Origin of the sequence: Fibrisoma montanum, assembly GCF_003583365.1 — a bacterium.
GTDB lineage: Bacteria > Bacteroidota > Bacteroidia > Cytophagales > Spirosomataceae > Fibrisoma > Fibrisoma montanum.
This window is the reverse complement of the sequence record NZ_QXED01000004.1, coordinates 634385-692055: the sequence shown is the minus strand read 5'-3', so window position 1 is coordinate 692055 and position 57671 is coordinate 634385. Positions and strand designations below refer to the sequence as shown.

The following is a 57671-nucleotide window of genomic DNA, read 5'->3' as shown; positions in this document are numbered from 1 at the left end:
TTTGCCGGCGGCTTCGACGAGAGCAACGTAGCGGAAATGCCCAGCCTGTTCCAGAGCGTCGCGGTTTTCAGTCTGGGTTTTGGTGTGTTACTGCTCGTCCTGATTAAGCCACTACGGAAATGGATGGGGGGGATTCAGTAAGCAGTTACTACGTTACCTGCTCAACCGCTGGCAGGAAGATGCTCAGCATAAACGTTGTTTAACGCCAGTCATTCCGGTGATTATCTACCATGGGCCACGGCGCTGGTTGTACCAACCACTCACAAGCAGTATGACAGCTATGGATGTGGCTTTACGACGATACGTTCCCGTATTCGACTACGTGCTAATCGATCTGTCGCTGTTAACCAGCAAACAATGAGATGCCTGTTCAGGAAGTTGAAGCGGTTATTCAGCAGATTCGTAGCGGAGAAGGCCAATGAGCCTCAGCCACCGGCTTTCTTCGCCTTGTAGCCTTTTCCGGTGAGCCACGCCAGCACTTTATCGCGGTGGTCGCCCTGAATCAGTATTTCATCGTCTTTTACCGAACCGCCTGTTCCGCAGGCGGTTTTTAGTTGTTTGCCCAAATCGCTCAGATCACTGGAGCTACCGATGAAACCACGCACGGCCGTCACGACTTTGTTGCCGCCGAGTTTGACCAGCCAGATTTTAAGCGTCTGCTGCGCTGAAGGCAGGGTTTCGGCTTCCGGTTCGTCGTTGGTCTGGTAGTCGAAGTCTGGATCAGTCGAATAAACGACGCCCCCGTTTCGGTTTTTCTTGCTCATAGTTTCTAAAATTAATGACGTAACAGGCCTGCTTCGCTGTTCGTTCGACGCAACTCAAAGCTCCTGACCACAGTGCGGACATCGCTTTCGGGACGGTGTTTTGTGCCCGCGGATTTCTTCCGTAAAACCCGACACCAGAATACTGGTCGGCAACGCGAACAGGGTGATGCCCATTATAGCCGCGAGGCCGCCGACAAACTTGCCGAGTGGGGTGATCGGATGGATGTCGCCGTAGCCAACGGTCGTCATGGCACTCACCCCCCACCACATCGTGGCCGGAATGCTCGAAAACGCCTGTGGCTGGGCCGGATGTTCGATGTAATACACAATGCTCGATATAATAATGAGCATGAACACAACAAACGCCAGGCTCAACAGCAGTTCCTCTTTTTTGTCGTTGACGACCCGCTGAATCACCCGCAGCGCATGCGCGTACCGCGAAATCCGGAACAGCCTGAAAATCCGGAACAGCCTCAGCAACCGGACGATGGCCAGATCGGTAGCGAACAACGTGAAATAGAACGGAAAAATAGCCAGCAGGTCAATGATGGCGCTTGTGGAGACCATATACCGAAGCCGCCCCCAGAACCAGTGGCGATAGCGGTCATTCTCTACGCTTACCCAGATACGGACAATGTATTCGATGGTAAAAAAGACAACGGAAAACAGTTCAAAATCATAGAAAAGCCGTGCGTATTGCCGATTATACTCCGGCACTGTGTTCAGCACAATAGCAATGGCGTTCAACGTAATGATGGTGATCAGAACAACGTTAAAGACCAGGCTTATGCCACGGCGGCTCCCGGAGGAAGTTTCGAGGACACGGTACACTTTACGACGAAATCTGAGCATGGTGTTCAACAGATCGGTGGTATTGCAAGCTACGACCGAAACGCGAATTACCCTTGACCGACGGCCCGATAATGCCTCAGGGTAAAGAAAGCAAGCGTAAAAGCCACTAAAGCCAGACCACCGGCTGCGATACCAATGACCGGCGCCGGGAAAAAATTAAGCGCTTCGCCCGATACGTACGTACCGGCAATGTCGCATAAATTTACGAACGCCATATACGTCGTAAACTGCGACCCCTCCACTCCTTTCCGACAGATAGCCATCAGCACGGGCATGGCAGCCACACTGATGCTTGGGTCCATGAAAAATAAAGCAACCAGCCCCGTTCTGGCTATGTCGCGCTGTTCCCATAAACGCGGAATCAGGTTAAAGCCAATCAGGTAACCCGCTACCAGAATCAACACAAAAATAAGCAGTCTACTCGGCCCGATCCGGTCGGCAACGTAGCCGCCCGCCAGAGCAACGCCCGTTGCTACGAACATGCCGTAGGTACCGGTTAGCACCGATAAATCGGTATCACGCCAGCCCAGCTGACGGATCAGGTGATAGTTATAGGCCCTGAGAAACAGGGAGACGCTGGTATAAGCCAGGATTACGGCAACGAAAATCAGTAAACTTTTCCGCGAAAATAATCCGCGAAAAAGCTCGGTAAACAACCAGCGAAAGTCGTGATCGGGTTGGTCAGGAGCCGTTACAGACGCAGCTTGGGACGTAGTTGTTGAGCGGGCAGAACCCGGCAGTAGTTGATCCCCCCGGCGTTCCCGGACGAAATACATCAGAACCGCCCCGGTCAGCAGGCAGGCCGTCTGCGTCAACGCGGCCGTATGGAAGTCATACACTCTCAGAATCTGCGCAAAAACGGCTGCGCCCCCACCGTATCCAATCAGGAAGCCACTCCGCATGAATGCATTGACACGGCCCCGTTCGTTTTCAGGAATGACCGAGATGGCCATGGCATCGACGCTGGCATCCTGAATGGCCGCGAAAATGCTACGGGTAAAAAACAGCCAGCTCATCAGGGAGATCTGAGCCACAGGCTCCGACACCGACAAGAGCGTTAAGGACGTCAACACAGACATCAGTTGTGATCCCACTACCCAGGGTTTACGCCTTCCCATCGGCGACTGCTGAAACCGGTCTATCAAGGGTCCCCAAACAAACTGAAAAGCCCATGGCAAACCAATTACCGCGACAAATGCCCCGACTACATCCGGCCGGACCCCCTCAGCGGCAAAGTAATTCGTCAATGCGGTTGTGTAGAAGCCGGCCGGGATTCCCTGCATGATGTAGAGATACAGAAAGACGCCGTATCGCAGCGGCCGACTCTCACTCAGGGTTAATGCGTGCGAGTGGGAAGGAAAGTGAGACGTCACCATACATCATAGTTACCCTATTTAATCGATAGCCGATTAACTAGTGGTTAAATTCTTAGCAAACGTCTTGTTGAATAGCCTTTGTTTTAACCGTTTGTGAACTATCCCCGTAAAATCCTGTTATCACTATTGCACGACCCGGATAATATATCTAACATTGTCCGCGTTTTGTACGCACAACCAATGGCAAAGCTCGTTTACATACCGGCCTTCCTGCACACTACGCCATTTCGGTTTAGGTCCGAAAGGACCATATAATTATGTTTTGCCTACGCGGTAAAACTTTTCCGACCTTTATCAATTTCACTAACAACATTTTCTAACAACCAACACGGATCACCTTGTCTCCGTATGCGATAGTATGATCGCACAAAAAACGACGATGGTCAACCACGAAGTAGTCAACGATCAATTCATTGTTCAGGTCGCCAACGAGAATCACCTGCGGCTGGCCGAAACCATATGCAAAGAGATGGAGCAGAGCGCCAAAGCCCGCGGAACGGGCATTGCCAAGCGTTCGCCCATCTACGTCATGGAAAAAATGCTCGAAGGCAAAGCCATCATCGCCACGACGCTCTCGGGCGAGTGGGTAGGTTTTTGCTACGTCGAGACCTGGGATCACGGTAAGTTTGTGGCCAATTCTGGCCTGATCGTACACCCCGAACACCGCAAAAGCGGTATCGCCACGCGCATCAAAGGAAAAGCCTTTGAACTGTCGCGCACGCGCTTCCCCGAGGCTAAAATCATCGGTCTGACAACGAGTCTGGCCGTGATGAAAATAAACTCCGACTTAGGCTACCAGCCCGTAACGTTAAGCGAGCTGCCCGCCGACGAAGCGTTCTGGAAAGGCTGCCAAACCTGCGTTAACTACGATATTCTGAGCCGGACCAACCGGAAGCACTGCCTCTGCACGGGGATGCTTTATGATCCGGAAGAGCATAAGAAAGCTGAGCGCAACGAGAAGTGGAACTTCTTGAAAGAATCTAAGTTGTATGAGCGCTGGATGCGGTTGAAAGAACGCATTCTGTTGCGGCTGCATCTGCATGATCGTCAGCGGAAACCGGAACGGGAACTGGAAGCGGTTCATTGATTTTACCCAACGTATAGTCCAACAGCAAGGCCATTCCCGATGGGAATGGCCTTGCTGTTGAAACGCAATTCAGTTACCAAAAGTCGGCCCCGGCAGACGGTTTCGAGCTAGATTTCCGTTTGAAATCCGCCCCCTGAATGCTAACTTGCGGTATGGAAAATTTTGTGGTCTCAGCCCGAAAATACCGGCCCGCGACCTTTGACACCGTCGTTGGGCAGGAACATATCACCACTACGCTCAAGAATGCCATCAAAACCAATCACCTGGCTCAGGCATTCCTGTTCTGTGGACCGCGCGGGGTCGGCAAAACAACCTGCGCCCGGATTCTGGCTAAAACCATTAACTGCCAGAACCTGACGCCTGAGGGTGAAGCCTGCAATGACTGTGAATCGTGTGTGAGCTTCAACCAGAGTGCTTCGTTCAACATTCACGAACTGGATGCGGCTTCGAACAACTCCGTCGAGGACATTCGTAATCTGATCGACCAGGTACGCTACCCGCCCCAGTCCGGCAAATACAAAATCTACATTATTGACGAGGTGCACATGCTCTCGTCGGCGGCTTTCAATGCGTTTCTGAAGACGCTGGAAGAACCGCCTTCATACGCTATTTTTATTCTGGCGACGACCGAAAAGCACAAAATCCTGCCGACGATTCTGTCGCGCTGCCAGATTTTTGATTTCAACCGAATTCAGCCGCAGCACATTGCCAATCACCTGGCCAGCATTGCGCAGAAGGAAGGCATCACGGCCGAGTCCGACGCGCTGGATCTGATTGCCCAGAAAGCCGATGGCGGTCTGCGCGACGCGCTGTCGATGTTCGACCTGAACGTTACGTTCTCGGCCGACCGGATCATTCGCTACAAGGAAGTGCTGGACAACCTGCATATCCTTGACTACGACTACTATTTCAGACTCACCGAGCAACTGCTGACGGGCGACCTGACCCAGAGCCTGCTTACGCTCGACGAAATCCTGCGGAAAGGCTTTGATGCGCACCAGTTTGTGGTGGGTTTATGCCGTCATTTCCGCGATTTGCTGGTCTGTAAAGATCAGGCTACGGTCCAGCTGTTGCAGGTAACCGAGAACGTTCGGCGGCAGTATCTGGAGCAGTCGGCTAAAGCGCCCATGTCGTTTTTACTGTCGGCGCTGAGCCTGGGTGGACAGTGCGACATCAACTTCAAACAGGCGAAAGATCAGCGTCTGCACGTGGAGCTGGCCCTGATGAAGCTGGCCAACCTGCGCAACGTTCTGGACTGGAATACGTTACATACCACGGTCCCTTCGGAGCCCCCCCTCAACGGGGTTGAAAAAAAAAACAGCCTACCATCGCCTAACGGGGGCGAATCCGTAGCCGCTACGTCGGGCATTCCACTCGAAACGCATCCGATCACCAGCGAACCAGTCAACGGTTATAAACCGACCAATGGCCAGGCTGCTCAGCCTGTTGCAACTCCGCATACGAATGGCACGGCCGTAGCCCATGCTGCCCAACCGGCAGTGGCTAGTACAACTAAAAATCCGCTGCCGCCCCGGCCGCTCCCCCCAACGAGCCGGCTGCGTACTACGGTCAGTCTGACGGCTACGCCAACAGCGGGTTCGGCCAATGCCGATCAGGCAGTGGCTGTCGTGGCTCCCACCCGACCGGATAAGCCGTTCATCTTTGAGCAGTTAAAAGCCTGCTGGGATTCCTTCGCGCAGCAACGGCAGCGGCAAACCGGCTCCATGAGCGAACAGTTGGTGCTGAATCGGGACTTGCGGCTGGAAGGCACAGCCATTTACCTGACCCTCGACAACCGGTTGCAGGTGGATATTCTTACCGAGTTGAAACCGGACCTGCTTGCATGTCTGCGCGATACGCTGCAAAACAGCCAGATTACGATTGAACATGAGGTAGCGGTTATCGAGACCAAAAAACTGATCTACAGCCCGCTGGACAAGTTCAACTACATGGCCGAAAAGAACCCGGCACTTCACGAACTACGAAAAGCGCTGGGATTGGAAGTCGATTATTAACCAGATTAGATAGGTAGCTGAAAAGCGTCGACGGGGTTCTCGACCAGAATTTGCCTGAAATCTCGTTTGGTAAAGCCTTTCTTTGTCAATTCCGGCATCAGGCGTCTGAACAATACCGTATAATCGCGGCCGATGTTGCCGCCGTCGGGTTTTTCCGGATCATACCAGCCGGCATCGTGAGAAAGCAGCGTCCGGTGCAAAAACTTGTTTTCTTTCATCAGCAACAGGGTCTCAGCATACTTGTCTACGTTGCTGTTATCGAGCCCGTCGAGACTCACCCAGGCACCATCCCGAACGGCCCGGGCGTAATGAACGATACTGTTGCCCTGCGCGTGTACCCACACGAACGCGTCGGGTCGAACGCCTTCCTGCTTCAGAACATCAATCTGTTCAAAGGCTGCTACGTAGGGGCCCGTATGCGAGCAAATGGTCAATCCGGTCTGCTTGTGGGTTCGGGCGGCAGCCGTAATCAGTTTGCGGTGCATGTCGGACAACGGGCCGGGGTTTACGCCAATTTTTATGAATCCTGGTTTTATACCCGTGTCGTCAATACCCTTTTCGAAGTCGGCTATCCACCGGCTGGCGAGCTGGTCGGCGGTTTCGGTAAAGGCGTGGGGTGGCAGAAACTTATTATCAACCGCCCCATAGTAGCCGGTATTGGTCAGGATATGCACGCCAGAGCCGGCCGACAACTGAACCAGCAGCCGCGGGTCCCGGCCCAGGTAAGCCGGTGTGCAATCAAAAACGGCCTGGCAGCCAAGCCGCTTCAACTCCCGCAGATAAGGCAGCATTTTTTCGGCCACCCGATTCCGATCCCAGCGATCATACCCGGTTTTGTCAGCTCCGATAAAATCGACCAGTATGTGTTCGTGAATGAGTGTGAGGCCTAATTGATCGGCCCGAACAGGTCCACGAACGGTCATCATCCGGCCCGACGAACGAAAAGCGAGGGAAGAAGCCCCGGCGAGAGCAGCCTGGAGAAAACGGCGACGGTTGTATGACATAGCAAACAGGGCAACACTCAACCGTGTCTGTTGAATGCACCACCAAGCTACGCAATTACGTAATATGTCAGCTTTTCGTGTAGTTTTTTGCTTCGCGGATCAGGCCCTTGTACTCACTGATTTTGAGCACTCGTTTATAGTATTCTTTGGCGCGGTTTGGGTCATTGGCCCGGGCAGCAATGCGGGCCAGTCCGGCATAGGCCATAGCATTGTACTCTACCGTATAAGCCCGGTTAAAAGGCAACTTCAGGGCTGCCTGATAGTTGGCGGCTGCTTCCCGGTCGTTCTTTGCCCCGTACTCCTGCAACATGCCATCGAATACTCTGACGGCCAGCGGAACCAGCTTATGCTGAATTTGCCGTAGCCGCTGCACGTAGGGCTGAGCCTCCGCGTACCGCCCGGACAACAGCAACGTTTCGGCGTTGATCATGGCGAACAGTGGATTATCCGGATATTTATCGGCCAGGTATTTTGTGTAACCAATAGCCTTCGCCGGCTGATTTTCGTGCTTGAGATAAACATGCGCCAGATAATAACACGCAACGGGCCGCATAAACAACGCTCTCCGCGTAGCAATGTCCATCTGTTTCAATCCGATTGGCATATTGCCATCCTGAAAGAAAACCATGAACGGCCGGACAACCGGATGATCCATCGGATACCGCTCTACGTAGTAGTTGTATAAACCGGTAGTGAAATAGAAGTCCGTACTTTTGTTCATCAGCGAAAAGCCGTCCTTCATGTACGTATACGCCTTTTTTGACTCAGAAACAGCTTTTAAAGCTTCTCCCTGATTGCTATACAGCGAGGCTAGGTAGCTATGAGCCGTCAGAGCGAAAAAGATAGCTTCGGGATCTTTCGCATTGCGTTCCAGCATTCGTTTGGCCTGTTCAAGCCCCTGCAGCGTAGCCTGCGTAAATTGCGCCGTTGCGGTCGTGTTTTCATGAACCGGCAGGTATTGAAGTTCAAGCTGGGTAGCCTGCAGAATTGGCCCGACGGGGTGTTGTGGATACCGGGTTCGAAGTTGCCGAATCAAAGGAGTAGCTTCGTCAAACTCCATGTTATAGATCTTATCGAGTACCTGCTGAATGGTCTGCTGGAGGCTGGGGTCAGACAGCACCTGACCGTTCGTCAAAGTAGGTAAAGACGTAAGAACGATGAAAAAAAAAGCGTTCAGGATGCGGAGCTTGGGCGCCATGTAACGACGTTTGATTCTATACGGCAGGGGCCGTACATTTGTTGTACTGCGAGTTTCTTAACGAGGCTTTCTCGCAAAAAGTTTAGTCATGATTCATTACGAGCATTTTGTTTTAGATAACGGATTACGGGTATACGTCCACGAAGACGAATCGACCCCGATTGCCGCGGTTAATATTCTGTACAACGTCGGCTCCCGCGACGAAGACCCGAACCGGACGGGTTTTGCGCATTTGTTTGAACACCTGATGTTTGGTGGCTCCAGGCACATTCCGAGCTACGACGAGCCCCTCCAGAAGGTAGGTGGCGAAAACAACGCCTTCACCAGCCCCGACATTACGAACTACTACATCACGCTGCCCTCGGCTAACCTCGAAACGGCGTTCTGGCTCGAATCAGACCGGATGCTGAGCCTGTCGTTTGATCCGCAGGTGCTGGATGTGCAGCAGAAAGTAGTGATCGAAGAGTTCAAGCAGCGGTACCTGAACCAGCCTTACGGCGATGTGTGGCTTAAGATGCGCCCGCTGGCCTACCAAGAGCACCCATACCGCTGGGCGACCATCGGCAAGGACATCAGCCATATTGAAAACGCGACGCTGGACGACGTCAAGTCGTTCTTCTTCAAATACTACCTGCCGAATAATGCGGTGTTGGTCGTAGCCGGCAACGTAACCGTCGAGCAGGTAAAACAACTCTGTCAGAAGTGGTTTGCGCCTATCCCGTCGGGCGAGCCGTACGTTCGTCAATTGCCGCAGGAGCCGGTTCAAACCGAAGCCCGCAAGCTCGAAACCAGTGCCAACGTACCGCTTAACGCCCTGTATAAAGCATACCACATGCCTGGCCGTTTCGACCCGGATTTTCAGGCGACGGATCTGCTGAGCGATATGCTGGGACGTAGTAAATCGTCGCGGCTGTATCAGCAGTTGTTGCGTCAGAATCCCCTGTTCAACAACATATCGGCTTATATCACCTCCTCGGCTGATCCGGGCCTGCTGGTTATTCAGGGAACACTGAACGAAGGCGTCACGCTGGAGGAGGCCGATGCTGCTGTCGAAGCCGTTGTACAGGACCTGATTGATAACCCGGTCGCCGACGATGAACTCGCCAAAGTAAAGAACCAGGCCGAAGCCACACTGGCCTTCTCGGAAGTTGAGCTGCTGAACCGCGCCATGAACCTGGCCTTTGCCGCCAACGCCGGTGATCCCGAACTGGTTAACCAAGAAGCCGACCGGATTCAGTCCGTCACGCCGGCCGATGTGCAGCGTATGGCGCAGCAGGTTCTTCGCAAAGACAACTGCTCCACACTGTACTATCGGGCCGCGTAGGTCGGGCCGCGTAGGTCGGGCCGCGTAGGTCGGGCCGCGTAGGTCGGGCCGCGTAGGCCGGGCCGCGTAGGCCGGGCCGCGTAGGCCGGATTGTCGGTCTGACCGCAGGTCTGCACGGGAAACCCGGCCTACGTGGCCCGGCCTACGCGGCCAATACGTTAGTAAAGCGGAATCAACCATAATCCGATAACAGATGGAAGCCACGTACAAACCAAAAGCCTTAACCCCCGAACAATTGCAGACGCTGTCGCAGGAGGTGAAGCAGGCGCTTACCGATCTCTACGGTGACCGGCTTGACCAGGTAATTTTGTACGGCTCATACGCCCGGGGCGACTATCATGCCGAATCGGATGTGGATTATCTGGTCGTTTTGAACGATGAGGAAGTTAAGGCGGGTAGTGAAATCTGGTACATGGGCGATAAAATAGGTGACCTTTCGCTCAAGTATGACGTTTTTGTCTCCACAAAACCAACGTCACTTACTAAATACCTTGACTCAGAGTTGTTTCTGTATCAGAACGTCCGTCAGGAAGGCAAACGGCTATGAATAAAAACGTAGCTAATTACATGTCAATGGCAGGGGACTGTTTGTCGGATGCTCGCATGCTTCTCGAGAAAGGAAGTTACAGAAATGCCGTCGGACGAGCTTATTATGCCTACTTTGATGCGGTGAGGGCACTTCTTGCTTCAAAATCAATGGCTATAAAATCACATTCGGCTGCTCGAAGTCTGTTTAGCCAACATTTTGTAAAAGATGGTCCGTTTGTAGCTGCTGATGCAAAAGAGTTGAACTCTCTATTCGTTTTACGACAGGACGCTGAGTATGACCCAGAGGAGCTATTCGATTTTGATGCAGTTAATAAGGCAATTGAAACAGCCGCTGAATTCCTCCTCCAGGTCGAAGCCTATCTCCGTGACAACGGCTTTTACAAGTCCATTAAGTAATTACTTGCAAAGAAACCAGCCGCACCGAACAGATGGAAGCCACGTACAAACCCAAAGCCTTAACCCCCGAACAATTGCAGACGCTGTCGCAGGAGGTGAAGCAGGCGCTTACCGACCTCTACGGTGACCGGCTTGACCAGGTAATTTTGTACGGCTCCTACGCCCGGGGTAAGAGCTATCTTATTTAAAATCATGAAAATCCGCGTAGGACAAGGATACGACGTTCACCAGCTTGCCGAAGGCCGACCGTTCTGGCTCGGCGGCATTCTCATCCCGCATACGCACGGCCCCGTTGGGCACTCCGATGCCGATATTGTCTGCCATGTGCTCTGCGACGCGCTGCTGGGTGCGGCCAACATGCGGAACATCGGCTACCATTTCTCCGACAAAGACCCGCGCTGGAAAGGCGTTGATAGTAAGCTGCTGCTGACCGAGGTACTGAAAATGGTACGTAGTGCCGGTTACGAGGTCTCCAATGTCGACGTAACGGTGGTGCTACAGGAGCCGAAGCTCAATCCCCACATCCCGGCCATGAAGGAATGTCTGGCAAAAGTCATGCAGATTCCGGAAGAAGATATTTCCATTAAAGCGACTACGTCCGAGCATATGGGATTTGTTGGGCGGCAGGAAGGCATTGCGGCTCACTGCGTAGCGCTTATCTTTAAGGATTAATTACAAGACTGTCTATGCGTAACAACCTGATTCTGCCTTTACTACTTATCGTAAGCCTGGCCTACGCCCAACCTAAGGTCTCCACCCCGGAAGGCCCCGTCGACTTCGAAGAATACGAACCCGTATCGACACTGACAGTAGCCGAGCACAAACTGACCCGGTCCAAGTATCCGTTCATCGACGTGCACAATCACCAGTTTGAGATGGACCGGGCCGACCTCAACAAGCTCATCGCCCAGATGGATGCGCTGAACATGGGCCTGATGGTCAACCTCAGCGGCCGTGGCTTCAGCAGCAATACCGGTGAGAGCACGAAGTTTTTCGATGGGGCGCTGGCTAACATTCAGAAAACGAACCCGAAACGAATCGCGCTGTTCACCAACATCAACTTTGCCGGTGTCGGCGAGAAAGGCTGGACCGAGCAGGCCGTCCGGACGCTCGAAGAAGACGTTAAAAAAGGTGCAAAAGGTCTGAAGATTTACAAAAGTCTCGGATTTAACGTAAAAGACACCGAGGGCAACCGCGTTCGGGTCGACGATCCGCGTCTGGACCCGATCTGGGCGAAATGTGGCGAACTGGGCATTCCTGTCCTGATTCATACCGCCGATCCAAAGCCGTTCTGGGACCCGATGGACCGCTTCAACGAGCGCTGGCTGGAACTGAAACTGCATCCGGGCCGCAAACGAAGCGATAATAATCCGGTTGCCTGGGAGCAACTGATCGCCGAGCAGCACAATGTGTTCCGCAAACACACTAAAACCACGTTCATCAACGCCCACATGGGCTGGTATCCCAACAACCTCAACAAACTCGACAGCCTGATGAAGGCTTTCCCGAATATGGTGGTCGAGATTGGGGCGGTCATTGCCGAACTGGGCCGTCAGCCGCGGGCTGCCCACAATTTCTTCGTGAAGAACCAGGACCGGATTCTGTTTGGCAAGGATAGCTGGGTGCCTTCCGAGTATTCGACGTATTTCCGGGTGCTGGAAACCGACGACGAGTATTTTCCCTATCACAAAAAATACCACGCGTTCTGGCGGATGTACGGCCTGGCCCTGCCCGACGACGTACTGAAGAAAGTTTATTACAAAAACGCCCTTCGCATCATTCCGGGTCTGGATAAGAGTCAGTTCCCCCAATAAGTTTTTAAACGCAGAGACCACAGAGACTTTCGCAGCGTGCGCTGAGTTATCTCTGTGGTCTCTGCGTAAACTCTGTTGTCTCTGCGTTTTACATGCACATCACTCAAGTCACTCTTTACCGCTACGATATTCCGCTGAGGGCCCCGATTGCTATCTCGCTCGGCACGATTGAGAGCGCCCGCAACCTCCTTGTTGAAGTAAAAACCGACGAAGGCATTACCGGCTGGGGCGAAGGTTCGCCGTTCTGGATGATCGTCGGCGAAACGCAGGCATCCGGGCTGGCAGCCGCGCAGGACATGGCCCGGCTCCTGCTTGGCCGCGATCCGCTCGACATCGAAGGTTGTCTCACGGCGCTGGTCCGCTACCTGCCCGGCCACCCGACCACCCGCAGCGCCTTCGATATGGCCTTGTACGACGTAGCCGCCAAAGCGGCCAATATGCCGCTCTACCGGTTCCTGGGCGGTCAGAAAAGGACGGTAGTGACGGATGAAACGATCTACCTCAACTCCCCCGAGCGGATGGTCGAAGATGCGCAGCGTATCAAAGCCAACGGGGGCGAGGCCGTGAAGGTGAAGTTGGGCACGAACCAGCGCGACGACATTCGGCGGGTAGAAGCGATTCGGCTGGCGCTTGGCGACGAAACGCCGATCCGCACCGACGCGAACCAGGGCTGGGACGTAGTGACGGCATCGGCCGTGCTGCGCACCATCGGTGGATGGAATGTGCAGTATTGCGAACAGCCCATCCGGCGCTGGGACGTAGCCGGACTGCGGCAGGTACGCCAGGCGTCGCCGGTGCCGATTATGGCCGACGAGTCGCTGTTCGATGCGCAGGACGCCATCCGGCTGGTACGGGAAGAAGCCGTTGACTACTTCAACATCAAGCTGTCGAAAAGTGGCGGTATTTTTGAAGCCCTCAAAATCAACGCCATCGCCGAAGCCGCCGGAGTCTTCTGCATGATTGGCTGCATGTCGGAGTCGCGGTTGGCGATCACGGCAAATGCGCATGTTGCGTCGGCCCGGCAAAACATTACGTTTTTTGACCTCGACGCGCCTTTTGAACACGCCCAGGACCCGGTCGTGGGGGGCGCCATCTACGCTGGATACGCGATCAGCCTGCCCGATACGCCCGGCATTGGCGCAGAAATTGACCCGGATTTTCTGTCTACACTTGACCGCATCGTCATTTCATAATCATGCACATTACCACTATTCAAAGTGAAGCCGACATTCAGGGTATTTTGGCGCTGCAACGTCAAAACCTGCGTAAGAATGTAACGCCGGAAGTTCAATTGACGCAAGGATTCGTCACCATTGAGCACAACCCGGACACCCTGCGCCGGATGAACGAAGCCGCCCCGAGCGTCATTGCGAAAGACGGCGATAAAGTAGTTGGTTACGCGCTGACAATGCTCCCATCGTTTGGTGCCGATGTTCCCGAACTGCTTCCTCTTTTCTGGCGGCTGAACACGACAAAGTATAAAGACAGCCCCCTGACCGCCTACGATTACTACGTTATGGGGCAGGTGTGCGTCGCTGATGGCTACCGCGGTCAGGGTATTTTCGACAAGCTTTATCAACACCACCGCGACGTGTACAGCGACCGATACCGGTTGTTGATCACCGACATCTCTGAGCGAAACACCCGGTCGTTGCGCGCTCATGAGCGGGTTGGGTTCAGGAAAGTCACCTCGTTCTTTGACGACCTCGCCGGAGAAACCTGGGTAATTGTTGTCTGGGACTGGCAACGTTCTGAGTAATGATCCATTTCCATACGCGGCACGTACTGCTCGGAATACCGCCCCGAAAGAAGACTTGATTACTGGTTTACCAACGTGCGTCCGTACGCGCAATACAGTGCTTTTTGTCCGCAAATTCAAAACGGTTGGTTCTCAGGCGCTGGAGTAAAGCAGTGTCAGAGTACAAACTATTGTAACTATGTTTATATAGCTTGCGTGAATGACAAAGCCTCCCATCCTTTTTTCGTACTTTTGTCGGGTATTCGTTCCGCCTTACGTGGCATGTGGAAAAAGATAGGCATAGGGGTATTGCTGGCTTTACTTGTCATAGGCGTATGGCAGCGCGAACTGGTTAGTTATGGCTTTATGCAGGGCCGCGGACAACTCCGCATTTTGCTCAATACCGAACCAGTGAACGACGTACTGGCAGACCCGGCTTTTCCAGACTCAGTAAAGAACAAAATTGAACTCATACAAGAAATCAAGCGTTTTGCGATAGACTCTATCGGGCTTGATCCCTCCGGTAGTTATGAATCGTTTTATGATCAGCACGGAAAGCCGATTTTGTGGGTGATAACGGCTGCTGAACCATACAAACTAGCTGCAAAACAGTGGCATTTTCCTATTATCGGAACATTCTCGTATAAGGGTTTTTTTGAAAAAGACCGGGCTGACGAGCAAGTAAACGAGCTTAAACAGGCGGGTTGGGATACGCGGGTCGGGGAAGTTTCGGCCTGGTCGACATTAGGATTTTTAAAAGATCCTATTTTATCCAGTATGCTTGAGCGCCCCCCCGGAAGTCTGGCTGAACTGATTATTCACGAACTAACCCACGGGACATTGTTCGTAAAAAATAGTTTGGAGTACAACGAAAACCTGGCCGATTTTGTCGGTGAATACGGTGCTTTACGCTTTCTGGCTTTTAAATACGGGAAAACATCCGCAGAATATCGGAATTACCTGGCTGCCAAAGCGTTTTATGATCGGTACGATGAGCATATTTTACGGGGCACTCAAACGCTTGACAGCCTGTATAGGTCTTTTAAACCAACGACACCCGGGGCCGTCAAAGATTCATTGAAGTGGCAGACGATCCGTCAGATTGTCGTCAGCTCGGATACAATTCGGGATGAACGGACTACGGCGACGCGTCGTTCGGTAAAAAAACGGTCACTGAGCAAACTAAACCTACCGAACAACGCGTATTTTATCGGGTATCTAACGTACCGAAAACAGCAGAATCGCTTTCGGGATGAATTTGTGACCCGGTTTCATAGTGACTTTAAGAAGTACCTGACATACTTAAAAAAAACATATCCATCTTTGTAATGAACCCCGTCCCGGGTACTGTTGATGTATGAAGAAGTTGTTGTGGGGCATCGGCATTCTAACCTTTATTGCGACAGGTTTTTCAACTATGGATACCTATCGGCGAGTGGTTAATAATAGCTTTGGCCCAGGCGAACATATCGAATATCGGGTTCATTACGGCTTCCTGAACGCAGCCGAAGCCATCGTGGATGTGAGCCCTACGTTGTATAAAGTGAATGAACGCCCCTGCTACCGGGTCAACGTCGACGGTCGTACCGTGGGTGCGTTTGCTTTGGTTACCAAGGTGCGCGATACGTGGCGTTCCTATATCGACACGAATGCCATTCTGCCGCAGAAGTTTTACACGAGTCTGCGCGAAAACAACTACCGGAAAGAGGAGAACATTACGTTTAACCACCTCAACAATACGGTGCGGGCCGAAGAACGTACCGAGCGCGATGTTTTTCACGTGCCGGACAACGTACATGATGTGGTGAGCAGTTATTATTTTGTCCGAACCATCGACTTCAGCAAGCTGAACGTCGGACAGGTGGTTGAAATCCCGGCTTTCTACGACGATACCATTTATAACATGAAGGTCAAGTACCGGGGTAAAGACGTAATCAAAACAAAGTTTGGCCGCATCAACGTACTGAAACTGACACCCATTATGCCGCCCAACAGTTTCTTCAAGGGCGACGATGCTATCAAGATTTGGGTATCCGACGACGCCAATAAGATTCCGCTGAAGGTAGAAGTTGAACTGGCTATCGGCTCGCTCGATATGGATATCCGACATCATGCAGGCCTGAAACACCCGCTACGCTTTTTCTGACCGCTGCCTAAGCACCCGCCTGACCAGTCGTTCTACCCGGTTGAGCCGATTCCAGCACAGGGAGTAATAGCGCTCGTCTACGGCACCAAAACTTCGGTAAAAAGCTGCAATCGACGCTTTGTCGGGGCTTTCGAAATCAAGAACAAACGACTGACCGGCCCGCCGGCGAATCAACTGGTCAAGCAGCAACGTCCGGGCCTGCCCCCGCCGACCGGCTGGTGAGGCCGCATTGAAAAGGTAAATAATCCGGTTGCCTTCCTGCACAAACAACGCCCCGGCTTCGATCTGCCCGTCGCGCACAGCGTACCGGAGCGTGGCCAGTTGGCGCTGAGTTAGCTCCTTAACCAGTCTGCGTAAGATTACGTAGGCCCAGTCAGCCACTCCCCCGTCAATGGTATCGGCATGGTACTGCTGAAATAAGTGGATGATCGGCTCCGGGTCCACAGCGTCTTTAACTTCCCACCCTGCCGCCTGCGCCCGGCGAAGGTTCAACCGGCGGTCGGCGGAGTAGCCCGCTGCCAACTGCTCATAACCCACTGACAGATCCAGCGTGTGCGTGGCTCGTTCGTCCATATCGGTCAAAACCGGCAAAATCATTGGCTTTTCCCGAATGCTGAACGTTGACCCGTAGCGAAATCGACGGACAACGAACTGATAAAACGGCTCGACCGATTGAACCGGATCCAAAGCAAAAACGTGTAGAAACTGACAGAACAGCGGTTGATGCACGACCCAGGCATAGTTTATTCCCGCAATTCGCTTTCGTCGCAACGGTACGGGCAGAACCGCCCGGTAGCCGTCATTCTGATCGGCCAGCACAACACCCACCCAACGCCAGTCGGGTTGGGGCAGGACCGCGTCGAGGTACCAGGTATAGCCGTATACAATCCGTTGGTTTGAGGCCGACACGCAGGCATTCCAGGACAACTCATTCACTTGAGACCGATCCATGAGCCGAAGCTCATCCGGCATAGAACTCGTTACCATGCGGCCACGGTCATAGAGGGTTCTGGGCTGCCGTTATTTAAACTGCGCTTTCAGCTTCTCGACGGCGTCGCGGGTTTCGGCTTTCTTGCTCACCAGGTCGCTGATCGTCTGGATGGCATGGATGACGGTACTGTGGTCACGTCCGCCGAAATGATAACCGATTGATTTGAGGGGCAGCCCCGTTTTTTCCTTGGCCAGGTACATAGCCACCTGCCGCGGATACACCAGTTCACGCTTGCGGGACTTTGATTTCAGTTCGGCGATGGTCACCCCAAAAAAATCGGCCACAACTTCCTGAACTGAATCAATTGTCACTTCCCGCTCGGAATCTTCGACAATGTTGCGCAGCGTATGTTTGGCGAGTTCGAGATCGATTTCACGCCGGTTAAGCGATGCCTGTGCCATCAGCGACACGATGACGCCTTCGAGTTCGCGGACGTTGGTGTTGATGCTGTGAGCCAGATACTCAATGACATTATCTTCAATATACACACCTTCGGCCATCAGCTTTTTCTGAATAATGGCAATGCGGGTTTCCAGATCGGGCGTTTGCAGATCGGTAGTAAGCCCCCACTTGAAGCGCGACAGCAGCCGGTCTTCCAGGCCGTCGAGGTTCTTGGGAGCCCGGTCCGACGTCATGATGATCTGCCGGCCCGACTGATGGAGGTGATTGAAAATATGGAAGAAAATTTCCTGAGTTTTCTCTTTCTTCTGCAGAAACTGCACATCGTCCAGCACCAGCACATCCACCTGCATATAAAAACTGCTGAAGTCGCGGAGCGTATCCGTCTTGATGGCGTTCAGAAACTGGTTGGTAAACTTCTCCGACGTAACGTACAGCACGAACTTACCCTGGTTGTTATTCTTGATGTAGTTGCCGATGGCCTGCACCAGGTGAGTCTTACCCAGACCAACGCCCCCGTAAATCATCAGGGGGTTGAAGGACGTAACACCCGGCCGCTGTGCTACGGCATAGCCTGCGTTGCGGGCCAGCCGGTTGCAATCACCTTCAACGTAATTATCAAAGGTATACGTCGGGTTCAGGTACGAATCCAGCGTCAACGAGTCGAGGTCTTTGAGCTGGAACGGACTTTTCAGAATATCGGGGTTGACGTTATCGGGTTTAGCCGTTTGGGTCGATTTGGTGGTCGGTACATTGACCGTCAGCGGGCGATTCGTTTCGTTGCCCTTATCCACAATAATTGAGTACTCCAGCTGACCATCGCGGCCGATGGCATGATCGAGGGCTTTGCGCAGGACATGCACGAAATTTTCCTCCAGCCATTCGTAAAAAAACTGGCTTGGAACCTGAATAGTCAGTACGTAGCCGCTGAGCCGAAGCGGCACAATCGGTTCAAACCAGGTTTTAAAACTTTGTTCAGGCACGCTCTCCCGGATCACGTGCAGACAGCGATTCCACACCGTCATTACTTCACGCTGCATGCCTGTCTGAGTAGTTACGTTCACGGGACATCTATAGGTTACGTTGGGTGTCGCTCAAAAAAGGGAGACAAAGGTAGCTAATTATCCGGCTCGGCGATAATGTCGTACATTCCTAAGCTAAAATAAAGGGAATCGGCGGATGTGTCAACGAACAATGTGAATCCCTTTGAATAATGCAACCCCGGTTCGACTTAAACGGCTTTTGAACGCTTTTGCCCTCGAAAAAAGAAACTGTTACTTTTACGTACCAGTGGCCGGGCTGATGCCTACCCCTGCTTACTCATATGTTTGCTGAACACTTCTCAACTGCCGATAAACAACAGTGGATTGAACAGGTTCGAAAAGACCTCAAAGATCCGGCTGCTTACGAAACGCTGCGCTGGTCAACGCCGGAGGGATTTACCCTCGAACCTTATTATACGGCCGATGACCTGGCTACGTTGCCCCTTACTGATCTACAGGCCGCCCAAAGGCAAGTGCCCGGCTGGCTGAATGCCCCGGAACGGACTGTTTCTGACGAAAAAACGGATAATCCAGCGCTACGGGACGCGCTAAGCCGCGGGGCAGATGCGCTGGTGCTGAGCTGGTCAACAACGAGAGAATCCGCCACAACCCGGTCTGACGCGACTCGGTCTGACGCGACTCGGTCTGACGGTACGTCAGACCGCTTTTCTGTACCTGATATCCGGTCTGACGTACCGTCAGACCTGGCGCGCCTGCTCAATGGCATCAAGCTCAGCGACACCCCCGTTTTTTTTCGACGTCATGATGAAGTCGCTGCGTTCACATCCGCTTTACGCCAGGTTGCTCCCTACCAGCTCAAAGGCGGTTTACTAACTGACCCACTGGCTCATTGGGCAACGACGGGTGAGCCGTATGCCGATACGTTGAACGACATTGTTGAGGCAACCCGCCAAACCACCGACTCTCCGCAATTTCGAACCATTACCGCCAGCAGCCACGCGTTCCATAACGCTGGGGCCACGGCTAGCCAGGAACTGGCTTTTCTGTTTGCATCACTGGCCGATCAGTACGATTTCTTAACCGACTCCGGACTGACTGTCGATGCGATTTTCCCTAAAACCCTGCTGTCGGTTTCGGTTGGCACGAGCTACTTCGTGGAGATCGCCAAATTGCGGGCAATACGGGTTCTTTGGCAGCGATTCAGTACTGCCTATGGTCAGCCCCCGGCTCCCTGCCCCCTGCTCCATGCGCAAACGTCTACTTTTTACGACGCCGTTGCTACGCCTTATACAAACCTGCTCCGGGCCACTACCGAAGCGATGGGGGCCGTGATTGGCGGCTGTGATGTATTGACGGTGCATCCTTATGATACGGTCTTAGAAGCGCCCAGTGAGTTTTCCGAGCGTATTGCCCGCAACGTATCCGTGCTGCTGAAAGAAGAATCGTATTTTGATAAAGTTGCTGATCCGTCGGCCGGGTCGTACTACGTCGAAATCCTGACGCACCAGTTAGTGGAAGCAGCCTGGGCCTTGTTTCTTCACGTCGAAACGATGGGCGGATTTGTCAAAGCGTTCGAGCAGGGGTTCATTCAGTCTGAAATTGACCGTTCGTATCTGGCTAAAGTTGAAGCCGTACGTGCCGGAAAGGTACTGGTTGGCGTCACCAAATTCCGGCATGACGAGCAGTCGGCTGTTCGGAACACCGCAGCGTCTGAAAGCAAGTCTGAATTACAAAATCGGCTACCTGACCGGCGACTGGCGCTGCCATTTGAATAGTCATAAACCACTTATACCCACAAAGGCGGCTCAGTAAGCCGCCTTTGGGGTATATACTGAATAAGCTAACGTTATTGAACTGACGAAACAGCGCGGTACGCATTTACGCGGCCATGTCCGTACAAGGGATCACGACCTGTTTTGCCGAGATCATCTGCCGATGCACGTAACGTCGCTTCGACACGAGAGGGATCCATCTGTCCACCGTTTTTTCCGATGATCAGGGCGGCTACACCTGCAGCGTGTGGACACGCCATGCTAGTACCGGCAGAGAAGTAATATTGTCCACCAGCACCAGGACTGTTACCTGTGCTTAATACCATATCGTATTGCCAGTTGGTATTCGGATACAGTGAATAATCGCCCCCGGGAGCCGCAAAAGTTACGTCGGGCGTTCCATAATTTGAATATGACGCAAACCGATCAAGATTCGTGTTCCGATTGGCAAACCAACCGGCCGGCCCCGTGGCTGAAATAGAAATGACGTTCGGCAGGTTAGCCGGAATACTTAAACCAGAGCCGTCTTTATTGCCGTTAATCGCGTCGTTTCCTGCCGCAGCCATCAGAGTAACTCCCTGTGAATTCGCATAATTCATAACGCGGGTTAAAGCGTTGATCAGCTCCTGCGTCCCTTTAGCGTCATGCCCAATGAAGTCGTCTGATGGATCGGCGGGTGTTCCATTGTCATCAAGGTACTTGCCATTACGAAGCAAGAACGCCCCTAAGCTCATATTGATAACATCGGCTTTTTGATTCACGGCATCCAGAACTCCCTGAATTAGCCAGGAGAACGAACCTGAACCGCTATCTCGCAGCACTTTAATTAGCAATAACTTAGCTTTGGGCGCAACCCCTACTACGCCAATGTTGTTGTCAAGCGCGGCTACCGTACCTGCAGTATGTGTGCCATGGCTCCCAACGTCGCCAAGAGCATATTGAGCCGATTCGCCCGGTACAAAACTCTTGCTGTACACAATGTTGCCGGCCAGATCGGGATGGTCCAGATCAAAGCCACCATCCAATACAGCCACCCGAGCGCCTTCGCCCTGGTAACCCGCCGACCAGGCTGCTGGAACACTAATGGCTTTGTGACCCCACTGAAACTGGAAAAAGGGGTTGGTTGCAGGATTAGTTGCGGACTGTTCTGTCACTTTATCCAAAATAGCCTGATCAGTGTACACTGCCGGTGGGTCGATCCACTGCGCTTCGGCATCGCGAATAACTGAGCTGACACCAGCAAGGCGGCCTGCCTTATCCGCAAATTTTGGGTCGTCTGACGTAGCAGTAGCTATGCCGATTTCACTCATAACACGGCCAACTTTACCGTTGATTTTACTAACTTCATTCTCGAAATCAGCTGGTAGTTGGTCGCCCGTGGCGATGATGATGTACTGACCACGACGAAGCGTAATGCTGGTTTCAGGATTACCAACACGAGCAGACCGCCCACCAAACTGATCGACTGGCTGCAAAGCATCTTCTTTTGAACAGGCAAGAAATAAGGCGGATAAAGCGCCGAAGGTCAATAATGTTTTGGGAAATAGGTTGGGCATTTGTTGAAGTAGTGACAAAGATGAATAATTTGACAACTTTGCATATAAGAAACCGCCTTAGACTTTCTACTCTATAAAGTAAAATACATTTAAAAAACCAGACGTTTCGATTTACCAGGCTTTCGTCCAGGGCCTCTGGGTAAACGACCCCGCCAAAACGAGCATTATACACCTGGAAAGTTGTACTTTCGCCGTACGATATTTTCGCATGAAACCCAACTTCACCAACATAACTGACTCTAACCCGGCGCACCTCCAGCCTCATCTGAATGGAGCATCAAAGCCCTTCACTACGGCCGAGGGTATCAAGCTGAAACCCCGCTTCACCGTCGCCGACGTACAAAACGCCGAACATCTGCACTACGCGGCCGGGATTCCACCGTATCTGCGCGGTCCCTACAGTTCGATGTACGTCCGCCAGCCGTGGACCGTCCGGCAATACGCGGGCTTTTCGACGGCGGAAGAATCCAACGCTTTTTACCGGCGTAACCTCGCGGCCGGCCAGAAAGGCTTATCTGTTGCGTTTGATTTAGCCACTCACAGAGGCTACGATTCTGACCACCCTCGTGTGGTAGGCGACGTCGGAAAGGCGGGCGTGGCCATCGACTCGGTTGAGGACATGAAGATTCTGTTCGACCAGATTCCGCTCGATCAGATGTCGGTCAGCATGACCATGAACGGGGCGGTTATTCCGGTTATGGCGTTTTACATCGTTGCGGCCGAAGAGCAGGGTGTGAAGCCGGCGAAGTTGTCGGGCACGATCCAGAACGATATTCTGAAGGAGTTTATGGTGCGGAACACGTACATCTACCCGCCCGAACCATCGATGCGCATCATCGGCGACATTTTTGCCTATACGGCGAAGCACATGCCGAAGTTCAACTCGATCAGCATCAGCGGCTACCACATGCACGAAGCGGGGGCACCGGCTCAACTGGAACTCGCCTATACGCTGGCCGACGGGCTTGAATACATCCGTACGGGTCTACGCGCCGGTATGAGTATTGACGATTTCGCTCCGCGTTTATCGTTCTTCTGGGGAATCGGCATGAACCACTTCATGGAGATTGCCAAGCTACGGGCCGGACGGCTCCTGTGGGCGAAGATTGTCAATCGCTTCGAACCAAAAAATCCGAAGTCGCTGGCGCTGCGGACCCACTGCCAAACGTCCGGCTATAGCCTGACCGAGCAGGACCCGTTCAATAACGTGGCCCGCACCACCATCGAAGCGTTGGCGGCCGTGCTGGGCCATACGCAGAGTCTGCACACCAACTCGCTGGACGAAGCCATCGCCCTGCCCACCGATTTTTCGGCCCGGATTGCCCGGAACACGCAGCTTTATCTGCAACACGAAACCGACGTTACCCGAGTTGTTGACCCCTGGGGCGGCTCGTACTACGTCGAATCGCTGACTAAAGAGTTAACTGAAAAAGCCTGGGCGCTGATTGAAGAAGTTGAACAGCTCGGCGGTATGACCAAAGCCATCGACACCGGCTTACCCAAGCTACGTATCGAAGAAGCAGCCGCCCGCAAACAGGCCCGCATCGACGCGGGGAAGGACGTGATTGTGGGCGTAAACCGCTACCGCCCCGAGTCGGAAAAAGAGATCGAATTGCTCGAAGTCGACAACCAGGCCGTCCGCGACAACCAGATTAAACGCCTGCAGGAAATCAAAGCCCGGCGGCTCGGGAGCGACGTACAGGCGGCTCTGGAGGCCCTGACCCGGAGCGCCCAAACCGGCGAAGGAAACTTACTGGCATTAGCCATCGACGCGGCTCGTCACCGCGCTACGCTGGGCGAAATCTCCGATGCCATGGAAAAAGCATTCGGCCGCCACAAGGCCACCATCCGGGCCATATCCGGCATTTACTCCGCCGAGGTTTCCGACGACGAGAACTTCCGGCTCGCCCGCGAACTGTCCGATCAGTTTGCCGAACTAGAAGGACGCCGGCCACGGATTCTGGTTGCCAAAATGGGGCAGGACGGTCATGACCGGGGCGCTAAAGTCATCGCGACCAGTTTTGCGGACCTCGGCTTCGACGTAGACATGGGGCCCTTGTTCCAGACCCCCGAGGAAGTAGCCCGCCAGGCTGCCGAAAACGACGTGCATATTGTCGGCGTATCGAGCCTGGCTGCCGGGCACAAGACGCTGGTGCCTCAGTTGATTGACGAGTTGAAGACGATTGGTCGCGAGGACATTATGGTCATTGCCGGCGGTGTAATCCCGGCGCAGGACTACCAATATCTCTACGATGCGGGCGTGAAAGGGGTTTTCGGGCCGGGGACGGTAATTTCCATTGCGGCCCAGAAGATCCTGAATGAGTTGATTGGTACGCCGTATCAGGGAAATTGACTTGTTCGTATCTTCACTGACGGGAATACATCAGCTATGACGTATTGATTGCGGGCCTTCCGATGCGCCAGTTGCGCATTTGATCATCAACCGCCGGGCGAACAGATTCACCGGTTCATGGGAAAGTACGCCAAAGCGCACTTTTTGCAAACGGGCTTTTGTTATCCTGCCGAACCATTCACCCGACTGACTCATGAAAATTGGAATCATTGGTGCCGGAAATATCGGCCATACGGCCGCCCGTTTATTTGTTCAGGCTGGCCACGACGTTACGCTTAGCAACTCCCGCGGGCCGGAATCATTACGCGGTGTAGTGACCGAGCTAGGTGAAAAGGCGCAGGCTGGCACTGTTGAGGAAGCAGCGGCCTTTGGCGACGTAGTGCTGCTGGCCGTACCGTGGAGCAAACCGGAGGCCTTACCAACTCCCGAAACAGTTACCGGCAAAATTGTTATTGACGCCATGAACCACTACCGCCCCGGCTTCGGGCTGTATGATCTCGGCGATTCGACGGCAAGTGAAGAAACCGCCAAACGGCTGCCCGGCGCCCGGCTTGTGAAAGCGTTCAATACGATCTGGTACAAGCACCTGGCCGAGCAAGGCGATGTTTCCAAACCTGAAGACCAGCGTCGGGCCATCTTCGTCGCCGGCGACGATGTTGATGCGAAAAAGATCGTTTCTGACCTGATCCGGGAAATTGGGTTTGCTCCGGTCGATACCGGTTCACTACGCGACGGAGGTCGGCGGCAACAACCGGATACCCCCATCTACAACAAGTCTGTTACGGGCGCAGAGGCCCGCAAAGCCCTTGCGTCTGTCTAAGAAGCACCAGGTTGTTTGGGGTAAGTCTGGTAACATAAACTTAACAGCCATTCCCTCAAAGTCCGCTTATTCAGGCGGACTTTTCTTGTATGTTTCCCGCCCAACGCAATCCCCGTTTTATGCCACTCAAGAATTACGGTGTTCTGAAAGGTAAAGTTGTCGGCGCGAAACCTGGCGGTGCCAGCAGCAACCATTTTCACGTACTGATCGACGCGGCCGGTGTGTCGTACCGAATCGCCATCAACGTGTATTCACAGTCGACCAATAACCGCGATCTTCAGTTCTTCTTAGCGGAAAATTTTCAGCATCCCATTACGTCGCAGGTTAAGTCACTGCCCGTTGGCTTCACCGAAGTAGCCCAGCAACCCGACGGGCAGGCGCTGGATTTCATTCGCGGAAACCTGTTCGACATTAATCAGATGGCGGTTATTCCGCGCTTTCAGGAGGGGCCAGACAACGACCTCAACGATAAGATTAATTTCTACATCGACCGGGCGCTACGTCGCGAAGCCACGTTGTATGCTTTTGGCGAAACCTGGGGACCGGAAAACGATCGGCCTGACCAGTATTTTAGCTTTCTGCCGGGTCGGGGTATTCACGATATTCACATGAACCAGGGCAATCCGAATCCCGGCCCCCATGCGTGGCAAAACGGCGTGTGGCAGGATGGCGGCTTCCTGATTCACTTTGAACCGGAAAATAACTGGGTAGGCTACTTTCTCAAGTTTCAGAGCCAGAGTGTTCACACCGACGACCTGACCGGCCACCCGATTCCGTTTGACCAGCCCAACTTACCCGAAGTACGTAAGGGCATCCGGATGCTGGCTGCGCTGATCAATCCAATCGGCAACGACCCTGGTCTTGAAAAGATTTTACTGTTCAATCCGCTGCCCGACACGATCAGCCTCAACGGCTGGGGAATACTGGACAGCGCCGAGAAAAAAGAAACGCTCTCCGGCACGCTGGCTTCCGGCGAAACGAAAACCATTACGCTCTCCGGACGCAATGCCCAGCTTTCGAACCGCGGTGGTCTGATTACGCTGATTGATGAAAACGGCCTGAAAATTCACGGGGTGAACTACACCGAACAGGATGCCCGGGCGTCGGGTCAATGGCTTATTTTTTAAGACACCTGCTCAGGAACGGTGCCCGGCTCAATTCCGATGTTTGAGCCGGGCACCGTTCCTGCTTTTAAGACCTTAGTTTAATACCTGAGCGAAGAACATTTCGGTGCCGATGATGAAATCGGTCATTGCATTGTTATGGTTCTTGCCCCGCAAGGTAATCAGGCCGACGGCCGGTGCCTGCCGGAGCTGCATGGCGTCATACGCGTTTTTAGAGTTGAAATAGAAGACAAGCTGATCGGCATCGCCATGGTAAAGCCGGGTGGGAACCCGCGGCTTCCAGTCATGTATATCATTATCCTCCACCGCGCTTAAAAACTCTGTATCCGTGCCATCATTAACCGCCCGACGGAACGAATCGGTGAGGGCCAGGTGCAGACTAACGCTGATTGTTGCGTCTTTGCCCTTCTGAGCAATCTGGGTTGCATACGGCTCTTTAAAGTAGTACGACATCGGCCGGTTTAGTCCATATACTTTATCGTACGTCAGTAGCGCCCAGATGTAATTACCGTTATAGTCGGCATTGCCGCTGGTCTTGTTGTTAATGATGTACTTCATGAATGCCGGCTTATCATAGCCACCGGCCCCTACACTCGACGCAACCAGGTTAAACTCGGCGGGTACGTCTTCTTCCAGTTTTTTCTGCAAAGCCATCGTCGCAAACCCACCCTCGGAATAGCCTTCCAGAAACAGGCGGCTATCCCAATTCACGTTCTTTTGAGCCAGAAACTGCCGGGCTGCCCTGAGCATATCCAGACTGGCCGATGCCAGACTACTCCGGTGTTCATAAATATGCGGTACGTTTCGGGAAGCGCCGTAGCCAATGTAGTCAGCAGCCGCTACGATAGCCCCCCTCGTCGCAAACCGATTGCCAACTGTATACCCCTCTGTTCCGGAAATGTAATAGGAAGGTGCCTGCCGATCGACTTCAATGGTATAATGCTGAAGACTTATTAATGGCGAGGGAGTGGTTTTATCCGGTACCAGCAGCAAACCCGAAGCCTGAATTGGCGAGCCGTCTACGTTAGTGGTTTTGTACACGAGTCGGTACGCCTTAACGTCATAAGCTCCTGTCGCCGAGGTGTTATACCCCCCGATCAATGTTGCTGATATGAGCGTGTTGGTAGCCTCAATACGAGCGCCTTTACCCACCGATGTGCTTATCTCAGCGGCCGGCTGTTCACAACCGGATAAAATGATTGACCCAACAAGCAGGCCAATACCTAACGAGGTAAACGTTGAGCAGAATTTCATACGTGCTGTTATTAAACGGTCTCATAGATTTGATTTTCCGCATGAAAACAGCTTGTTACCCCTCCTGTTACATCGATCAAACAGATGAGTATGAGCAGGCCATACACCTTATTAAAATTTTCATAATACACATAGGTATTGTATAATATATTTTATACCCACCACAATATTAACAGGCTCTACGTATTGATTATCAGCAATATAACCATACGATCATTTTCTATTTGTTTATGATAACTTTTGACAAAATCGTGCAATAGAAGAACTCTAAGTTAAACAAAGTCAATTTTTGACCATACAAAAAAGCCCCTGTTCAAACGTTTGAACAGGGGCTTGAAGGCGGGTAACAAATCAATACTTTCTCAGGATACTATCCGGTAATGCCCTTACATCCAGGCCAAAACTCCGATTCAGGTTTGCCCAGTTGTTGCGTCCATCCTGATAGGCCGGGTTTACGATCATCGACTGATTGTAGTAATACGATGCCAGTTCGAGCTTCCGGCGGTCGTTTTGCATCAGGCCCTCATTCTGGTAGATTACGCCCAGGTTATTGTAAGCCGGTGCATAGGCCGAAGCCGCCCGGATGGTTTGTTTGTAGTAGTACTTGGCCGAATCGACATTCGGAATGATCTTCTGAAAAACGTACGCCATCGAGAAGTAAGCCTCGCCGAAGTTTGGATAAATCTGCGTCGACTGCTGCAGGTGGTTCAGCGCCAGGCGGCCGTAACGGTTGGCCTCTTTGTCCTCGAACTGGATATTTACCTGAGCCGTAGCAACCGAATCGGCGGGAATACGTTTGGTTTGCAGCCGCCGTTGCAGCGTATCAATCTGCACCCGGCTCTTCAGCCCTTTTTCAATCCACTCATTGGCTACGTGCCGCTGCACCTGGCAGCTGTTGGGCGCATAGGGCAGGGCCGAATTGAACAGCACGAAGTTGCTTACCCAGTCCTTGTTGCGGTCAACGGTTTTGAACGAGTACAGGCCCGTTACGACGGCCATCAGGGCCAGCAGCGGGGCATACTGAACCAGCATACTGCGCTGGCTTCCCGTAGCTGCTGCGTCAGCGGTGGCTATGTCGGCTGTCTGTGGCCGGTCACGTACCAGCAGTTTCTGTAGTCCCCAGATCACCACAAACCCAAAGCCCATTACGGCCGCGTACAGAAACCGTTCGGCCAGAATACCACCACGGAACAGAATAAAGCCAAGCCCGGGTGCCATGGTTACGAAGAACCAGAACAGGCCAAACCCCCAGAGCGTCCGCCTGATGAAGCCTTTGATGGTCAACCAGGCCAGCGCTACCAGTGAGAAAAAGCCGGCCCACGACAGCATATCGCCTTTCCCACCGGAGGGTATTACGTTGTAAGAATAATCGTACACCAGCGGATGCGGCAGGAACAGCAGCCGGATATAGTACATGAAAAACTTGAACGTAGTCGATTTCTCGGTCTTCTCAATGGCGTAGGGGTAGTTGGCCCAGTCGACCGGCGGCTTACCACTCAGCGTACCGATCATCAGTTTTTTCTGGTAGAAGAACAAAGCCGCCACAATCAGGAACGGCCACAGGCTCGCCAGCGACTGCCATACACTCCGGCGGGCAAACCAGTACTGCATGGCCGGGATCAATCCCAGACTGACAATCGACGATTCTTTCGACAGGAACGCCATGTAGAGCGACACACAGGCCGCAAAAATCCAGCCCCAGTGCTTGGTTTCCAGGTAGCGCCAGTGCGCCAGCAGCATGAGCGAAATAAACAGGAAGCTCAGCAGTTCGTCGCGGCCCTTGATATTGGCTACAATTTCGGTGTGGATGGGGTGCGCGATGAACACCAGCCCAATCAGGAAAGCGGTAATGGTTTGCTTAGGCAACCACTTTTGCAGCAGCACGCCGATAACCAGCCCCGTCAGGGCATATAAAACCGCATTGATTATGTGACTGATGTTCGGGCTATCCTTGAAATACTCCTGCTCCAGCGCAAACGTGATCAGCGACAACGGCCGATAGTAACCCAGCGAAATATTGCTGAAGTGCCAGAACTCCGTGCGGAGCAGGTCAGGAATGCCCGCGATCCCTTTTTTTACGAACAGGTTCTGGCTGATGGCCGCAATGTCGTCAAGGACGTAGCCATGGCCGAACGTGTTGATATACAACGCAAAGCCAAGCAGCGCCAGTACAATCGACGGCCACCACGTAACGGCCCGCACGGCAATGGGCAGCTCGGGGGCAGCAGACGCTACCTGCGGTTTGGGAGAGGTAGGGCGGGGGGGCGTACGCACGGCCTCCGCCGAACGAACCGGCCGGGTCTGTGTAGCGGAGGGGGTCAAAGCGGGCTTTGGCGCGACCGGTCTGACTGGACCGGCAGGTTGCTTCTTTTTTGCCATAACAGCAGTTAACTCGTCAGGTTTCGCTCAATTTTGCGACTTATTCTCGAACAAATCAGGCGCAGTTTAGTAAGCCACTTAATTGGTAGTGTAAAGTTCAGGAAGGATGTCAACAAAATCAATTTTCTTGGTTTATCAAATCAAAACTATTGTCGGCGTTTTGATGGTGGCTTTGTTGATGAGCCAGTGTTCGCCCACCAACCTGCCCCGAACAAGCCCCAGCCGGGGGTCTACGATGCCCACCCGCGACGATCACCTCGCCCTGGGAAACCCAAGTGGTGCATCGACCGGCGATCCAAACAACTACCTGCTGGTCAAATCGGCCTATGTGCTGTCGTTTCATCGCCAGCGCGGTATTGCCAACTGGGTCAGCTGGCACCTGAGCCCCGCCTGGAAAGGCGCTAGCCCCCGTTCCAACGATTTCCGTCCCGATCAGACCCTGCCGTCAGGCTGGTACGTGGCCAGAACGTCTGATTACACGAATACCGGCTTTGATCGCGGTCACCTCTGCCCCTCCGACGACCGGGATAGTTCGCCGGACGACAATGCGGCCACGTTTCTACTCACTAATATCGTGCCACAAGCCCCTCGACACAACCGGGAAGTCTGGAAAAGCCTGGAAGATTACAGCCGCCAGCTTACCGCCAACGGCAATGAGGTGTACGTTATAGCAGGTACGTTAGGGGCGGGAGGCACCGGTCAGAACGGCTACGCAACCCAGATTGCCAACGGAAAGCTGACCGTTCCGGCCTCGCTCTGGAAGATTATTGTCGTGCTGCCAACCGGCTCCAATGATGCGGCCCGGGTCTCAACCGACACCCGGATAATTGCCGTCAACATCCCAAATACCCAGTCGGCGGCCGATAAACCCTGGCAGGCTTACCTGACCAGCGTGGACGAGCTTGAAAAGCAGACAGGCTACGATTTCCTGTCCAACGTACCGACCGATGTTCAGCGGGTTATTGAAAGCCGCCCCGACGGCAGTATGAACTGACCATCAGGCCACAGCTATCGCCGTGGGCACAGGCTCGGCAATAGGCAGCCGTTTGGTCCGGTGCCGCATAACGGCAATCACTTCAGCCTCGTCGCGGAAAGCGCCGTTTACGTTGACAACGTGAGCAGCCAGCTTATCGTACCGCTTGCGCATCAACAGCACAAACACCTGCAGGAAATCAAGCCCATCGAAAATAATCGCCTGGTTCTGAACGTACTTGTCGATGGTTTTCAGGAAGAACGTAGGGTGTTCGGTCCAGTGCATGGCCGGACGTACGTGATGGCTGATGTGATAGCCGTCGTTCCAGCACTTCCGGTTGTACTTTACGTTGATGCAGGTAATGCTGTTTTTATAGGCATTGCCTGGGTCGTCGGCGTCAACGAAGGCGTGCTGCGTCCAGTTACCCAGCATGGCCACCATCCGATACACCAGAAACGGCAGAATGAACACGATCACCGTAGCCGGCCAGTTAACAAAGCACAGGGCAATGCACCCAATAATAAAGAGGGCCTCACCCGCAATGGCCCGGTACGCCAGCTTCATGCGGTTCTTTTTACGCAGGTAGTTTGTCAGATCGATCATGCCAAAGAACAGGAACGCACTGAAGTAGTGAAGAAAGCTGCGCAGGCTATCGCGTTGGTACGCCATCGTGCTGCTGTCGTCGTCTTCAAGGTTGTTCTCGGGATGGTGCATGCCGATGTGGTGGCTGAAATACGTCTCGGGCGTCTGTCCGAAAAACGGGGCCACAATCCACGGCAGGTAGTAGTTCATCCACTTGTATTCCGGCTTGAAAAAAGGCCGGTGACTGGTGCAGTGCAGCATCAGCCCAAACGGCCCTTTGAACGTAAACGTAGTGATGTAGATGTGCAGGAGGGCAATACCCCACCACAGCCATCCCGTCACGAACGGCATAAACAGCAACACGCTGAGGGGAATAACAGAGACCGTAATGCGGAGTGTCAGGTAAACGAACGGCAGATCGCGCTCATCCTTGATGAATTGTAAAAAAAAGCGATCAAGTCGATTGTAGGGACGTTCTACAAAGGTAGGATCCTGAATAGTGCCAAGTGCCTTCATCCGCTAATACGGGGGTTAAAAGGTTGGGTTTAGAAATATAACGAAGTGAAAACCGATAGATTGGCTCAGCAAGCAGTAACTGGTATCAATTTTTTGCGACGGCGTGTCCGCCGAACTCATTTCGGAGGGCGGCTACTACTTTGCCCGAGAACGTATCGTCCTGCAATGACCGGTAGCGCATCAGCAATGACAGCGCGATGACGGGCGTCGGTACGCCCAGGTCAAGGGCCGTTTCGAGCGTCCATTTTCCTTCGCCCGACGAGAACATACGCCCTTTGATTTCGTCCAGTTTAGCGTCCTTGCGGAAGGCGTTTTCGGTCAGTTCCATCAGCCAGCTACGAATTACTGACCCGTGGTTCCACATTTTGGCAACGGCTTCAAAGTCGAGCGGGAACTGGCTCTTCTGCAACACCTCGAACCCTTCAGCAATGGATTGCATCATGCCGTACTCGATGCCGTTGTGCACCATCTTGACGAAGTGCCCGCTGCCGGCCGGACCGGTATAGAGATAACCGTCTTCGACCGAAATATCCCGGAAAACCTCATGCAGCGGCTCGATAACGTCGGGGTCACCACCAACCATCGTGCAGGCACCATTCAGGGCTCCGCTGATGCCGCCACTCGTGCCGCAGTCGAGGAAACCCACGCCTTTTTCTTTCAGGTAGGCATGCCGCCGAACCGAATCCTGGTAATGCGAATTACCACCATCGATGATTACGTCGCCGGGCTGCACCAGCGGCAGCAGCTGTTCAATGACGGTATCGACCAGGGGGCCGGCCGGAATCATGAGCCAGAGCACGCGCTTTTCGGGCAGCGCATTGTAGAGGTCGGCCAGGGCCGTAACGCCCTCGGCGCCTTCGGTTTTTATGGCATCTACTAATGATTGGTTAATGTCGTAGCCGACAACGGTGTGCTTGTGGCGAAGAAGATTAACGACAAGATTATAGCCCATCTTGCCGAGGCCAATGAATCCAATATGCATAACGATCAGTGGTTTGGCGTACAAATTGGCGATTTTTTCCCAATGCCCTCCCCTACCGAGGCCTTAATTTTATCAAAAATCATCCTGAACGGCCACGGATGTGTTTACAGACGCTGTTTCTGGAAGAGCCGCTGCCAAACCAGCCCAAGCGCTATACCGATCACGGTTCCAACCGCATCGGCAATGGCATCCTGCACATCGGCGCTCCGGTGGATCGGTAGAATTCCCTGGCAGATTTCAATGAAACCGCCGTACACTATGCCCGCCAGTAAAACCGGTACGGCCCGGTAGCCGGCCAGTATCCACAACCAGCCAAACGGGACAAAAATGGCAATGTGCATCCACTTGTCGTGCCAGACGGTGAGCACCGGCGGAATATCCGGCCCGGGTAGCGAGCAGCCAAGTAGGATGATGATTGTCCAGGCGATGGCTGCTCCGCGGACTACTGCAAGGGTATTCATCAGGTCGTATTGGTTTATACCGCAAAGATACACGCCATCCTACCGCTTCAGCCGGTTCGCCGTCAGCAGCAGAAAAAATACGATCAGGCTTATCAGGTAGATGACATTCCGTGAATCGATCAAACCACGGCCCAGCGCCCGGTATTGCTCATCGAGCGCAAAATAGGATACGTAGTAAGATAGCCCTCCCAGAACGTTTAAACCGGCGATTTCGCTCAGGCCCATAAAAAGCAGGAAGCAGAAAAACACGCCCAGCACGAACGCAACGACCTGGTTGTCGTTCAGCGATGAAGCCCACAGCCCAATGGCTACGAACACGCCTGCCAGCAGCAGCAGCCCAATGTACGACCCGGCCACCCCGGCCGAATCGATGTTCCCTGCGGGGCTACCCAATTGATAGAGCGTTACGTAGTACAGCAGAGTCGGCACCAGCATGAGGGCCACAAGCAGCCAGCTCGCCAGAAACTTGCCCGCCACTACGTTCCACCGGCTGACGGGCTTGGTCAGCAGCCACTCCAGCGTACCGGTACGTACTTCCTCGGCGATGGATCGCATCGTAACGGCCGGTACCAGAAACAGCATGACGTAAGGCGTCAGGTTGAAGAAAGACCCCATATCGGCATAGCCGTAGTCCAGCAGACTGGTGTCGGGGAAAACCCAGAGCAGCAATCCCACAGCCGTCAGGAATACGACCATGATGATGTAGGCAATGGGCGAACTGAAGAATTGATTTATTTCTTTCCGAAAGATAGCCAGCACGGTTTGGTTTGCAGTTTGTAGTTTGACGTTTGTGGCTTGCCGCTTTACGGCCCCGTCGACCGTCAAACTACAACCTGCAAACCACAAACTTTTTATTCAAACGGATTTGCCTTGTTCCGGCGCATAATGGCCGCGATAATTAACGACAGCACGACGCCGATCAGTATCGATCCGAAAATTCCAAACACAAACAGCAGGCCCGGGCTCTGAAACGACTGCCCCATTTCAATGGCCTGATCAATCTGCTCGTCGGTCAACTGGCCCTGTTCTTCCAGCTGTTCACGCGTCTGCTCCATCAGGCGCTCCCGAAAGCCGGTGTCAATCACTGTCATGTAGAGAATGCTGTAGGCCGACGACAGCACCCCGGCAATAGCCGACGCCAGGGCACCCAGCCCAACGCCTTCGCCATAGGTCATGTAGCCGCCATTAGCCGTGCGGAATTCGCGCATCGCCAGCACCAGACCGGCAATGAAGATGCCGTAACCCAGCACGCTCAGGCCACGGTTCGTCGTTAAGTTAAGGACGAATAGCAGGGTTGAATAGAGTATCGTACCTACGCCGATAATCAGCCCCCACTTTAAAGCAACACGAGCGGTAGATGTTTTTTCATCCATCGAACTAAGTGATTAGGTTAAAAGAAGTTGGTTTACCGCAGCACACTGTAGTCCTGCTTGCGGAAGATAAGGGAAATTATAAGTACCGGCAATACCGCCAGAATTGTTTTCTTGGTCAGTTCGTCGGGCAGCAGCACCCCCGGCTCCATGCTGTTCACCTGCTTCCACTGTTCATCAAAGGTGGCCTGGCCCAGTTTTTCGACAATCTGCGGTTTTCCTTCCAGCAGCAGTTTCTTTGAGTTCGCTACGTATTCGGCAAAAACGCCCGGATCAACGAACGTGATGAACAGATAGATCAGCCAGCCCGTTACGAGAGCCGCCATGGTGTTGAGCACGTAGCAGATGCTGATGCCCTCCCACAAATGCAGCAACCCATTGCCGACTGTCCGGCGGTAGTACCAGACGGCCGCTACCATCAGGATGATGTGGATACCAAAATCCAGCGACCGGATGTTGCCCAGCGGGGGTATGTCTACCGCATAGAGCGCCAGAAAATACCCGAAACAAAGCACGCCCGTCAGCAACCCGAACAGGAGCGGGAGTTTCAGCAGCGGTTGGTTAAGATAAGCGATGATTTGCTTCATACGACGTGGTGAAACTGGCCCAGATGCACCGTTCCGATCGCACGACCGGTCAGCGTCTGGCCCAGAAACGGCGAATTCTTTGATTTAGATAACGACCGGTCGAAGGTCCACTGTTTCGCCGGGTCGAACAGCGTCAGGCTGGCGGGTTGTCCTTCCGCGATGCTGACGGTTGGCAGCCGTAGAATCTGGCGCGCCCGGATCGTCAGTTTTTCAATAATCTGCCCCAGCGACAGTTCGGTGTTGTGGGTGATGACCGCACCAAACAACGTTTCCAGACCGGTTACGCCGAACTCGGCCAGATCAAACTCCAGATTTTTGCTCTCGGCATCCTGGGGCGTATGATCCGACACAATGGCGTCGATGGTTCCGTCGGCGAGGCCCTGCCACAGAGCCGCTACGTCGTCGGCCGACCGAAACGGTGGATTCACTTTCAGGTTCGTATCGAAGCCGGCCAGCGCCGAATCATCAAACACGAGCTGATGAGCCGCTACGTCGCAGCTAACGGGCAGCCCACGCTGCTTGGCCTGCCGAATCAGCTCAACCGAGCGGGCCGACGAAATGGTGGAGAAATGCAGGGAGGGCGGGGACGGCAGGGGTGACCCGGAAGCCAGTGCCCCTGCATCTTCCAGAACATACGCCAGTAGCCGCAGATCGCGCTCAATAATCAGTTCTTCGGCAATGGCCGGCATGCCTTTCATACCCAGCAATGTGCTCTGTACGCCTTCGTGCATCTGGCCGAAGCGTGTCAGCAACTGCTCTTCCGGCCGGTTCATCAGCAAACCGCCGATGGGTTGCAGATACTGAAGGGTTTTCAGCAGCAGATCCGGGTTCTGAAGCGGGTGCAGCCCATCCGAAAACGCAACCGCTCCGCCATGATGCAGATCGATCATTTCGGTAAAATCCTCACCGGCTGCTTTTTTCGTGATGGCGGCTATGACATGAACCGTAACGGGCTGCCCTTCGGCCATGCGCCGGACGTAGCCCAGGGTGCCTTTCGTATCGACCACGGGCTGGGTATTCGGCAACAGGGCAATGTCGGTAAAGCCCCCGGCCGCGGCTGCCCGGCAAACGCTCGTAATGTCTTCTTTGTGTTCGAATCCGGGATCCTGAGCCAGTGCCCGCAGATCGACCCAACCCGGCGATACGTGCAGATTAGCCTCTTCAATAATCCGGGCGTTGTCGGGGGCGGTAATGTCCGCACCGATCTGCTGAATGAGCCCGTTTTCGATCAGCACATCACAAACCTGCCCGTCGACCGACGAAGCCGCATCAACAATGTGCGCAGCGCGAATGAGTAGTTGCATAGGTTAAAAAAAAGCCCCACGGGCAATGAGCCACGCGGAGCCTTTGGACAATCGGTTATGGGCCATCAGGCACCAACTAATTCTTTGTACGCGTCGGCAGTCAGCAAGTCGTCGGTCTGGCTCGCGTCGGCAGGTTTTACCCGGATCAGCCAGCCGCGGCCGTATGGATCACTGTTGACCAACTCGGGCGATTTTTCAATCTCCGCGTTGATTTCCAGCACCTCGCCCTCGATGGGCAGGAACAGATCGTTTACGGTTTTTACGGCCTCCACGGAGCCGAACACATCACCTTTGCCAAGTGACTCGCCAACCGTCGTTACATCGATAAAAACAATGTCGCCCAGTTCCTGCTGCGCGAAATCCGTGATGCCTACCACGGCCGTGCCGTCCTCCTCTATCCGAATCCACTCGTGGTCCTGCGTATAACTCAGTTCAGCGGGGAAATTCATTCGTATCGTTCTGGTTTGTTCCGCAAAATACGGTAGCCGGGGGCTGATTTGCAAATGCAGCCGACAAGTAAGCAACCCCAATCGCCGGCTCTACTTCTGCGATACGGCGCTGCGGTTGGGCGACCAGTTGCTGCCGCTGATGCGGTCGTTGCCCTGCCGCTCGATCATCCACTGCGGATACGGCTTCGGTCTGGCGCTGACCTGGTCCAGCTCGGCCATTTGTTCGTCGGTCAGCTCCAGTTCAGTGGCCTTGATGTTGTCGGTCAGTTGGTCATTGTTTTTAGCCCCGATGATGACGCTCGTAACGCCCGGTTTCTTCAGCACCCAGGCCAGAGCCACCTGCGCCACCGATACCCCGTGCTCGTCGCCAATACGCTTCATAACGTCGATTATATCGTAAGCGTATTCCTGATCAACGGGCGGAAAATCGAAGTTCAGCCGGCGCGAACCATCACTGGGCTTATTGTCGCGGGTGTATTTGCCCGACAGGAACCCGCCCGCCAGCGGACTCCAGGGCAGAATGGCCATCTGCTGATCCTGCACCATCGGCACAATTTCGTTTTCGAGGTCGCGACCGGCGATGGAATAATAGTTCTGGGTGGAGACAAACTTGCCCCAGCCCTGCTTTTCGGCAATGCCGTTGGCTTTCATGACCTGCCAGGCCGCCAGATTGCTGCAGCCGATGTAACGTACCTTGCCCCTCCGTACTACGTCTTCCAGACCCCGCATGGTTTCTTCGAGGGGCGTAACCGGGTCAAACCCGTGAATCTGGTACAGATCAACGTAGTCGAGTTGCAGGCGTTTCAGGCTACCCTCCAGTTGCTGCATGATTTGCAGCCGCCCCAGACCGACCTGATTCTTGCCGTCGCCCATGCGGCCGCGTACCTTGGTAGCAATAACAAGTTCGTCGCGCTGTAGGCCGAGGTCTTTGATAGCCTGTCCCAGCAGCGTTTCCGATTGTCCGAAGGAGTAGACGTTGGCCGTATCGATGAAGTTGATACCTTGCTCAACGGCCGTTTTAAGAATGTCGTTGACGGCTTCCTGTTGCAGTTCGCCGATGGCCTGCCAGAAACCGTTGCCGCCGAAGGTCATCGTGCCCAGGCAGAGTTCGGACACCAGTACGCCGGTGTTCCCGAGGAAGTTGTAGTTCATGGTCTGAATGTATGGTCAGCAAATGAAACCCATCCGGGGCCGAAAAGTTAGCCCTGGTGCACAATTCTCCTCGTCAGGTGTAAGCGGCTTGGATCTGAAGTTAATGAATCGAGAACAGGAGCTCGTCGTTGTATTTTTCCCGTAAGTGCTGGTCAACGACATCCCAGAGCACCTTGTTGGCACGATCAAAATCCAGCCCGTACTGCTTGACCAATGCTTTCCGTAACGAATTCGACAGCAGCCAGACCGGCCGGTTGAATGCATAGCCGTAGCTTTTAATGGATTTCTCGATTACTTCGTCGTACGAAGCGAAATGATATTGATGGTGACCTTCTGGTTCAGGTGCCTCTGCCAACGCTTTTTTCGCCATCCGGTCGTCATGTAAGAGTTTAGCGATGCTGGTAAACTCCCCGCGAAAGCTAAGATTAGAGTACACCTCGTTCACCACCGCCCGGTAGCCTGCCAATAACCGGTCTACAACGTCACGTTTCGAGAAGTCCCAATACCACCAGGAAGATGGATTTTCGTTCTCAATAGCGTACTGTCGTTGAAAATCCCGTTTGAACTGAGCCAGCAGCAACTTGTATGATTCATGCAGCGTGTTGTCCTGTACGTTAATACGTCGAATAAATCTGTTCCTGTTGCTGAAGCTTTTAATTACGGTGTGGGGCGCTTCCGGCTCAGTAGTTGTCTCTTCATCAACCGCCGGTTCCAGCTGCTCCAACAGGTGCAGTAACTCATTGAAACGTAGCCCTTGACCAGCCTCATCCAGTTGAGCAAACTGATGAAGCAGTTCTTCCTCCGACAGTGCTCCCTGTCCAAACTGTATGATAATCAGTTCCTCTTCTAACCGCATGGCTCTCGCTGTTTGTGTGGTTAATGACCCGTTCGCAACCCGCTTACTGTACTGCGTGAGCAGAAAACACTACGTTGCTTATGTAAGGTACGAGTGTTTCTGATTAAACAAGACAGCCCCGACGAGCAATGGCTTATCAGGGCTGTAGTTTGTTATTGATCGGATTGCTTTACTCGGCCAGATTAAACTTGACCTGTATACCACCGGCCGTAAAAGATCCGGCTAGAATGCCTTAATTCTTTTATTTTTCGCCTAAAGCTAAGCGCCTAAAAGCCATATACATCTCAACCTGATATGGATTGTCTAACCTGCAGATTAAGGCAGCAAAGTATACCGTTCCATCATCGTCAATTTCAATCGGAAACTCGTAGCGGGTGAAACGGGCTCCTACCTTGATATGTTGATTATACCAGCGATCAAACAGTCGCTTACGAGCGTAGGCGCGAGAATCCGAATCATCACATATATAAATCATTCCTCGCTCCCGAACTTGAAAGAAATCATGAACGATTAATGCTATCGTAGTAGAGATTCGCTCATCAACCGGCGGCAATTCAGGGGTAAAGGGGTTATAAACGAGATCAATGACCATCTCGTAAACATAATCACTTAGTACCGGGTCAGGAAGTAAATAACCACTGGGTTTAAACCGAACTTCGTAGCCAACATCGTTGATTGATACAAACGCATACACGTTATTCGAACCACCCAACGCTTCAAATTCATAAGCGGGAGCTTCTCTGTTGGGCATTGCGTTTTCTCAGACGATCAATCACCTCCCTGACCTCAGGGTTTTTATAATCATTTCGTATCTCTTCCTGCCCCTCCCGCTTGATTCGCATTAGCTCCCTTGCAAAAGCTAATGCGCGTTCGCGACGGGCCTGTTGCTCGGGTGTCATAGTTGCATTGTCCATAGCCGCGTAATTAATTTTTCAATGTTCTAAATCAGCTCACCAGTAGCAAAAACATCAGTAACCGTATTACCGTTCAAAACCTTGATTTTAAAGCAACTAATTCAATGTTAAACTATTCGGCCAGATTAAACTTGACCTGTATACCACCGGCCGTAGTGGCCCGGCGGAACGAGTTTGACACCAGCGGATCGTTGAACGTCCGGTCGAAGTAGAAATTCAGGTTCAGACGGCGGCTCACGATGTAGCTGACCTGCGGCCGCAACTGGAAGTTTACGTTACCGGCCGTGATGGTGAACTCGTTGTCGAGTTTCCGCTGGATAGCCCGCGTATCGCGGAACGTCAGGCTGCACGAGAACGTAAGGTCATTTTTTAACCGCTTGTAGGCGCCGTTAATGCGGAACGGCAGCCGGAAATTATTGCGCGTAAAGCCCAGTGAAGCCGTCAGGTCTTTGTTGGTCAGTTCGGCTACCTGCGCGTTCGACAGGTTCAGCGCTACGTCGCGGCTCTGGTTGTATTCCAGCCGGCCGCTGATCCGGTTCCGGGTCTGGAACTGTACCCCCAGCATCGGCGCAAACTTCTCCGACATAGTAATCGTACTCATCGCAAACACCGGCACAAACTGCCCCTGGCTGTTGGCATACGCAGCCAGCGGATACCCCGATACGGCCAGATTCACGTACAGCGCCCCGTACTCCAGGTTCGACACGAAATTGCCGACACTGTAGTTTGACGTGTAGCTGTGGGTCAGCGTAAACGCACTGAACTGCTTCCGGATGAACGGCAGCCCCGACAGGCCGTTGTAATCGACGCGCCAGTTTGGCAGCGGGAAGTTGTAGAACGGCGACAACTGCGCTTTCTCCTTGGGCTGACCGCTGTAGGCCGCAAAGAACGACGGAATCAGTACGTCCTGTGAGTTTTTATCGTATTGAGCGAGCTTTTCGGGATTAGCCTGCGTCAGCCGGTCGATGAAATATTCACGATACTCCTCAAACCGGTCGAAGATCGGCGACGAGTTATCCCGGCGCAGGCCGATGAACGCGGTCCGGAACGACCAGAATGACATATTGAACTGGCCGTTACGCACCGGCGTCTGCGTTTCGAACGGACCGCCTTCAACCCGTGGCCGGTAATATTCCTGGTACGCATCCGTACGGGTCAAGCGCCATTCCACCTGCATCCGGAAATCCCGGAATGGCTCCAGGGTAGTCCGGGCGTTGAAGTTCTTCGAGACTGTTTGCTGGAACGCGGTGTTCTGCACGATACTCGGCGACAGCCAGCCCCGCTCGGCAGCCCGGTAGTGGATGGTTCGGTTCTGGCTACCCAGCACAAAGCCCAGCCCCGGTGCATTATCCCTCGACAAGCCGAAGAACGATGGTGTCGGCAGGAAGCCGGGCAGAATCGTCGACTCCTGAACGGTATACGAGAAGTTAATTCCCCGCACCGTCAGCAAAGTCCGGGTGAAACTCTTCAGCAGTTTGCTTTCACTCCGCTGAATCTCTTCAATATCGCCTGGGTTCCGGGCAAAATTCTTCCGCACCGGCGACGGCGTATTGGCCCACCGCAGGGCCGCAATCTTGTTGTACAGCCGAATCAAATCGACCCGTCCCGTGATTCCCCGCTCACGGTTATTCCGGACAATGTTGCCGAATGGAACCCCCGTTGAGTCGGCGATCCCAAATGAATTGGCCTGGAACTGATAACCAATGCCGTAAATCGCATCAGCCGCCATCCAGTCGAGCAGCGGAATCTTGTCCAGCGGCAGACGGTACGTAGCGCGAATGTCCTGCACAAAGTTTTTGACCCGGCCAAACCGCCGGATGCTTTGCAGAATCGAATCCCGTTTGGCTTCGGAATTGATATCACCGGCCGGTTCGTCGATGATTGAGTTCGCTACGCCCCGGTACGTCACCACGAGGTTGCGCGTCAGGTTCCAGGTCAGGTCGTAGTACCGGTTGAACAGGAAGTATTTTTCAAATTGCGGTATGATGCCTTCTGTAGTCAGGTCCGAGTTACGCAACTGCGTTTTAACGAAGCTGCGGTCCATATCGGTCCGGATGGAAACCAGCGTAGGCAGCAGCGTCAGGTTGAAGTCTTTCAGCCAGCGCAGGTACGGTGCATCGAACGACTGCCGGTTCCGGAATGGTTCAAACGCTTTCGGCTGACTACTGTACGTGTACGAAATTCCGCCCCGGTACTGCCGCTGCAGGTACTCATCGGTCAGGATATTAGTCCGTCTGGCGTCGTTGAACGCGTAGGTAAAGGCAAAGTTTTCAAAATCCCAGAAGTGCGTCTTCGCATTCGGGTTCGTTTTTATCTTCCGGACATTCGAGAAGTTGTAGCCCCGGCGCGTTGAGTTATCCTGCACCAGTCGGCGGTAAGCCAGCCGTTCGTCCACGTTCTCGATGATGGACAGTGACTTGTCGAGTTCCGTATCCGGATCGAGCGGGTTAAAGTGCGGGTCGACCCTCCGGTTGTCGTAGTTAACGTAGAGTGGAATCCGGAAGCCCCACCGCTCCGGCAGGAATTTATCCACCGCAATAGCCGACGAAATGCCAAACTCGCTGGTTGTTTCCTTGGTTCGGTCACCGATTCGGGTCTGCACGCCACCGAAGCCGAAGGTTGAAATCCGGCCTGAAGCCGTCACGGTCGCTACGTCGGCCAGTTTAGCGTTTACCGAGCCGATTGCGGCCATACCTCCCTGCTGGTCGAATCCGTTGGCCCGTAGCTCGTTCACCCAGATGGTAAAGCTTTTGGGTCGCTCTCCATCCCCCTGAATTCTCGGGTTTCGAACCCCGATCATTACCGTCTGCACCGAACTCAGGTCAGGGTTCCCCACCACTGTAATGATGTACTTCCCCGCCGGATCCGAAGAACGGCCACTGAACGGCAGCGACGTTCGGCGGGTTAACTCCTGATTGCGTCTGAGCTTAAGGTTAATGAAGTCTTCGAGCGCTATGTCCAGTTCGTTTTCAACGGGCCAGACCTGTTGACGGAATAACTCATCGTCAAAGCTTCCGGTGATCCCGCTCGGGGTTGCCGTCAGATTCGGAATTTCTACTTCGTAATAGTTATCCGTAAAGTCGGTTCCAATCCGCACGAACGCCGATACCTGACCACTTTCGTTCTGGTCGTTGTGCATGTGGATGAACATTTTCAGCCGCTCGCGGAACTGAAGATCGAAGTTGGTGTTACGGAAAGCCGCCCGGGAGTCGCCGTCGCGCAGGTTTGTTACGCTCATCCGCATCGACTGCTCGTTCAGTTCAACCTGGTTTACCTGCGTGTAGTCCCGGTCGCGCCGGTAGCCCGGCGGTACGGTATAGATGTATTTATCGCCGGTTGTAACCCCGGCCTGATCGCCGTTTTCTTCAATATTTACCGTCGATACCGTAAAGTTGGCGTCGTAGGGCTCCGGTACCTCCTGCAAACCCCGCTGGTTCAGATCGCCGGTGTATTTACGGTACTGGTTGGCTTCCATCTGCAACTGCGCAAACCGCAGCACCACCGGCTGCTGGAAGTCAGTCAGGTACATCCGGACAAAGCGGATCGACTTGAAACCGTTGATGTTACCCACTTTGCGCAGGAACTCCCGCACCGGTATCCGGAACTGGTACCACGTAACGGGTTGTGGCAGGCCCTGTGGCTGCGTAACGATTTTATCAACGATGTATCCCTGTCCAACGTCTAGCCGACCGGGCCGCAGGTCGACTTCGTACTCGTAGTACGCTTCGTTGTCGTTGATGGTGTTATCGATATTGAGATCTTCAATATCCGGCAGGGTTGATGATGCCGGCGTCAGCAGGTTATTCGGATCGGTGACTTCGGGGGAGTTGTTTTCCATCCCCATAAACCGTTTATACCGGGCCACAACGTACTTCTGCTGATCCGCCTGTTCGCCAAGATAGAACCGGAAATCATCGTTAGACGGGTCGTTCTCAATCTCGTTGAGGGCTTCGCCCGTAACACCCCGAGTCCGGAGCGTATTCAGGTAGTCGCGGAAGAAGGTTTGCTCGTCTGCGTTCTTCAGACCGTCCAGACCAATGTCCTGGTTTTCGCGGCCACCGCTCTGGAACGCATTGGTCACAAACTGCTGCAAGGGAGCACGCCCCCAGGCGGTCCGCTCCGTACCCAGTTGCCGGTTTGTACCGGTCGTATCCCCATTGGCCGGGAAACCGTTCTCAAACTGGTAGCGGCCGTCTTTGATGACATCCTCCGAAATATCGCCAAGGTTGAAAATCAGCTTACCACCCGTTGTATTGTTCGTGTTCTTCGAATCATCCGGACTACCCCGTACTACCCCCGACTCACCCTGTACGAAGGGGTCCATCAGCCAGAACGTAATGTTTTCGACGTTGGCGTTATCGAAGTCGATGTCCGACGCCACCGCCCGCGTAACCGACCCGAAATTCTGCCGCGGGTTAGGCAGCTGGCCATCGGTCGTCAGGTTCGGATTGTAGTTATACATCCCCCGTTCGCTCGGGAAGTACGATACGTCGAGAATGCTCTCCGGCAACTGCACCACCCGCGCCGACCGCCCTTTGAACAAATCGGTCGGCAGGAAGTACCGCTCGTAGGCAAACGCGTTCAGTTGTTCCGGATCGATACCGGTCGATACGGTTCGCAGGCCGGTAGTTCCGTAAATAGTCGGGTCGACGGAGTACACTGAAATCCGCGCCCGGTTGTAAGCGTATTCAAGCGGGTTGCTGAACGACCCCTGCGGGAACTGCTGTGGCGTAGCACCCAGCCGCCAGCGAGTCGGCTGACGCGTAAGGTCGTAGATGGTACGGGCGGCTTCAAAGTCGTCGATAAACGCATCATTGTTTACCCGGGGATTTACGCCCGGAAACAGTTGCGCCACTTCGCCCTGGAACTGAATCGTCGATAACTCTTTCGTCTGGATCAGCGGCATGGCGTCCAGCAGTCGGGTCAGTGCCCGCGACTCCTTGCGGATGTTCGCATCGAATCCGAGGATGGTATTGTTGACCGGTTCGTTACCAATGGCCACGCGCGTCAGGAAGCCCGCGGGCGTTTCCCGCATCCGCATCGCCGTCACTCCCAGGTTCACGTCGGGGCTCAGGCTGTAGTCCAGGCGCGTACCCAGCAGCGTCCGGATCTGGTTCTGGAACAGGTCAGGCTGCTCGAAGCTGATCCGAATCTCGCGGCCCGAGTTCGTTACGCTCTCGTTTATAATCCGCAGCCGCCCGGTCTGTCCTTCGAGCACGTAGTCCTGCCCGGCAACCAGCGGTACCCCCCCGGCCGTTACCTGCACCGATTGTTCATTGACGCCGTAGGGAAGCTGTACTTCCGCGCCGTTGCCCGACTGATACGCGCCCCTCAGGAAAAACTTGTTTTTATCAGCAATCTGCTGCGCATCGGCCAGGGTGGTTCGATACAGTTCATTGAAGACGTATTTTGCCCGCAGCGCTTCCTCTCCCGGCAGGAATTGCCGCTCCAGATACGATCCAAACGGCTCCAGGACGGGGAAGATAATTTTTCCGTAGCGGCTGTCGACAGTATAGTTCTCGACAAAATCAAAATTACCGTCGGGCTGAGCGTCCAACTGCTGATTGAGCCGGTCCATGCCAAACACCTGCACCAGCGGCCGGTTCTGAAGCTGTGTACCCTCCTGGAGGTTGGGGTTGTCGATACCCGTCAGGTCGTCCTTATACACAATCCGAAGCTGGAATCCCTGCCGCGCGATCTGGGCCGTATTGAGCGAGTAGATGTTTTTCATCATCAGGTTCCACATCGGCAACTGGAGATTGTTGCGGATCGTCGATGACTTCAGCAGCTTCAGCACCAGCACCTCTCTGGGTTCCCGGCTCTGGTAATCCTCGGTTAGCTCGCCCACTTTGTAGCGACGCCCCTGGTACGTATATTCATAGGCAACGGCCAGAATCTCGTCGTTGCGCAGGGGCGTCACGAGCGAGATATACCCCAGATCGGGCTGGAGTTTGAACTCCCGTTCGGTCAGCCGTTTTGCGCCCCGCAACAGTTCAAAATCAACAGTCTTTTGCAGATTGTACGTACTGGTCAGAACCTCATTGGCTTGGTCTACCTGCCGGAACGGATTCTGTGGATTGGACGTCAGGCGACCAAACAGACCATTGGCCCGGTTATCGGCGGGCGAGCTGCGGTTGATCGGCTGTAAATTCGGGTTGTTGGCGCTGTACGGTGCCCCCTCGCCCAAATCCTGAAAACCGACAATATTCCGCAGCGATTCGGTGGTGTTGGTCCGGTTGGTTACGTAAACCTCGATCCGCGTAACGTTCACGCCCGACGTAACCTGCGGCAACGACCGCAGCGATTGCTCGTAGCGACTCCGGAAAAACTGCGACAGGAAGAAGTGCCGGTTCTCGTCGTACTGATCGGCCCGGATTTCAAACGGCCGGTTCGACGTACCGCCCCGCAGCACAATTTCACTCTTCCGCGACCGTTGCTGCGACGCAACGACCGTAGCCCGCAGTTTGCCAAACCGGAGCTGGGTTTTTACCCCGAACAGGTTCTGAACACCCGGAATCAGCTGACTTGGCACGGCCCAGCTGATGTTACCCGCTTCCAGCCCCTGAATGATGCTCTCGTTCTGCGGCTGAAACTGCCCCGGCACAGTTGGTGTCGGCAGGCCGTTCTGCAACGGGTTCTGTACGTTATTGAGGGGATTAGACGGCAACCCGCCGATGCCATTTGACCCGATCGACGGCAACCCGCCGGCGGGCCGGTAGTTCAGTTTCAGCGCGTTCTCAAAATTGAACGCAGCTTTGGTATCGAAATTGGCCAGTACGCCCAGCCGTTCGCCAACCTGACCGTTGAAATTGATACTGATCTGTTCATTAAACAGGAAGTTACCGTTCCGACGCTGACGTACGGGAATGACCGGGTTATCAATAAACTGGTACAGGTACCCGAAATCGAGGGTAACGAAGCCGTTTGGTTTAAAATTGACGCCCCCTCCGCCAAACAGCCGGTCGATCACCGGTGGTAGTTCGAGCTTGGGAACCAGCCCCCGCCCCGTCACCGAACTCTGCCCATCCCGACGGGCACCGTACTCCCGCCATAAATTTTGTTGAACACGTTGGTTCTGTAACTGGTTATAGGTAGAAAATGGAATGGTTTCGGCCGGACGGTACGGTAACCCGTAGTTGGAGGGCGGTAAGGCCCCGCCAACCGGAATACCGGGCGAAAGCGTTCCAGGGGGTGTAGTCGTCGGTGTTGCGGCCGCGGGTGGTGTTGTTAAATCATTCGAACGGCCCTGTACTGTGTTGGGCAGGGGCGCTCCAGATAAGGATACACCCGACCGAACGCGTTCGGTAACATCGATACGACCGGTGGGGTCAAACTGAAAGTCGGTAGAAACGCCTTTGGGGTCGCGTAAGATATAAGGCGACTTCGACGGCCGCTCCGAAAAACGGGTTGACCGACGGTCGGGCCAGTTTACGGTTGGCCGACGGTTAGCGCTACGAGCGGCTCGAATGCTGTCGTTGCGCTCCTGAATAGCCTGCTTGATTGAATCGGCACGAAACGCTGCCCGCCGACGAGCCTCTGCCCGCGCCGAATCGGCTGCGGCCTGCTGGCGTCGGCCTGCATTTCGCCGGGGCTGGTCCTGCGCAAGGGACAAACCAGGGCCTAGCAATAGCCATACTACCGGTATCAGCCACACGTTAAGCCCCGGAATGGGATTGATCAACGTGGTTAAGCGCAGATAGTTGAGTATGTATTTGTGAACAAGGTAAGGGTTCACCATTAGGGGGTACTTTCAGGTTCAATAGTGGTACTCTGACGGTTAAGTCCTATCTACAAACGGCCAATATCGGGCCAATAGTCTAATAGCGCAGTATATTTTTTAAACGTTCACGATTTGTGCATCTCCGCAGCCCGGTCAATCTTGACGAATCGTAAAACTACGAAAAACCTACATCTTTTATAGAACACTAACGAAACGGGCGCTTAACTATTTTCCGATTTCATTACGAACAGTTTCTCATTCGTCCGTACGTACTGATTATCTGTTTCTTAAACTTTGTTACGCTTAAGTTAAATAATCGTTACGACCGTAAAATCCTACCGTACCACGATCAATAAGCGCCTGTAACTGGTCAAGTTAGGGCTTCCTGTATCCGTCACTTCAAGGACAACCGGCACCCGACGCCCTTTCCACGCGGTCGGAATCTGAATGCTTAGATTAGCCTGCTCAGAAAGCGGCTCTGGAAAGTCAGCCCCCGGATTTGGATAAGCCAGCCAGCGGAACCTTAACCGGTCGCCGTCCGGATCGTGGGATGCTTCTCCATTCAGGGTGAGCGATGTTCCAGCCCGTATGTTCAGTTCCGGTTGCATCAACTGCTCAACGTCCCGGATCATCGCTATGGGTGGGTGATTGGCGTTAAGGTAAAACTTCGTACACCAGTCGAGCCGCGCCTGAAAATCATGCTGCCAGGCTTCCCGCCAGCGGTATACAGCCGCCATGCGCGGATCAGGATCATCGGCAAACTGCCCCACCGAATCAATTGCTTCAACGTACTGATTGGCTTGCTTTCGTCTGAAACGCCCACCCCAGCCGCCTGCTTCTGGCTGCTTCCATACGTTGAGCCCATTGGACAGCAGTCCCAGAAACGACGGCGTATCGCCTTCCTTTACCCCTTTAACCGGTCCGAGCTGACGGCTCCAGATGTCGCCCCCGCGGTAATTCACGTAAAGCGCTCCCAGCGGTCCGTGCCCCTGCTGTATGTTTTCGGCTACCCAGACCGAATCCAGCAGCGTTCGATCCCCTCCCCGGTACATTCCCCGAATTCCGTGGTTGCGCAGGATATAGAACAGATTGGGAAACTGTTCACGAATCCAGACGCCTGTCTGGTCCTGGTCGTAAATAGCGTGTACGCGTAGTTTTGCCACAAACGCGTTAACCGCATCAGCAGACCGGGTTTGCCTGACTTTCCACAAGGCCTGTGCCAAATCGGCCGAGCCACCCCAGATGCACACCCAGACTGGTCGCGGGTCAGCCCGATCAACCACCTGAATAAGCCAGTCCGATGCTTCGGTATCCTTGCCTGCGCCCACACTGGTTTCCAGCGGCTGGCCCGGCCCGGCAAGGGGCTGTCCCGCCTTGATGAGTCGGCTTAACTGATCAGCGGGCGGATAAGCCGGGCTATGGTTCAGTAGGTTGCGATGAACCTGTCCGTAGGCAGCAACTATCCGTTGAATCAGTTCCGGCCGGACGAGCTGCCCATGGCGCAGGTTCGACGAAGCGACCAGCCCTTCTACGTCGAGATCATTCGTGTACAGCATCAGCCGGATCAGCGACTGACTATCGTCTGGTTCACCCTGCTTCTGGTCAAGGCTGCTGATATCGGTCAGAATGATAACGCGGGGTTTGTCGGAACGTACTTCCAGATGTGGTCTGGGCTGTATTGCCTCTGAATGCTGGCGTACGTAGCCTGTAACAAGGGCGAAGACCAGTGAAAGTGATAGGAGTAATCTCATAACCAGCGCATCATACAACTGTTTTCCAGCCCGATGGGTCTTGTTGGTATGAAGAAGCCGAGCCGTTTCATCTACCTGTCTGGCTTGCTGCTGGTGCTGCAAAACTGCCAGAGCGACTGTGCCAAACCTGAGCGCTGCGAGTTGGAACCAGAAACTGGGCCCTGCAAAGCGCTTTTCATTAAATTTTATTACGACAAAAACGAAAATCGCTGCAAGGAGTTCGTGTGGGGTGGTTGTAACGGGGTTGTACCGTTTAATACGCTGGAGGAATGCAGTGCCTGCGAATGCTCAAAATAGCCCTACAAAAACTCCCTCATCAAGCGGTTAATGAGGGAGCCGGTTCTCTTTATCGTAGCGCCTGACGAATGACCTCTTCCACCGACAGGCCAGCGTCGGTCCTCAGAATGTCGTCCACACTCTTCTCGGCGGTCGGCTTCGGAAAGCCCAGGGCAACCAGCGCGGCCAGTGCTTCTTCCCGCACCGGATTGGCAGCAGCCTGTTGCCGGTACGTCGGTCCATCAGGCACAACGCCTGATTTCTTCATCTTATCCCGCAATTCGAGAATAATGCGCTGCGCTGTTTTGGCACCAATGCCTTTGATCGCCTGCACAGCCCTGACGTTTTCGCCCAGGATAGCCAGCCTCAAATCAGCCGGCTGCATGGCCGACAGCATGCCCAGCGCGGTATTCGGGCCCACTCCTGATACACCGATCAGATCCAGAAAAAGCGATTTTTCATCCGCCGATGCAAAAGCAAACAGTGTCTGCGCATCTTCGCGAAAGTGGTGGTGAATAAACAATTTTACGCGATCGCCCCCACCCGGCAGCGTAGCGTATGTTTGAAGGGAAATATGCACTGAATAGCCAACCCCCTGCACATCGATGATGGCGTGCGTTGCTTCTTTATAAGCCAGCGTACCGTCTAAATAGGCAATCATTAATTCTGCGTAACGCGTTCAGAAAATGGTTTGTAAAATGAGCTAAAGACAGGACTGCCAAGCCCGGATAACGGCTAATCCAATAGTCGTTTAATTAGCTGTCAATCTGGTAAATATACAAAAAACCCACGACTTTTCTGCGAAAATCGTGGGTTAATCAGTAGGTTTATCCTACTATCAGTTTCTGACCGGGCCGGAGTGAATTGCCCCGGATGTGGTTCAGTTTTTTCAGCTTATCGATAGAAATTCCGCCGTACCGCTGGGAGATGTTCCACAACGTATCGCCCGCCTGAACCCGGTGATACCGCGGTTTATACCGCTTTGCACTGGCTGCCACCGCAGCTTTCTTCTGCCCTTTGGGTGTGCCTTGTTCGGCCAGTTGTTCAGAGCGCGTTTCGGCAGCTTCTTTCAGAACTATCAGCTTTTGCCCCGGCTTGATGGCGTTGGACCGCAGGTGGTTCCATTGCTTCAGGTCATACACTTCTACGTTGTACCGGTCGGCCAACCGGAATAAACTCTCCCCACGCTTAACCGTATGCGTCTGCTTCCGGGGCTTCTTCAGCACCACCGTTTCAATGTCATCTGCTTCGGGCTCTTCATTGGCCGCCAGGGCCGATGCTTTCCCGGCAGCTTTATTAACAGACTCCGTTTCCTCGGCCAGTTCTTCCAGCATCAGATTCGCCAGGGGCGACACATCCCGCTGCGCATACAGCTTGCCCAGCGAGTCATTGTATTGAATGTCTTCTGCCGACGCCAGCAGTACGTGAGCCATGGCTACGGGTATCCGACTCGCGGAATCCATGATGGCCCGCCGACGTGACGTAAAGTACCCATAATTCGCCCGCGGTATGCGCAATGGATAGCCTCGGGTGTATTCAGGCAGAATGGTGGTCGTAACGGCCGGATTCATTTTTTTTAAGTCTTCCAGCGCTATCTGACTGTGCTTGGCGAACGTTTCCAGATTGAAATAGCCGTGAATCTGGATGGTGTCGTGGGGGATTGGGCGCTCATAGTTTTCGGCGATGATCCCGTGTTCGTTGGCGTGGTTCATCATGTAAATCTGAGCGATGAACTGCGGCACATAAGCCCGGGTTTCCTTGGGCAGCTGGTCGAACACGGTCCAGAACGAATCGCCCCCCGACCGACGCATCGCCCGTTTTACTTTGCCGGGACCGCTGTTGTAAGCCGCCAGGGCCAGATGCCAGTCGCCGAAGATGTTATAGAGGTCGCGCAGGTATTTGCAGGCCGCTTCGGTGGCTTTAACGGGGTCCATACGCTCATCGACGTAATCGTCCTGATACAGCCGCAGGTCACGTCCGGTGCCGGGCATAATCTGCCAGAGACCGCCGGCTCCCGCGTGCGAGATGGCCCGTGGATTCAGCGCCGACTCCACTATAGACAGGTATTTCAATTCATCGGGTAGTCCGTATTGGGCCAGCAGGCGTTCGTAGAGCGGAAAGAACATCGGCATCCGCTCCAGCATGGTACGTGTAAAACTCGGCTTGCGGAACGTGAAATAATCAACATACGCATGAACCGTCTGGTGATAGGGCAGCGGAATTGTTTTCTGCAACCTGGCAAGCCGCTCCATAATGAGACTGTCCGGAACAGTCGGTACGTAGGCCACGGTATCGGCCTTTATGACACTCGCCGAGTCCGCCTTCTGGCCAGGCGTCCCGGTTAGAATCGTAGTCTGGGCGTGGGCAACCGAAACTAGCCCCAGCGCCACACTCAACAGCCCTCCAATCAGCAGGCTACGGTTCATGTGTTGCATTTGTTTATGGTTAGGTGTACGTTACGATTATAGCGTTTGTCGTTTCCGGTTCGTCGTGCCTACACCCCAACCAAATCGTCTGGCGATGCAGCACAACCTTTCAACGTCAAACCAGACTTCTGGCAAAGGCTACCAGTGCCCCCTCAGCGAAGGGAGGAGCCATAATTTGCAGACCAATCGGCAGACCGGCCGCATCCGTACCGTTCGGAACCGAAATGGCGGGATAACCGACCACGTTGGCCTGTACAGTAAAAATATCGGCCAGATACATCTGTAACGGATCATCGGCCTTTTCGCCCAGCCGAAACGCCGGGGTAGGCGTCGTGGGCGAAATTAAAAAATCGTATTGGTTAAAAACCCGCTCCGTTTCCTGTCGAATCAACCGACGAACCTGCTGGGCTTTCGTATAGTAGGCATCGTAATAGCTGGCGCTGAGGGCAAACGTACCCAGCAGTATACGCCGACGCACTTCGGGGCCGAAGCCCTCTGTGCGACTTTTCTTGTATAACGATACTAAGTCAGAAACTGAGGTAACCGCTCGATAACCGTAGCGAACGCCATCAAAACGGGAAAGATTCGACGACGCTTCGGCCGTTGTAAGAATATAATACGTTGGCAGCAGATAATTGAGTAACGAGAAATCGACCGGCTCTACTTCGTGGCCGGCAGCCCGGAGCTGGTCTATGGTTCGCTGCGTAGCGGCACGTATACTTTCGTCGACGCCATCACTGTCAACGCCCTCGCGCAGATAACCGACCCGCAGCGGTCGGCTGGGCAGCTGGGTTTGTGAATAAGCCTCCACAGGACGGCTCGATACGGTACTGTCGAACGCATCGGGGCCGGCCATGACTTCCAGCAGCAGGGCCGCATCGTCGGGGGTATGGGTGATGGGACCAACGCAGTCGAATGACGATGCGTAGGCGATGAGTCCCCAGCGGCTGATACGGCCGTAAGTTGGCTTGAGCCCGACTACCCCGCAAAAGGCTGCCGGCTGACGAACCGAACCACCCGTATCGGAACCGATGCTGGCCAGACAGAGACCGGCCTGCACTGCAACGGCCGAGCCGCCACTCGATCCGCCCGGAACCCGTTCCGGGTCAGCCGCATTCCGGACCGGCCCAAAGGCTGAGTTTTCGTTCGACGACCCCATCGCGAATTCATCGCAGTTCTGCCGGCCAATAATGATCGCGTCTTCGTCCAGCAATCGCTGCACGGCGGTGGCGGTGAACTGAGCGGTAAATCCATCCAGCATGTTACTACCCGCCCGCAGGCCATGCCCCGCGTAGCTCAATACGTCCTTGAGACCAATGACCATTCCCGCCAGTTTGCCGGCCAAGCCGTTTGCCAGTTTCTGATCAACAGCATCGGCCTGCCGACGGGCTTCCTCAGCGTACACTTCGGTAAAAACGTTCAGGTGGCGGTGTTCATCAATGCGGGTGAGGTACTGCTCCACCAACTGGCGGCAGCTGATAGCTCCGGCGAGAAGATCGGCTCGAACAGTAGCGTAGCGTTGGTAGCGGGTCAAGCGGAAGGTAGTTTAACAACAGGATGCCAAAGTTGCACCCAATGGTTCAGTAATACAAAAACAGACAACCGAATGGGTCCAGTCCGGCACCACTCCGTTGTCTGTCTATGAACAACTAAATTACTTCGTTTCCTTAAGGCCGTCCTCGATGTTGTCGCGGACATCCTTGGTGGCATCCTTAAATTCGCGGATACCTTTACCCAGGCCCCGAGCCAGTTCTGGCAACTTCTTGGCGCCGAAGAACAGTAACAGCGCCAGGAAGATCAGTAACATCTCCTGACCGCCCAAACCCATAATTGCGAAAATGCTTGCAAAAACCATGATTATTTTCGGATTTGAATGTATGCAAAGTTAGTAAACTCCTTCTTAACAATCCATTAAAACAGGATGAATATTACCCGATCTTAATGGTTTGTGTCGTGTTTCGGGCGGGTCGGGGTGCTTCCTCTGCCGGGGTCGTCACGCCTTGCTCCCACTGCCGAAAGCGGTCAATATCACCGCTGACCGCCGTAAATAGCCACCCTACAAGGGCAATGTCATCAACAATACCCACAATCGGCAGAATGTCCGGGAGGATATCAATCGGATTTAAAAAGTATAAAAGTACCGCTATTATACTCACCAGCGATTTCCACGGCAACTGCTTATATTCACCCGAAGCATACGCACGCAGCATACGGGCCAACAGGGAAATCTGCTCGCGGAAAGCTGTGATATTTTTTCCCGACAGGCCACCACTTTTATTCAATGCTTCACGGATAAGGGCAAAAATTCGGGTGCTGTTGCGGGCATACCGTACCGCACCAATGTTCGCTCGTTTAAAAAAGATGGACGTCAATACACGCGTCAGTAATCGTTGTTTAGCCATAGTGTGAAAAGTCAAAATCATCGGTTGGTTACTACCAGCAGATGACTGCCGTCGTGGCGAAGGTATAACAAAAAAAACGCCACAATATTTCATTAAACCAGCAACAGGCCCGGAAGTTTATACGGCGTTCTGTTGGTTTGTCCGGTATGGTACGTGTATTTTTACCGCCGGTTTTAACCCTTTAATTCCGAACACTGTATGAAAATAACCGTAGTAGGGGCCGGTGCTGTCGGTGCAACGACCGCCGACAACATTGCCCGCCGGGAACTAGCCGAAGAAGTGGTGCTGCTGGATATCAAAGAAGGCCTTAGTGAAGGCAAGAGCCTCGATATGTTTCAGACGGCAACACTGCTTGGCTTCGATACCAAACTCACAGGTTCTACCAATAACTACGAAAAAACGGCCGGTTCAGATGTGGTCGTTATTACATCGGGCTTGCCGCGTAAGCCCGGCATGACCCGCGAGGAACTGATTGGCACCAATGCCAACATCGTGAAGGGCGTCGCGCAGAACATCCTTCAGCACTCGCCCGACGCGATTCTGATCATTGTGTCGAACCCGATGGACACCATGACGTACCTGACCCTGAAGTCGCTGGGACTGCCGAAAAACCGTGTTATCGGTATGGGAGGCATTCTGGATTCGGCCCGGTTCAAGACGTACCTTTCTTTTGCCTTAAACTGCCCGCCCAACGATATCCATGGTACGGTGATTGGCGGTCATGGCGACACAACCATGATCCCGCTGACGCGCCTGGCTACGCGCAATGGTGTCCCTGTCAGCCAGTTCCTTGATGCCGACACGCTGAAAAAGGTAGCCGCCGACACAATGGTAGGTGGTGCTACGCTGACCGGCCTGATCGGTACGTCGGCCTGGTATGCACCGGGAGCGGCTACGGCCCTGCTGGTAGAAAGCATCGTTCGCGATCAAAAGCACATTTTCCCCTGCTGCGTGTATCTCGAAGGCGAATATGGTCAATCGGATATCTGCCTGGGTGTACCGGTTGTGATTGGCAAAAACGGCTGGGAGTCAATCGTCGATTACCAACTAAACGAAGACGAGCAGGCGGCTTTCAACAAATCGGCCGATGCTGTCCGGAACATGAACAACGTACTCTCTACGCTGGAATTAGGCGTGTAGCTTACTATTTTGTGCAAAGTGCCCCGCAGATCGGCCGATCTGCGGGGCACTTTTTTTGTCAGAACCGACCCAGCGACCTGCGTAAAACTACGTACTGGTACGTACTACTCCCGAATTTTCAGTTTGGGCGAATCTCCTCTATCCGGCCCCGACACGGCGTTATACTTTTGCATCGTCCTTTGACAACAACAACTACAACAAATACTAATGAAACCGATCCTCTTTTTAATGGCGCTCTGGACGATGCTCACTTACGGAAGTCCGTCCGCGCATTCCTTGTCGAACGATGAGGGCATCCGGCGCGAAAAAAAGTTGGAAAAGCAGCTGCAAAGCTATCTATCGTACCCGAACGTGCTTCAAAAAAGTCAACGGGGCGGCATTGTCATGATTCGCTTCCAGGTCGACACCGGCCACCGGATTACAAACCTGGAAGTGCTGACTGACAACCCGGCGCTGAAAGCCACGATCGAACAGGAATTAGCCGGTAAGAACATCCTGGGGAACGTAGCCGAGCCAACGCAGATTTACCTGGCCCGCCTGCGCTTCAAACCCGGCGCGTAACGCTTATCCAACTGACCAGTAGCTTAAAAAAACCGGCGTATGCATACGTCGGTTTTTTTATAGTTTCTGAACGCTCAGGGGTTTGAGCTAAATTAATAAACCCACCCAGTTCCCTGAACTTTTACGTATTTTTGACGACCGTTTCCGTAACTCGTATGATTTTTTATGAAACCAGTTTTTATTAGCGCAGCATGCGTTTTTTGTTTGCTCTCTCTCAGCCTATTTCTACTCAGCAGTTTTCGTATCGCTCCTCAAATCGTTGAACGGTTTTCAGCAACGATTACAACTCGTCAAGTGCAGCAGGGCAAATCCGTAACGGTAAAGGGCGAGGTCTTCTACCAACGGAACGGTTCAATGGTTACCCGCTTTGTTTCACCCCGCGAAGTGGTGATTCTGGCTAATAAGCTTGGTGAAACCCGCATCTACGACCCGAACCGGAACACAGTCATCCGCTATCAGAATGCCGCGTACAGCTCTCAAACCACACAGTTAGCTTTTTTCCTCAACGGCATGACGAGTGATATGGGCCTGCTGCAACTTGGGTTTGTACAGGACAAAACAATGTACGACAGCAAGAACCGCCTTGTGACGGAGTGGAAGCTTAAAACAACCAAATCAGATGGGTTAGTGCAGCGAGTCAAGTTGGTTTTCAACCAGAACAATCCAATTTACATGCACTACGTAGATGGCGCTGGTAAGGTATTCCGAAAGGTATTTTACTACAACTACCAACTTATTGAAAATCGGCCTTTCCCGACAACCACAACTGAAATTTTATACAGCAAAGGCGATTCAACCGTTTCTAAAACAGCGTATTCAGACATTCGTCTCAACCAGGTTGCCCAGAGCCCTTACTTCAATTTCAGCATCCCCTCAACCGCCAAAACTGAATAGCGCTGTGAAGTTTTTTCTGATAGTCCTGCCTTTCTTACTGGTTGCCTCACCTGCCAGAAGCCAGTCGACCATTGCTGACTGGCAATTAGTTAACGAGCGTAACTTTCAAACAGACAGTGAGTTTGCGCAGTACCGACGACCTGGCAACGACGTGCAGGCTGTCGTTTATAAACAGCGTAGTTGGCTGGCGATGTACAATCCCGTTTCTCTGGCTCTGAAAGGAGCCATGCTGGGATACCAGCGTCTGATGTCGCAACAACTGGCCCGTTCCTGTCCGTATCAAACGACCTGCTCAAATTTTAGCAAGCAGGCAATCCAGCAATTCGGCACTCTGAAGGGGGTTTTCCTGAGTGCCGACCGCATCATGCGCTGTAATCGAATCGGATTGCTGGATGTGCACTCACTAAGCCGCGACCCGATTGATGGCTTCATCGTTGACT

General features: G+C 53.6%; 51 protein-coding genes and 1 pseudogene (2 of these 52 running past the window's edge). 24 read left to right on the top strand and 28 right to left on the bottom strand.

Annotated features, from left to right (window positions below):
- Both DYU11_RS16835 and DYU11_RS33955 read left to right on the top strand, forming a co-directional pair.
- Nucleotides 1–141, top strand: the 3' end of a protein-coding gene (locus tag DYU11_RS16835) for a peptide MFS transporter (protein WP_119668849.1). Its footprint begins 1365 nt before the window's first position; the window shows 141 of its 1506 coding nt (coding positions 1366–1506); the start codon falls outside the window, past its left edge; its stop codon occupies nucleotides 139–141.
- Between the two features lie 13 nt (nucleotides 142–154).
- Nucleotides 155–361: pseudogene (locus DYU11_RS33955) on the top strand (Rpn family recombination-promoting nuclease/putative transposase); the annotation flags it as partial.
- 64 nt (nucleotides 362–425) lie between these two features.
- On the opposite strand, the gene DYU11_RS16825 reads toward DYU11_RS33955, so the two are convergent.
- The 3 genes from DYU11_RS16825 to DYU11_RS16815 are packed head-to-tail and all read right to left on the bottom strand — an operon-like array spanning nucleotide 426 to nucleotide 2992.
- Nucleotides 426–764 (bottom strand): translation initiation factor, encoded by a 339-nt coding sequence (locus DYU11_RS16825; RefSeq protein WP_119668847.1) that lies wholly within the window; start codon nucleotides 762–764, stop codon nucleotides 426–428.
- A gap of 54 nt (nucleotides 765–818) precedes the next feature.
- On the bottom strand, nucleotides 819–1616 hold the full coding sequence (locus DYU11_RS16820) for an ion transporter (protein ID WP_119668846.1): 798 nt from the start codon (nucleotides 1614–1616) through the stop codon (nucleotides 819–821).
- A 47-nt stretch (nucleotides 1617–1663) separates the two neighbouring features.
- Nucleotides 1664–2992 (bottom strand): MFS transporter, encoded by a 1329-nt coding sequence (locus tag DYU11_RS16815; RefSeq protein ID WP_119668845.1) that lies wholly within the window; start codon nucleotides 2990–2992, stop codon nucleotides 1664–1666.
- 379 nt (nucleotides 2993–3371) lie between these two features.
- Between DYU11_RS16815 and DYU11_RS16810 the strand changes: the two genes are divergently transcribed.
- The gene (locus DYU11_RS16810; protein WP_119668905.1) at nucleotides 3372–4079 is read left to right on the top strand and encodes a GNAT family N-acetyltransferase; all 708 of its coding nucleotides are present in this window, start codon (nucleotides 3372–3374) and stop codon (nucleotides 4077–4079) included.
- A 152-nt stretch (nucleotides 4080–4231) separates the two neighbouring features.
- Complete coding sequence (locus DYU11_RS16805; RefSeq protein WP_119668844.1) at nucleotides 4232–6094, top strand: DNA polymerase III subunit gamma/tau; 1863 nt, start codon at nucleotides 4232–4234, stop codon at nucleotides 6092–6094.
- Nucleotides 6095–6099: 5 nt separating this feature from the next.
- On the opposite strand, the gene DYU11_RS16800 is transcribed toward DYU11_RS16805, so the two are convergent.
- Both DYU11_RS16800 and DYU11_RS16795 read right to left on the bottom strand, forming a co-directional pair.
- Nucleotides 6100–7098 (bottom strand): phosphotriesterase family protein, encoded by a 999-nt coding sequence (locus tag DYU11_RS16800; protein WP_119668843.1) that lies wholly within the window; start codon nucleotides 7096–7098, stop codon nucleotides 6100–6102.
- Between the two features lie 67 nt (nucleotides 7099–7165).
- Entirely contained in the window at nucleotides 7166–8296 is a 1131-nt protein-coding gene (locus DYU11_RS16795; RefSeq protein WP_119668842.1) for a tetratricopeptide repeat protein, read from the bottom strand.
- A gap of 88 nt (nucleotides 8297–8384) precedes the next feature.
- Here DYU11_RS16795 and DYU11_RS16790 point away from each other — a divergent pair, with 88 nt between their 5' ends.
- From DYU11_RS16790 to DYU11_RS16745, 10 genes are all read left to right on the top strand, one after another.
- Entirely contained in the window at nucleotides 8385–9620 is a 1236-nt protein-coding gene (locus DYU11_RS16790; protein WP_119668841.1) for a M16 family metallopeptidase, read from the top strand.
- Nucleotides 9621–9813: 193 nt separating this feature from the next.
- Nucleotides 9814–10167: a nucleotidyltransferase domain-containing protein gene (locus DYU11_RS16785; protein ID WP_119668840.1), complete on the top strand. Its 354-nt coding sequence runs from the start codon at nucleotides 9814–9816 to the stop codon at nucleotides 10165–10167.
- The gene (locus DYU11_RS16780) at nucleotides 10164–10565 is read left to right on the top strand and encodes a HEPN domain-containing protein (RefSeq protein ID WP_119668839.1); all 402 of its coding nucleotides are present in this window, start codon (nucleotides 10164–10166) and stop codon (nucleotides 10563–10565) included. The genes DYU11_RS16785 and DYU11_RS16780 overlap by 4 nt, the downstream gene beginning before the upstream one ends.
- A 32-nt stretch (nucleotides 10566–10597) precedes the next feature.
- Nucleotides 10598–10753: a nucleotidyltransferase domain-containing protein gene (locus DYU11_RS16775; RefSeq protein ID WP_229365879.1), complete on the top strand. Its 156-nt coding sequence runs from the start codon at nucleotides 10598–10600 to the stop codon at nucleotides 10751–10753.
- A gap of 4 nt (nucleotides 10754–10757) precedes the next feature.
- On the top strand, nucleotides 10758–11237 hold the full coding sequence (gene ispF, locus DYU11_RS16770; RefSeq protein ID WP_119668838.1) for a 2-C-methyl-D-erythritol 2,4-cyclodiphosphate synthase: 480 nt from the start codon (nucleotides 10758–10760) through the stop codon (nucleotides 11235–11237).
- Between the two features lie 14 nt (nucleotides 11238–11251).
- Nucleotides 11252–12379, top strand: coding sequence for an amidohydrolase family protein (locus DYU11_RS16765; protein WP_119668837.1), 1128 nt, complete (start codon nucleotides 11252–11254; stop codon nucleotides 12377–12379).
- A gap of 92 nt (nucleotides 12380–12471) precedes the next feature.
- Nucleotides 12472–13572 carry a mandelate racemase/muconate lactonizing enzyme family protein gene (locus DYU11_RS16760; protein ID WP_119668836.1) on the top strand — a complete coding sequence of 367 codons (1101 nt, stop codon included), beginning with the start codon at nucleotides 12472–12474 and terminating at the stop codon, nucleotides 13570–13572.
- A gap of 2 nt (nucleotides 13573–13574) precedes the next feature.
- Nucleotides 13575–14138, top strand: a complete 564-nt coding sequence (locus DYU11_RS16755; protein WP_119668835.1) for a GNAT family N-acetyltransferase — start codon at nucleotides 13575–13577, stop codon at nucleotides 14136–14138.
- A 261-nt stretch (nucleotides 14139–14399) separates the two neighbouring features.
- On the top strand, nucleotides 14400–15446 hold the full coding sequence (locus tag DYU11_RS16750; protein ID WP_119668834.1) for an aminopeptidase: 1047 nt from the start codon (nucleotides 14400–14402) through the stop codon (nucleotides 15444–15446).
- Between the two features lie 28 nt (nucleotides 15447–15474).
- On the top strand, nucleotides 15475–16263 hold the full coding sequence (locus DYU11_RS16745) for a DUF3108 domain-containing protein (RefSeq protein ID WP_119668833.1): 789 nt from the start codon (nucleotides 15475–15477) through the stop codon (nucleotides 16261–16263).
- On the opposite strand, the gene DYU11_RS16740 is transcribed toward DYU11_RS16745, so the two are convergent.
- Nucleotides 16249–17214 (bottom strand): GNAT family N-acetyltransferase, encoded by a 966-nt coding sequence (locus tag DYU11_RS16740; RefSeq protein ID WP_229365877.1) that lies wholly within the window; start codon nucleotides 17212–17214, stop codon nucleotides 16249–16251. The two genes, DYU11_RS16745 and DYU11_RS16740, sit on opposite strands and share 15 nt — an antisense overlap.
- A gap of 69 nt (nucleotides 17215–17283) precedes the next feature.
- On the bottom strand, nucleotides 17284–18693 hold the full coding sequence (dnaA, locus tag DYU11_RS16735) for a chromosomal replication initiator protein DnaA (protein WP_119668832.1): 1410 nt from the start codon (nucleotides 18691–18693) through the stop codon (nucleotides 17284–17286).
- 284 nt (nucleotides 18694–18977) lie between these two features.
- Between dnaA and DYU11_RS16730 the strand changes: the two genes are divergently transcribed.
- The gene (locus DYU11_RS16730; RefSeq protein ID WP_119668831.1) at nucleotides 18978–20432 is read left to right on the top strand and encodes a methylmalonyl-CoA mutase family protein; all 1455 of its coding nucleotides are present in this window, start codon (nucleotides 18978–18980) and stop codon (nucleotides 20430–20432) included.
- A 71-nt stretch (nucleotides 20433–20503) separates the two neighbouring features.
- On the opposite strand, the gene DYU11_RS16725 is transcribed toward DYU11_RS16730, so the two are convergent.
- Nucleotides 20504–21985, bottom strand: a complete 1482-nt coding sequence (locus DYU11_RS16725; protein WP_229365875.1) for a S8 family peptidase — start codon at nucleotides 21983–21985, stop codon at nucleotides 20504–20506.
- Between the two features lie 208 nt (nucleotides 21986–22193).
- On the opposite strand from DYU11_RS16725, the gene scpA reads away from it, so the two are divergent.
- From scpA to DYU11_RS16710, 3 genes are all read left to right on the top strand, one after another.
- Entirely contained in the window at nucleotides 22194–24338 is a 2145-nt protein-coding gene (gene scpA / locus DYU11_RS16720) for a methylmalonyl-CoA mutase (RefSeq protein ID WP_119668830.1), read from the top strand.
- A 193-nt stretch (nucleotides 24339–24531) separates the two neighbouring features.
- Nucleotides 24532–25158 carry an NADPH-dependent F420 reductase gene (locus DYU11_RS16715; RefSeq protein ID WP_119668829.1) on the top strand — a complete coding sequence of 209 codons (627 nt, stop codon included), beginning with the start codon at nucleotides 24532–24534 and terminating at the stop codon, nucleotides 25156–25158.
- A gap of 119 nt (nucleotides 25159–25277) precedes the next feature.
- The gene (locus DYU11_RS16710) at nucleotides 25278–26285 is read left to right on the top strand and encodes a DUF2278 family protein (protein ID WP_119668902.1); all 1008 of its coding nucleotides are present in this window, start codon (nucleotides 25278–25280) and stop codon (nucleotides 26283–26285) included.
- 72 nt (nucleotides 26286–26357) lie between these two features.
- On the opposite strand, the gene DYU11_RS16705 is transcribed toward DYU11_RS16710, so the two are convergent.
- Both DYU11_RS16705 and DYU11_RS16700 read right to left on the bottom strand, forming a co-directional pair.
- On the bottom strand, nucleotides 26358–27536 hold the full coding sequence (locus DYU11_RS16705; RefSeq protein ID WP_119668828.1) for a lipase family protein: 1179 nt from the start codon (nucleotides 27534–27536) through the stop codon (nucleotides 26358–26360).
- A 351-nt stretch (nucleotides 27537–27887) separates the two neighbouring features.
- Nucleotides 27888–29915 carry a tetratricopeptide repeat protein gene (locus DYU11_RS16700; RefSeq protein WP_119668827.1) on the bottom strand — a complete coding sequence of 676 codons (2028 nt, stop codon included), beginning with the start codon at nucleotides 29913–29915 and terminating at the stop codon, nucleotides 27888–27890.
- Between the two features lie 106 nt (nucleotides 29916–30021).
- Between DYU11_RS16700 and DYU11_RS16695 the strand changes: the two genes are divergently transcribed.
- Nucleotides 30022–30909, top strand: a complete 888-nt coding sequence (locus tag DYU11_RS16695; protein WP_119668826.1) for a DNA/RNA non-specific endonuclease — start codon at nucleotides 30022–30024, stop codon at nucleotides 30907–30909.
- Nucleotides 30910–30912: 3 nt separating this feature from the next.
- Here DYU11_RS16695 and DYU11_RS16690 read toward each other — a convergent pair whose 3' ends face one another.
- From DYU11_RS16690 to DYU11_RS16630, 13 genes are all read right to left on the bottom strand, one after another.
- On the bottom strand, nucleotides 30913–31986 hold the full coding sequence (locus DYU11_RS16690; RefSeq protein WP_119668825.1) for a fatty acid desaturase family protein: 1074 nt from the start codon (nucleotides 31984–31986) through the stop codon (nucleotides 30913–30915).
- Nucleotides 31987–32071: 85 nt separating this feature from the next.
- Complete coding sequence (gene gnd, locus DYU11_RS16685; RefSeq protein WP_119668824.1) at nucleotides 32072–32968, bottom strand: phosphogluconate dehydrogenase (NAD(+)-dependent, decarboxylating); 897 nt, start codon at nucleotides 32966–32968, stop codon at nucleotides 32072–32074.
- Nucleotides 32969–33072: 104 nt separating this feature from the next.
- Nucleotides 33073–33429, bottom strand: coding sequence for a VanZ family protein (locus tag DYU11_RS16680; protein ID WP_119668823.1), 357 nt, complete (start codon nucleotides 33427–33429; stop codon nucleotides 33073–33075).
- Nucleotides 33430–33468: 39 nt separating this feature from the next.
- Nucleotides 33469–34188, bottom strand: a complete 720-nt coding sequence (gldF, locus tag DYU11_RS16675; RefSeq protein WP_119668901.1) for a gliding motility-associated ABC transporter permease subunit GldF — start codon at nucleotides 34186–34188, stop codon at nucleotides 33469–33471.
- A gap of 92 nt (nucleotides 34189–34280) precedes the next feature.
- Nucleotides 34281–34802 carry a DUF4199 domain-containing protein gene (locus DYU11_RS16670; protein ID WP_119668822.1) on the bottom strand — a complete coding sequence of 174 codons (522 nt, stop codon included), beginning with the start codon at nucleotides 34800–34802 and terminating at the stop codon, nucleotides 34281–34283.
- 32 nt (nucleotides 34803–34834) lie between these two features.
- Entirely contained in the window at nucleotides 34835–35386 is a 552-nt protein-coding gene (locus DYU11_RS16665; protein ID WP_119668821.1) for a DUF4199 domain-containing protein, read from the bottom strand.
- A complete protein-coding gene (locus DYU11_RS16660; RefSeq protein WP_119668820.1) occupies nucleotides 35383–36690 on the bottom strand; it encodes a dihydroorotase in 1308 nt (435 codons plus the stop codon). Before DYU11_RS16660 ends, DYU11_RS16665 begins: the two co-directional genes overlap by 4 nt.
- A gap of 65 nt (nucleotides 36691–36755) precedes the next feature.
- Nucleotides 36756–37139: a glycine cleavage system protein GcvH gene (gcvH, locus tag DYU11_RS16655; RefSeq protein WP_119668819.1), complete on the bottom strand. Its 384-nt coding sequence runs from the start codon at nucleotides 37137–37139 to the stop codon at nucleotides 36756–36758.
- A gap of 90 nt (nucleotides 37140–37229) precedes the next feature.
- Nucleotides 37230–38291, bottom strand: a complete 1062-nt coding sequence (locus DYU11_RS16650) for an aldo/keto reductase (protein WP_119668818.1) — start codon at nucleotides 38289–38291, stop codon at nucleotides 37230–37232.
- A gap of 100 nt (nucleotides 38292–38391) precedes the next feature.
- Complete coding sequence (locus DYU11_RS16645) at nucleotides 38392–39147, bottom strand: DUF5958 family protein (protein WP_119668817.1); 756 nt, start codon at nucleotides 39145–39147, stop codon at nucleotides 38392–38394.
- Nucleotides 39148–39388: 241 nt separating this feature from the next.
- Complete coding sequence (locus DYU11_RS16640) at nucleotides 39389–39898, bottom strand: DUF6169 family protein (RefSeq protein ID WP_119668816.1); 510 nt, start codon at nucleotides 39896–39898, stop codon at nucleotides 39389–39391.
- A gap of 275 nt (nucleotides 39899–40173) precedes the next feature.
- Complete coding sequence (gene sov, locus DYU11_RS16635) at nucleotides 40174–47799, bottom strand: T9SS outer membrane translocon Sov/SprA (RefSeq protein WP_119668815.1); 7626 nt, start codon at nucleotides 47797–47799, stop codon at nucleotides 40174–40176.
- Nucleotides 47800–48116: 317 nt separating this feature from the next.
- Nucleotides 48117–49532: a nucleoside hydrolase-like domain-containing protein gene (locus tag DYU11_RS16630; protein ID WP_119668814.1), complete on the bottom strand. Its 1416-nt coding sequence runs from the start codon at nucleotides 49530–49532 to the stop codon at nucleotides 48117–48119.
- A gap of 33 nt (nucleotides 49533–49565) precedes the next feature.
- On the opposite strand from DYU11_RS16630, the gene DYU11_RS16625 reads away from it, so the two are divergent.
- Nucleotides 49566–49829, top strand: a complete 264-nt coding sequence (locus DYU11_RS16625; RefSeq protein ID WP_310589479.1) for a BPTI/Kunitz-type proteinase inhibitor domain-containing protein — start codon at nucleotides 49566–49568, stop codon at nucleotides 49827–49829.
- A 49-nt stretch (nucleotides 49830–49878) separates the two neighbouring features.
- Here the strand turns inward: DYU11_RS16625 and ruvA are convergent, their stop codons facing one another.
- The 5 genes from ruvA to DYU11_RS16600 all read right to left on the bottom strand — a co-directional run bounded on the left by ruvA (nucleotide 49879) and on the right by DYU11_RS16600 (nucleotide 54636).
- The gene (ruvA, locus tag DYU11_RS16620) at nucleotides 49879–50469 is read right to left on the bottom strand and encodes a Holliday junction branch migration protein RuvA (protein ID WP_119668813.1); all 591 of its coding nucleotides are present in this window, start codon (nucleotides 50467–50469) and stop codon (nucleotides 49879–49881) included.
- Between the two features lie 166 nt (nucleotides 50470–50635).
- Nucleotides 50636–52243, bottom strand: a complete 1608-nt coding sequence (locus DYU11_RS16615; protein ID WP_119668812.1) for a lytic transglycosylase domain-containing protein — start codon at nucleotides 52241–52243, stop codon at nucleotides 50636–50638.
- Nucleotides 52244–52349: 106 nt separating this feature from the next.
- Nucleotides 52350–53768, bottom strand: a complete 1419-nt coding sequence (gatA, locus tag DYU11_RS16610; protein ID WP_119668811.1) for an Asp-tRNA(Asn)/Glu-tRNA(Gln) amidotransferase subunit GatA — start codon at nucleotides 53766–53768, stop codon at nucleotides 52350–52352.
- A gap of 120 nt (nucleotides 53769–53888) precedes the next feature.
- Entirely contained in the window at nucleotides 53889–54089 is a 201-nt protein-coding gene (locus DYU11_RS16605) for a Sec-independent protein translocase subunit TatA/TatB (RefSeq protein WP_119668810.1), read from the bottom strand.
- Nucleotides 54090–54162: 73 nt separating this feature from the next.
- Nucleotides 54163–54636, bottom strand: coding sequence for a YkvA family protein (locus tag DYU11_RS16600; RefSeq protein ID WP_229365873.1), 474 nt, complete (start codon nucleotides 54634–54636; stop codon nucleotides 54163–54165).
- A 198-nt stretch (nucleotides 54637–54834) separates the two neighbouring features.
- Between DYU11_RS16600 and mdh the strand changes: the two genes are divergently transcribed.
- The 4 genes from mdh to yidD all read left to right on the top strand — a co-directional run.
- Entirely contained in the window at nucleotides 54835–55776 is a 942-nt protein-coding gene (gene mdh, locus DYU11_RS16595) for a malate dehydrogenase (protein WP_119668808.1), read from the top strand.
- Nucleotides 55777–55983: 207 nt separating this feature from the next.
- Nucleotides 55984–56337, top strand: a complete 354-nt coding sequence (locus tag DYU11_RS16590) for an energy transducer TonB (protein WP_119668807.1) — start codon at nucleotides 55984–55986, stop codon at nucleotides 56335–56337.
- Between the two features lie 165 nt (nucleotides 56338–56502).
- The gene (locus DYU11_RS16585; RefSeq protein ID WP_119668806.1) at nucleotides 56503–57231 is read left to right on the top strand and encodes a hypothetical protein; all 729 of its coding nucleotides are present in this window, start codon (nucleotides 56503–56505) and stop codon (nucleotides 57229–57231) included.
- Between the two features lie 4 nt (nucleotides 57232–57235).
- Nucleotides 57236–57671, top strand: partial view of a membrane protein insertion efficiency factor YidD gene (yidD, locus tag DYU11_RS16580; protein WP_119668805.1) — the 5' portion only. It continues 26 nt past the right edge of the window; 436 of the gene's 462 nt are visible here — the first part of the coding sequence; the start codon lies at nucleotides 57236–57238; its stop codon lies beyond the right edge, outside the window.

Excerpts from the sequence above, each read along its gene's own strand:
- DYU11_RS16825 (WP_119668847.1), bottom strand. The coding sequence starts at position 764 with ATGAGCAAGAAAAACCGAAACGGGGGCGTCGTTTATTCGACTGATCCA.
- DYU11_RS16820 (WP_119668846.1), bottom strand. The coding sequence starts at position 1,616 with ATGCTCAGATTTCGTCGTAAAGTGTACCGTGTCCTCGAAACTTCCTCC.
- DYU11_RS16815 (WP_119668845.1), bottom strand. The coding sequence starts at position 2,992 with ATGGTGACGTCTCACTTTCCTTCCCACTCGCACGCATTAACCCTGAGT.
- DYU11_RS16810 (WP_119668905.1), top strand. The coding sequence starts at position 3,372 with ATGGTCAACCACGAAGTAGTCAACGATCAATTCATTGTTCAGGTCGCC.
- DYU11_RS16805 (WP_119668844.1), top strand. The coding sequence starts at position 4,232 with ATGGAAAATTTTGTGGTCTCAGCCCGAAAATACCGGCCCGCGACCTTT.
- DYU11_RS16800 (WP_119668843.1), bottom strand. The coding sequence starts at position 7,098 with ATGTCATACAACCGTCGCCGTTTTCTCCAGGCTGCTCTCGCCGGGGCT.
- DYU11_RS16795 (WP_119668842.1), bottom strand. The coding sequence starts at position 8,296 with ATGGCGCCCAAGCTCCGCATCCTGAACGCTTTTTTTTTCATCGTTCTT.
- DYU11_RS16790 (WP_119668841.1), top strand. The coding sequence starts at position 8,385 with ATGATTCATTACGAGCATTTTGTTTTAGATAACGGATTACGGGTATAC.
- DYU11_RS16785 (WP_119668840.1), top strand. The coding sequence starts at position 9,814 with ATGGAAGCCACGTACAAACCAAAAGCCTTAACCCCCGAACAATTGCAG.
- DYU11_RS16780 (WP_119668839.1), top strand. The coding sequence starts at position 10,164 with ATGAATAAAAACGTAGCTAATTACATGTCAATGGCAGGGGACTGTTTG.
- DYU11_RS16775 (WP_229365879.1), top strand. The coding sequence starts at position 10,598 with ATGGAAGCCACGTACAAACCCAAAGCCTTAACCCCCGAACAATTGCAG.
- ispF (WP_119668838.1), top strand. The coding sequence starts at position 10,758 with ATGAAAATCCGCGTAGGACAAGGATACGACGTTCACCAGCTTGCCGAA.
- DYU11_RS16765 (WP_119668837.1), top strand. The coding sequence starts at position 11,252 with ATGCGTAACAACCTGATTCTGCCTTTACTACTTATCGTAAGCCTGGCC.
- DYU11_RS16760 (WP_119668836.1), top strand. The coding sequence starts at position 12,472 with ATGCACATCACTCAAGTCACTCTTTACCGCTACGATATTCCGCTGAGG.
- DYU11_RS16755 (WP_119668835.1), top strand. The coding sequence starts at position 13,575 with ATGCACATTACCACTATTCAAAGTGAAGCCGACATTCAGGGTATTTTG.
- DYU11_RS16750 (WP_119668834.1), top strand. The coding sequence starts at position 14,400 with ATGTGGAAAAAGATAGGCATAGGGGTATTGCTGGCTTTACTTGTCATA.
- DYU11_RS16745 (WP_119668833.1), top strand. The coding sequence starts at position 15,475 with ATGAAGAAGTTGTTGTGGGGCATCGGCATTCTAACCTTTATTGCGACA.
- DYU11_RS16740 (WP_229365877.1), bottom strand. The coding sequence starts at position 17,214 with ATGGATCGGTCTCAAGTGAATGAGTTGTCCTGGAATGCCTGCGTGTCG.
- dnaA (WP_119668832.1), bottom strand. The coding sequence starts at position 18,693 with ATGCAGCGTGAAGTAATGACGGTGTGGAATCGCTGTCTGCACGTGATC.
- DYU11_RS16730 (WP_119668831.1), top strand. The coding sequence starts at position 18,978 with ATGTTTGCTGAACACTTCTCAACTGCCGATAAACAACAGTGGATTGAA.
- DYU11_RS16725 (WP_229365875.1), bottom strand. The coding sequence starts at position 21,985 with ATGCCCAACCTATTTCCCAAAACATTATTGACCTTCGGCGCTTTATCC.
- scpA (WP_119668830.1), top strand. The coding sequence starts at position 22,194 with ATGAAACCCAACTTCACCAACATAACTGACTCTAACCCGGCGCACCTC.
- DYU11_RS16715 (WP_119668829.1), top strand. The coding sequence starts at position 24,532 with ATGAAAATTGGAATCATTGGTGCCGGAAATATCGGCCATACGGCCGCC.
- DYU11_RS16710 (WP_119668902.1), top strand. The coding sequence starts at position 25,278 with ATGCCACTCAAGAATTACGGTGTTCTGAAAGGTAAAGTTGTCGGCGCG.
- DYU11_RS16705 (WP_119668828.1), bottom strand. The coding sequence starts at position 27,536 with ATGAAATTCTGCTCAACGTTTACCTCGTTAGGTATTGGCCTGCTTGTT.
- DYU11_RS16700 (WP_119668827.1), bottom strand. The coding sequence starts at position 29,915 with ATGGCAAAAAAGAAGCAACCTGCCGGTCCAGTCAGACCGGTCGCGCCA.
- DYU11_RS16695 (WP_119668826.1), top strand. The coding sequence starts at position 30,022 with ATGTCAACAAAATCAATTTTCTTGGTTTATCAAATCAAAACTATTGTC.
- DYU11_RS16690 (WP_119668825.1), bottom strand. The coding sequence starts at position 31,986 with ATGAAGGCACTTGGCACTATTCAGGATCCTACCTTTGTAGAACGTCCC.
- gnd (WP_119668824.1), bottom strand. The coding sequence starts at position 32,968 with ATGCATATTGGATTCATTGGCCTCGGCAAGATGGGCTATAATCTTGTC.
- DYU11_RS16680 (WP_119668823.1), bottom strand. The coding sequence starts at position 33,429 with ATGAATACCCTTGCAGTAGTCCGCGGAGCAGCCATCGCCTGGACAATC.
- DYU11_RS16670 (WP_119668822.1), bottom strand. The coding sequence starts at position 34,802 with ATGGATGAAAAAACATCTACCGCTCGTGTTGCTTTAAAGTGGGGGCTG.
- DYU11_RS16665 (WP_119668821.1), bottom strand. The coding sequence starts at position 35,386 with ATGAAGCAAATCATCGCTTATCTTAACCAACCGCTGCTGAAACTCCCG.
- DYU11_RS16660 (WP_119668820.1), bottom strand. The coding sequence starts at position 36,690 with ATGCAACTACTCATTCGCGCTGCGCACATTGTTGATGCGGCTTCGTCG.
- gcvH (WP_119668819.1), bottom strand. The coding sequence starts at position 37,139 with ATGAATTTCCCCGCTGAACTGAGTTATACGCAGGACCACGAGTGGATT.
- DYU11_RS16650 (WP_119668818.1), bottom strand. The coding sequence starts at position 38,291 with ATGAACTACAACTTCCTCGGGAACACCGGCGTACTGGTGTCCGAACTC.
- DYU11_RS16645 (WP_119668817.1), bottom strand. The coding sequence starts at position 39,147 with ATGCGGTTAGAAGAGGAACTGATTATCATACAGTTTGGACAGGGAGCA.
- DYU11_RS16640 (WP_119668816.1), bottom strand. The coding sequence starts at position 39,898 with ATGCCCAACAGAGAAGCTCCCGCTTATGAATTTGAAGCGTTGGGTGGT.
- sov (WP_119668815.1), bottom strand. The coding sequence starts at position 47,799 with ATGGTGAACCCTTACCTTGTTCACAAATACATACTCAACTATCTGCGC.
- DYU11_RS16630 (WP_119668814.1), bottom strand. The coding sequence starts at position 49,532 with ATGAGATTACTCCTATCACTTTCACTGGTCTTCGCCCTTGTTACAGGC.
- DYU11_RS16625 (WP_310589479.1), top strand. The coding sequence starts at position 49,566 with ATGGGTCTTGTTGGTATGAAGAAGCCGAGCCGTTTCATCTACCTGTCT.
- ruvA (WP_119668813.1), bottom strand. The coding sequence starts at position 50,469 with ATGATTGCCTATTTAGACGGTACGCTGGCTTATAAAGAAGCAACGCAC.
- DYU11_RS16615 (WP_119668812.1), bottom strand. The coding sequence starts at position 52,243 with ATGCAACACATGAACCGTAGCCTGCTGATTGGAGGGCTGTTGAGTGTG.
- DYU11_RS16605 (WP_119668810.1), bottom strand. The coding sequence starts at position 54,089 with ATGGTTTTTGCAAGCATTTTCGCAATTATGGGTTTGGGCGGTCAGGAG.
- DYU11_RS16600 (WP_229365873.1), bottom strand. The coding sequence starts at position 54,636 with ATGGCTAAACAACGATTACTGACGCGTGTATTGACGTCCATCTTTTTT.
- mdh (WP_119668808.1), top strand. The coding sequence starts at position 54,835 with ATGAAAATAACCGTAGTAGGGGCCGGTGCTGTCGGTGCAACGACCGCC.
- DYU11_RS16590 (WP_119668807.1), top strand. The coding sequence starts at position 55,984 with ATGAAACCGATCCTCTTTTTAATGGCGCTCTGGACGATGCTCACTTAC.
- DYU11_RS16585 (WP_119668806.1), top strand. The coding sequence starts at position 56,503 with ATGAAACCAGTTTTTATTAGCGCAGCATGCGTTTTTTGTTTGCTCTCT.